This window comes from Daejeonella sp. (genome assembly GCF_046590655.1).
In the GTDB taxonomy this organism is placed as follows: Bacteria; Bacteroidota; Bacteroidia; order Sphingobacteriales; family Sphingobacteriaceae; genus Daejeonella.
This window is the reverse complement of the sequence record NZ_JBKJUM010000035.1, coordinates 1-57,671: the sequence shown is the minus strand read 5'-3', so window position 1 is coordinate 57,671 and position 57,671 is coordinate 1. Positions and strand designations below refer to the sequence as shown.

Sequence of the window (57,671 nt, the reverse complement as noted above, 5' to 3'; positions counted from 1 at the left end):
TAGGTGATCATGCAGATAAATTAAGTGCTGAGATCAGTACCCTGGTTGCAGGCATACAACTGGATGTAAATACAGGTAAGGGATCAGCAAATGCCCTGCTTAAAGATTCTGTACTGGTTCAGAAACTCAATACCAGTTTGGATAATATTCAGAAGGGCACAGATGGCTTTCATCAGAATATGGAGGCCCTTAAAAAAAGTTTCTTATTGAGGGGTTATTTCAAAAGGAAGGAAAAGGAAAAAACAAAAGGACTAGCTAACCCGGATTGAAATTATTTAATTTTGTTCAACTTTCGGTTCGCATTAGGTATATTTCTTTCCTAACCTGCAGTGAACACACAATACTTTTAACTTTTTATGGGAATCAACTATACAATGGCAGCCATCATCAGTTTCCTCTGGGAATTTCTCAATCAACAATCAGTTTCCCTTCCACACTATCATCCATTGCCTTCCCAGTCACTAAAGACGCAGCAATCTTCAGGAAAGCAATTGCCTGTCCATTCTTGGTATCCCAATAGTAACCCTGGCCAGGATTTACTTTGATTAAGCTTATTATTGGGTCGTTTTTCCCTTTTTCAAACCAGACTTTAAACATTGGCTGCCAGAGCTCGTCAATTTTTTGCTGATCGTCGATTATTTCAGCGGTTCCGTAGATACTAACAAATCCGGAATGCTTATTTGCCTGGAATAGTAATTGAACAAAGGGATCCTGAGCTATTTCAGCATTTTTTTCACTGTCCTTGCGGCTCAGAAACCAGATATTTCCGTCCACATCCACCAACTGTTCAGACATTGGACGGGTTGAAAAGGGCAGTCCAGTTTTTATGTTCGAACAGAAAAAGCAATTCTCCGCCTTTTCTACTAGTTCCTTTAGTTTTGCTTTAGCCTCCGGGCCCGAGAGGTTTTTGATGTGGTCTTCTGCGTTTTCCATATGTAATGTTTTTATTATTAACACTTTCTAGCACGTGTTGGTTTTACGTCTTTAAAAGTGTATTGAATAATAGCTACTCCTTTAAGAGTTAATTAAGAGCCATTGAAGCCTGATAGCGTTGATTTTGTATCATTTGGCTGTGTCAGCACTAAAATTTATCAAAATATGCAGATATAATGTTTATGGGATATTTTGGTTTGGTGTAGAATAAAATTAAATTTGAGTTATAATCGAGGCACCAAATATTAAACTATTTATTGATCGTAGCTAACTATTACAAGTATAGATGCACTACTTTTGCCTACATTATCCACGAATGACATCGATGTTCTTAAAAGTAATGAGTTTAAAAAAATCTGTTACCCTACTATCTGTTGCCGGCTTACTTGCATTTATTGCGGCCAGCAATCGTTCTGTTTTAATCCAGTCGAAGCCTGACGGGAGCCGGTTCACCCCGGTAACACTTACCCAGCCCGGAGACCTTGATGAACCTAATACTTTCGAAGTCCTGAAAGATGGGCGGGTCCTGATCAGTGAAAGAAAGGGCGATATTAAGTTATTTGATCCTTCTAACGGAAGGACCAGTGTTGTGGGAACAATCGCAGTGAATACAAAGTACACCAATGCAAAAGGTGCACTTACAGAGGCTGAAGAAGGATTACTGGGAATAACTGTTGATCCGCAGTTTGATATAAATCATTGGGTTTACACTTTTTATTCCCACCCTACACAAAGTAAGTTTGTACTAAGTCGCTGGGATTTCAAAGACAGCCGATTAGTCGGCGGCAGTGAAAGGCTTGTCATGGAATTTGCCACACAACGCGAAACCTGCTGTCATACAGGGGGAGGAATGACTTGGGATAAAGACGGGAATCTTTATCTGACGGTTGGAAACAATACCGGCACATCGCTTTCCTCGTCTACAGACGAACGTCCAAACCGTGTTAACTGGGATGACCAGCGGGGAACTGCAAATGCAAACAGTCTGATCGGAAAAATACTTCGTATCCGCCCGCAGGCAGATGGATCATATAAAATCCCATCCGGGAATCTCTTTCCTGAGGGAACCGAGGGTACACGCCCAGAGATTTATACTATGGGGCATCGCAATCCCTGGAGGCCATCTATTGACAGTAAGACAGGGTTTTTGTATTGGGGAGATATTGGATCCGACGCTAATGAAGATACAGATATCAGCCCCCGGGGCTATGATGAACTTAACCAGGCACGTAAGCCCGGATTTTACGGTTGGCCGTATTTTGTAGGACCAAACGCGGCTTTCAATATTTTCGATTATCAGAACGGCGAGCTGCTTGATCCTAAAGATCCGTTGAAACCTCTGAATAATTCAGTGAACAACACCGGTATCAAGGCATTACCGCCGGTTGCCCCTCCATTTATATATTATCCTTATGGGGTTTCAGATAAATTTCCTCTGCTTGGCAGCGGAAGCCGGAGTGCAACGGGTGGGCCAATTTACCGCCGCGCCGATTTTAAAGAGCCTAAGCGCCCATGGCCGGCATATTATGAAGGAAAGTGGCTGGCAACAGATCTTGCCCGGGGATGGATTATGTCTATCTCAATGTCTCCCAATGGGGATTATCAGTCTATGGAACGGTTCCTTCCAGATTACCGCCCCGTTGAACCGATTGATATGAAATTCGGCCCGGATGGCGATTTGTATGTATTAGAGTACGGCAGCCTTTGGTTTGCCAAGAGCTCAAGCGCTAAATTAGTCCGGATTGAGTATAATTCTGGAAACCGTAAACCGCTGGTAGCTGTCTCAGCCGACAAGACTGGCGGCGCTGTACCGCTAACCATTAACCTTTCTTCAAAAAACACGAAAGATGCCGACGGAGATGTACTACAGTACAGCTGGAAAATAAGCACCCCTGGTGCACCGGATCAGGTTTATAAGACAGCAAATCCAGTTTTGAAGTTAGCTAAACCAGGCTTATACACAGCAACATTGACTGTCAGCGACGGACGTGTGTCTAACAGCAAATCTTTAGCTATTACTGCTGGTAACAGTACTCCGGATGTTCAGGTCAATCTCACCGGCAACCGCTCATTCTTTTTTGATAATACAGAAATCGGTTATGCAGTTTCAGTTGTAGATAAAGAAGACGGAAGTTTGGCGGCCGGAACCATTGATCCTAAACAAGTTGCTGTAAGCATAGATTATATTTCGGAGGGATTCGATTATGCAGAAATAATTCAGGGTCAGAGAAGTGTGGATGCTTCTGTTCAGTTTGCCCTTGGCCAGGCCATTATGAAGAAATCAGATTGTTATAACTGTCACGCGTTGAATGTGACTAACATTGGTCCCACATTTACGCAGATATCTGAGAAATATAAGGATGATCCGAAGGCTGAAGAATATCTTGCAGGCAAGATTCGCAACGGCGGCAGCGGAGTATGGACTAAGGTTATTGCCATGCCGGCGCACTCTGCTATCACTGATAACGATGCGAGGTCCATTGCGAAGTATATAATGAATGCCGGATCCAAATCGCCAGTCACAATGCCGGTAAAAGGAACTTATTCTGTAAAGCTTCCTAAAAACGACAGCGGTTCTGGCACTTATTTAATTCGCGCAGCGTATACCGACCGGGGCAAAGGAGTGATCCCGAAGCTCAGCTCTGAGAATAACATCATTCTTAAGAAGCCATTAATTGAAGCATCTTCAGCTGATATAACTGAAAAAGTAACCATAAAAGTAAACGGTATCGACGGTGTCGTCAATGTAATACCTGTTGCAAATGGGTATATTGGCTTTAAAGGAATGGATCTTGAAGGCATCAAACAAATTGAACTGAAGGTTACAACCAGTGTCCGCGAAGAAAATCCAGGTGGGCTGATAGAACTAAGGCTGGATTCACCAACTGGAACTCTGGTAGGCAGTACAGCGGTTGGTGCCGTGTCAGACGAAGTACTCGGCGAAAAGTCAGCACCGCGTAAAATTGATCTTACTCCGGTAAAGGGACTTCATACGGTTTATTTTGTATTCAAAAACAGCAAAGCCCCGCAACTGATGCCTTTATTTTCTTTAAGTAAAATTAAGTTCTTAAATTTGATACAAGGCAAATAATTTTATTATCGAATGAATGGAACAACCAGGCACGATTCGTGTTTTACTAATAATATAAAGGCCGAGACTACGTTTACTACAAGAGTTTAGCAAAAAAATATCTATACATTAAGTAGCTTTATAAACATTAAAAATCGAACATTAAAAAAATGAAAAAACTATTAGCAACGTCGGGTACACTTTTCTTAATTATGGCACTGTTTGTAGCCGCAACAGTTGATGGCTCCTGGAAGGGATACGTTGAAGGTCAGTATAACGTAACTGCAGATCTTAAGGTAGCAGGGACAGATTTGACTGGCACATTTTCAATTATTGATAATAACGCAAAATCTGAAAATCCAGATGATAGCGGATACAGTCCATTCGTAGCGGCACAACTTGGAAAAAATGTGATAACAAATGGAAAGCTTGAAGGTGAGGCGATAGCGTTCTCGACTATGTTTAACGGAAAGCCCGTTAATTATAAAGGTACAATGATTGGCGAAAAGCTCGTTTTAACGACATCCTTCAATGAGCAGCCTGTAAAAATTACCTTAAGCAGGGCTAAATAATAATTACCAAAAGAAAGAGATTATGAAGAGAGGGATTTTTTCGATCATGTTATTAAGTCTGTTTTTAACGACTTTGTGTTTCGCAGCGTCCGTTATTGACGGTCGCTGGCAAGGAAATATTGAAGGACACTTTGACGTGACCGTAAATATCAAAGAGGTCAACGGTAAGCTATCAGGTACCATTGTTTCCGATCTTGGAGAAGCACCTTTAACTGGCGGCAAAATTGTTGGAAATGATATCTCTTTTAATGAAATGTCATATAAAGGCATTGCAGTTTCCTATGTGAAAGGAAAACTGCAGGGTGATAAAATTGATATTCTGGTTGGTTTTCAAGGCCAGGATATGAAAGGCACGCTAAGCCGCGTAAAGAAATAACTATTTTCCGGTAAGCAGGAATAAATCCCTGCTTGCCTCTTTTTCTGCCTGAATGGAAATTCCCCCCGGATTAATTCCATCCTCATCATAAACAACAATTGTATTCTTCCCCTGCTTCAGCCAGCTTTCTGGAATATACAAACCAAAAACTTTTATTTTTTCAGGATACCTTCCCAAGTTATGTCCGTTTACCCAAACCGACCCATGGCCCATTGAGGTAATATTGACCCGCCAAATAGTAGTGTAACTGCCATTATTTTCGGGTAAAGTAAACGATGACCTGTAAAATGCGGGCCCCGAAAAGTTACCTTTACCCGTTTCCGTCCAGCCGTAAGGTGCAAATGGATCTCCCGGGCCGCCCTTCATTTTCCAGCCTGAAACTGTTGTTCCCACATTACTACCATCAGCACGCTCCAGAACAACAGGCCCTGTTATACCTTTAACATCTATAGTATCTAAGCCGCCAAGGTAAAATAATTGTTTGTTCCTGCCGTTATGGGCTGTAAATATGCTCAGGATATTCGTCTTTCCGGCCTCCAGTTTGAAGGTGAAAGATTTTTCGCTCAGTTCTGAATCCTGAATCAAGCCGTTCACAAAAAGAGAAGCTCGTTCTTTTAAGTTCTTAAATCGGAGTGTGTAAGTTCCTGGAATATCCACGTGCACTTTTGTGCGGTACCAGGCATTTGCAGTTATATCTCCGTCGGCGCCCATTTGTAGCGGTTCGAGGCTCGACTTCCAATTTGAGTGATTATAATCGGGCGCGGCAGGTTCTATTGCGTGCTTAATTTGCCAGGGCGCCAAATTCAAACTAAGCTTTCTGCTCCCCATTGGCGAGGCAGTGTTGGCAAGACTTACACTTCCATTTGCTCTGTAAACAGTTGCCGCTTTGTCCCATTTCACACTCCAGGGTTCTTCTGTCTCAACTTCGATGTTTTGATCGCTTACGCGCACATCGCCAACATAGGAGGGTCCGGTAATTATATATAGTTCTTCCTCGCTTTCTGCTATCCAGGTTCGCTCTACCAGAGAAGTTTGCATAATAAGTATTCTAACTATATGATTTTTAGTTTCAAAAATAAACTCTGATGTTGAATTTTTCACCAAGGCAGAAAACTGTAGCTTTTTTGTCCTGCGCTTAAAGTTTTCATTTCCCTTTATAATCTTTATCTCGCTATCGGCATTAAAATGAAGTTGAATGGGTGTGTTTACCCCGCCATAAGCAATCAACGTCGTCGTTTCCCCTTGCTTCAGAATGTTGTATAGTCTGGATGGAGCCCATTCCAACCTGAGGCCCGGGGCTATATCGAAATTCTGTATAACGGGAAGGATCTCGCCGCCCGCAATGGTTAGGGAAAGCGGTAAAGCTCCTGCAATGTTTTTTGGTGGCTGTATTACTGTTCGTTTGGGAGTTTTATCCGGGTTGTCCAGGAAAGTTATACTGCCGGCAGGACTTAATCTTGAATTAACTTTAATAGACGTATCCCTGACCATCCAGCGGCTTTCGTCTCCGCCGTCTATGCTATTTGTGAGAATTTCCTGAAAGCTCCGTGCAAACCATGCAGCCCGTTTAAAGCCGTAATATATCGGTCGCAGATCACCTGCCTGACCAACACCAGCCCCGTAATCATAGGAGGCTGCCATGTCACGGTCGTTATTATATTCGAAATTACTGCCTCCATGGGCCATGTAAACATTATAACCATTTCCCCCATGTGCGATAATCTTCCACGTACGCCGGTCGTAAAGGGTTGAATCCTGTGGCTGCGGTCCATAATTAAAAAACCAAACTCCCCAGAATTCTGTGGAGAACCAGGGATTTGGTCGAGCCGGATCATCAAGGTTTTTCTTGTTGCCAGCAGGATCATTGCCGGGGTGGAGGCCGCTGAAAAAATAAGGTACCTGTAAGCCGAGCGAAACTGTTTTATCTATAAGGTGCTTGAAATAGGCGTTTGGTACGACAGTGCCCCAGCTCTCGGGGTGTTCATTTTCGAGTTGCACCATAATTACCGATCCCCCGTGGTGGATCTGGTTCCGAGCAACTATTGGGATAAGCTTTTCGAAAAAACGGTCGGTTGCATTAAGAAATTGGGGATTATCTTTTCGCGCTACCAGGCCAGGTTTAAATTTCAGCCAGATAGGGTAGCCTCCAAAGTTCCATTCTCCGCAGTAATATGGCCCCACTCGAACGATTGCATACAGATCCAGCTCTCTCACAAGCTTTAGAAATGCGTCCAGGTTACGGTCGCCGGAAAAGTTAAACTTTGTTTCTTCCGGTTCGTGAAAGTTCCAAAAAGTATATATTTCAACGGTGTTAAAACCGCCCCGCTTTAACCGAAGCAAACGGTCCTTCCACAATTCATGAGGCACCCGGGCATACTCTATCCCTGCAGAAACAACGAACGTTCTTTTTCCTTTGATGATAAAACCCCGCTTGTCGAAATCAATGAAAGCAGAGGCCTCTTTAGACGGGGGGAAAATATGGTCATTACGGGAGAGGTTTTCTGAACTGCTATTTTGAGCAGTAGCTGTTGGTAGAGTAGTAAATAGAAACTGAAAAATAATACAGTTTATCAGAGGAAAATAGAATTTATTCATAGTACAGCTCAAATATCTTTTCTAAGACCGTTTAAAGTTACATTAATGATTTTTAAACCAATAAGCTCCTAATAAGTTCTTTGGCCAGACCCTGGAATACACTTGCGCAAATTAGTTAAACGACTATATTATATAAAAAATGTTATTTCATTAACTTAGTGTAGAAAAACTAACTCTTATTGGGGTGTTAAATGCTCAATTTGGGAAGTGGGATATTCATACAGGGCTCTATTTAGAGCCTGCTGAACTGCTAATTCTCTGGCATATGATTTGAATATATCTTTATGCCCTCCAAAAGGGCATGTTTTTCATAGGTAGATGTAGGGTCGAGTACTTGTATTCGACCCTTTTTTATAAAACAGCTACCAGCCACCCGTGCCCAGTCACGAATAATTAGTTGCCAGTTATCAATTATCAGTTACCAGTTATCAGTTACCTGTTACCAGTTATCAGTTACCTGTTATTCAGTTTCCTGTTAACAGTTACCAGGCTGGATAGGCTAAACGCTTGAACTGATATATGAGAAGAAAATTGCGGAACAACTAATTTGGAAGAGCAGACGTTAACAGCTACTTAAAATATTAATGTTTTGACGAATTATCCGAATAGCCTGTTCATTGGCAGCTTAAAACTCGGTCACCGTAACGGGAAAGGTTAACCGGAGATATTCCCCATTGCCATCATCTGCTCCATGGTAGGATTGACACTTCCACCTTTTGGTTCGAGTGTTACAGCAAAGGCCTGTGCGCCTTTTACAGATTTCATTCTTTTCATACCGGAATTATCGTCGGTAGAGTCGAAAACTCCCAGATCTACTGGTTTACCGTCTACGAGCGCCCAAAGTTGATATTGGTGTTCATTATCGTTTAAGGGCATTTTAAGCGAGGAAAGGTCAATCATTACTTCTTCTTTCATCGCGCTGAAAGCTATTGTCAGACTTGCTGCAGGTGCCTTAGGTGTACCCTTCAAACTAACGAGTTTATATTGCGCTGGCTGCTGATAGATCTCAAGAAACTTCTTACTGTCTTCCAATTCCTGATTCATGAAGTTTACGCGGTTTGAATATTGCTGATTTTCTGTCTGCAGTACTGCTAACTGAGTATTTGAATCTCTTAATCTGTTATTTAAATTTATAAGAAGAATCACACTCACAAGGAGCAATGCAACGGAAGCGGCAAAGGCATATTTATAAAAATTTGACGCACTTCGCGTTGGCTGGAATTGAACGACCGGGGTTTCAGAAACATTAGAATCTCCAATAGAGTTCATAGTCCTGTTTCGAACGGCATCCGAAGGCTGAATAGCATTTGATAATGCGTAAGCTTGTAGTGCGCCCTCTATGGCCTCCAATTCAGCCTTCACTTCAGGGTGGTTCGCAATCGAATCTTCAACTTCACGAATCTCTTCGTTGCTTAAGTCGCCCAGAACGTAAAGTTCCAGGATACCGCTTTCCAAATATGTTTTCAGGTCGTTCACTTAATTAAATACCTTTCTTAACGTGATAATTGCATTTCTAAGTCTCGTTTTAACTGTTCCTAAAGGAAGGTTTAATTCCTCGGCAGCTTCTACATGTGTGAAACCTTTAAAGTAAACGAGGTCAAGAATTACTTTTTGATCCGGGTTTAGCTTATTTACGAGTTCTTTCAAGCCAAGGGTTTCAGGATTAATTGATGTGGTGAAACCTTTGTCCACAGATAATACGATATTTTCTATGTCTTCGGTTTTTGAATGATTACGAAAATCTTTTGAACGTGTTTTATCGATTGATAAATTACGGGCGATATTGACCATCCAGGTAAACAATCTGCCCTTTGATTCGTCATAAGATGCCGCTGAATTCCATATCTTAACGAAGGCCTCCTGTAAAAGATCTTCGGCGATTTCCTCGTGCTGTATTATCCGGTAGATGACTCCGTAAAGAGCCGAAGAGTACATGTCGTACAAAGCTTCAGCGCCTTTTCTATCTCTCGTTCGAATGGCCTGAACTAATTCAGGCTCTGATAATGATATTTTACTGATCCTGCTCAATTGTTTTTTTTCCTTGCCTCTAAGGTCGAATAATTTTCGTTAAAAATGCTAAACAATAGAAAATTAAGTGATTGTGATAACCGCGAAAATGGATCAGGAAATTTTAAAATACAGAAAGCCCCGCTTTTGCCGGGGCTTTCTGTCATAATTGTTCTTAAGAAATTACTTAGGCATAACCACCGTATCGATGACGTGGATAACTCCATTTCTTTGAAAAACATCGCCTATCGTTACCATTGAGGTAGCGCCAGTTTCATCTTTCAGAATCAGATTTTTGCCACTTCTCATTGCGAAGAGCTTTCCGCCGCTAACAGTATTAAACTCTGCAGTTCCTTTTCCAGCTTTGATGGCTTTTTTGATATCCTTACCGCTGAAACGGCCTGCAACAACATGGTAAGTAAGAATCTTGGTTAAGGTCGCTTTATTTTCTGGTTTAACAAGATTGCCTACAGTTCCAGCAGGAAGTTTGTCGAAAGCAGCATTGGTCGGAGCAAAAACCGTGAATGGGCCATCGCTCTTTAATGTCTCAACCAGACCTGCTGCTTTAACAGCTGCTACCAGAGTGGTATGATCCTTCGAATTAACCGCATTGTCAACAATGTCTTTTGTTGAATACATTTCTGCTCCGCCAACCATTTTAGTTGATTGTGCGAAACTTGTCGTGCTGATCGCAGAAGCTGCTAATGCGATGGCTAGTATAATTATTTTTTTCATAATTTATTTTTGGTTGAGATGAATTACGGGTTTAGCAAGAGGATGGATTCATCGTTTGAAAAAAAATAATTTGAGAATATATATATATTGCATTCTCAAATTAGAAAATGAAAAACTCACGCAGAGATTTTGTTAAAAAGACGGTTATCGGAGCAACATCTATTTCTCTGGGTGGCATTTTACCAGGATTCAGCGCTAAAAGTTACGAACGGATTATAGGTTCGAATGAACGGCTGATGGTATCCTGCATGGGTGTTAATGCTCGTGGTTTTGCCGTCGGTACTAATTTCGCAAATCAACCGGATTGTGAGGTCCTGTATTCATGTGATGTAGATAAGCGGGCTTCCGATAAATTTTTAGCAGAAGTAAGTAAGATACAAGGCAAGGCGCCGAAAGCTGCTCCTGATTTTCGAAGTACTTTGGAAGATAAGGATGTTGACATACTTATGGTAGCGGCTCCGGATCATTGGCACGCAACCGCTGCCATCCTCGGAGTTCAGGCTGGTAAACATGTCTATCTTGAAAAACCCTGCAGCCACAGCCCTGCTGAAGGCGAATTGGTAGTTCAAGCAGCCCGGAAATATAACCGGCAGATTCAGATGGGAAATCAGCGGCGGTCCTGGCCAAATTCTGTTGGAGCAATTGCTGAAATAAAAAATGGTGCTATAGGCAAACCCTATCTGGCTAAGACGTGGTATACAAATAACCGCGCACCCATTGGAGTTGGTAAGATCACCGATGTTCCTTCGTGGCTAGATTATGAGCTATGGCAAGGACCCGCACCCCGCCGGCCATATAAAGATAATTTAATCCATTACAACTGGCATTGGATGTGGAACTGGGGTACGGGCGAAGGGCCAAATAACGGAACACATACCGTAGACCTGGCACGATGGGGCCTCGGGGTAGATTTCCCTGTTAGAGTTAGTTCGTCGGGAGGCCGTTATCATTTTAATGACGACTGGGAAACGCCCGATACCCAGATCATGAACATGGAATTCGGCAATAACACCATGATCAGTTGGGAGGGCCGGAGCGCCAATCGCCAGCCGATCGAAGGTGGGGGAGCTGGGGTGATGTTCCATGGCGAAAAAGGGTCAATATTAATCGCGGATAGTACTTCCTACAAAGTTTTTGATATCACAGGTAAGTTGCTTAGACACGTCCAAGGGGAGGCCTTTGAAAATGATTCCCGCAGCTTGTCTACACCTTCTCAAAAGCTGGATGCAATTCATATCCGTAACTTTTTTGACGGTATTCGCAGCGGTGCCAGGTTGAATTCTGAAATAGCAGAAGGGCATAAAAGCAGCTTGCTGATGCAGCTAGGAAATATAGCCTTGCGTTCAGGACGAAGCTTGAATATCAATCCCGAAAATGGCCATATCCTGAATGATAAAAAAGCAATGAAATTATGGTCGCGCGATTACCAAAATGGCTGGGAGCTTAAAGTTTAGGAAAGAGGAAACAGATGCGATTGAATACAAAGTTTGCTGAGCGCCCAAGCCCGATTACTACGGGAGATTGGTAGTTAAAGAGGGAATTATTTTGATAATCATGTAATCCAATTAAAGTGTCTAAATCTCCAAAATTTACAAATAGTTCCGATGCTAACCGGAGTGAGCATTTTAATAGAAGAAATGCGATAAAAGCGTTCAGTCTGGCAAGTCTCGCGACCTTATCAGCCGGAACCTTGCCTGCTTTTTCTACGGAATCGGCTCCCAAAAAAATTGTTTATTCGGTTTTTGCCACTATTGCAGAAATGAAGCTGGATACTTCTTTAAAAGAAGGTGCTTTCGTCAGAGTCCTGGGATATCATAAATCTGGTGATGGGGGCGGTGCGGAGTATATGATCACCGGAGCTGCTGCAGCCGATCAATCAGGTACCATCAGCCTTTTAACTGGACTACATGCCACATTGATTAATGTTTCAAGCGTGAATTATACAATGTTTGGTACAGTTGGCGACGGACAGAATGATGATGGTGTTCAAATTAAGGCCGCGCATAATTATGCCAACAAGATGAACCTTCCTATCGTAAACACTCATGGCGAATTCTGGATCAAGGAGACTACTGGCATCGAAATACTGACCAGCGTACAGTGGGGTCACACTATCTTTCATATTGATGAAAAATTCAATACAAGAACTGTCAATCGCTTTCTGGTTTTGCCAAGGGAACAGCTAGTAACTCTGGAATTTGATGCGACGGCAAAAGCCAGGTTGCTTGCCCAAATACGGCCGGGCGCGACGATCATTCCTGAATTTGTTCCTTATAAAAATTACTTGATTGCAGGAGGGATTATGGTGCGAAATGGGATGGAGATATCCGAATCCAACACCGTGCCCGATTCAAAAGGCGACACTCGCCTGGGTAATGATATTCTGAATTATTACAAGGCCAAAGGAATCAAACTCCGTTCTGCTTTTATATCAATGCTAAATTCACATCATGAACTGGAATCCTCAAACAATTGATTTTCAATGGCGAATATAACTTGGGGCATAGAACAAAGGCTTAAAACTCTAAACCAATTCTTTCAGAAATGAGCACTATCGATCTTACTGCTGGCGATGCCGGAAAATCTAAACGATTGATGTCTGTGGATGCCCTACGAGGCTTTGACATGTTATTTATTACAGGCGGAGGCACGTTTATTACCCGTATGGAGGGAAAGACCACCTGGCCCTGGATCGATACTATGGCGGGCCAGCTGGAGCATCCGGCATGGTTTGGGTTTACTTTTTACGACTTTATTTTCCCTCTATTTCTGTTCATTTCAGGCGTTTCTGTAGCGTTTTCATTAAGCAGGGATATAAGAAATGGCCTGACAAAAGCCGTGATGTACCGCAAGGCATTCTGGAGGATGATTATTCTTATTATTTTGGGGATGATCGATAAAAATATCCCATTCACTTTTTTTGATCCTCAGGAAATACGCCTTGGAAGTGTTCTGGGTAGGATTGGAATGGCCGGGTTTATTTGCACAATACTTTACTTAAATTTTTCATGGAGAGGGCTTCTCGCCTGGATTGGCGGAATACTTTTGGTTTATTATGCATTGATATTTCTGGTTCCCGTACCTGGCTACGGCGTCGGAAACCTTACTTTTGAGGGAAACCTGGTTGGCTGGTTGGACCGAAATTTTCTTCCGGGCCGGCTTCTTCAGAAAACCTATGATGAACTGGGGCTGCTCACACAATTTCCCGCGCTCTGTCTCACGGTATTTGGCGCCCTCGCCGGCGATGTGCTCCGGTCAAATAAGAAAGAGTATAAGAAAATCCAGACTCTCATTATTGCTGGTTTAATTTGCCTTGCACTCGCATCCATCTGGAGTCTGCACTTTCCAATTGGCAAGCGCTTATGGACAAGTTCATTCATTCTTCTTACAGCAGGTATGGCCTTTTTAACCATGACATTGTTTTACTGGGTCATAGATGTTTTAAAATATCAGCGATGGGCGTTCTTTTTTCAGGTGATCGGGCTGAATTCCCTAACGATATACATGGCGGTACGGTTTATTGATTTTGAATATACCGCACACCGGATACTATCCGGACTGTATGCACCACTTCCCGAAGAATGGCATAACGTTTTTGATGCTCTGGGAGCTTTTACACTGGTTTGGCTGATGCTATATTTCCTTTACCGGAATAAAATATTTGTTAAGGTATAGTTTAGTTGTTCGTTGTTCATTGTCTGCCTGCCGTCAGGCAGGTTGGTTGTTAGAGAGGGCCTGGGTCGGAATCTTAGTCGCCATGTTCCTGGTACCTGGTACCTGATACTAATTTCAACGCTTCTTATTCAAATTTTCAACTCTCTCAAAAAATTCATTCTGGAGCTGAAGAGTTTTAGTGTCCGCTTTTATTTCTTTTAACCCTTTAACGAGCGCATCAATCTCGAAATCAGCATATAACTTTCCGAGTTCAGCATTGGCATTAGAACCATCGCCTGCATAATGATTCGGAAATTTCGAATACCATGCAATAGCAGTATAAGCGGGGATGGCTAGTCTGGCCTGATTTTTTCCGGATTCATCTGTAGCCCGGCTTAATTTTACCAGGTCGGGACGGTAAAACATATTCATTGATGTTTCCTTTTCACCAGCGTGCTGATCATCCGCTGCCGGAGTTTTGCGCATTTGCGAAACCTTAGCATTGAAAGCTTCATCGCGTCCTGGTTCAAAAAAGTAAAGGGCATAATCATGCTTCTTATTAAGTTGGGACTGCATGAAAAATCGTATGAACTCCGGGTTCCCACCATGTCCATTAATTATAACAATCTTTTTAAAGCCATTGCGGGCAATCTCTTCAACTGTGGCCTGCAGCAGGTCCATGATCAGATTGCTGGGAAGTGAAAACGTTCCTGGCTGATGTCTCGCCTCATTTATCTGACCGTAGAAATAGTCGGGAAATACTACAGCATACTCTTTTCTGGCAGCCCGGTTAGCCCACTCACGAACATGTATCAGATCAGAACCCATAGGGACATGCATACCATGTTTTTCAAGTATCCCGATCGGAAGTATACAGGTGCCGGATGCTCTTTGCACGGCCAGCGGAAAATCACTTGCGGTCAATTCATCCCATCGCACAGGGATTTCCTGCGCTACAGCACTGCCGCATAATAAAATAAGTACTAATAGAATTCTCATATGATATATAGTTTTATTTATTTGTTTAAAGCAAGGGTGCAATTTAAAACATTCCTCCGACTTCAGACTTTAGTCCTCCCCCGTTAAATTATAAATATCTTTAATGTTCTCCAAAATTCGTTCAAAATCTATTTTCAGATCAATGATCCTTCCGGTATGAATATCAAATACCCAACCATGAACGACAGGATACCCTGTTTGCAAGTAACTTAGTTGTAAGACTGCCGTTTTAATCACATTTACACACTGTTCTTCAACATTGAGTTCAACAAGCCGGTCGTAACGCTTAGCGATGTCCGAAATAGCGTTTAATTCTTGTTTATGAAGCCGGTAGATATCCCTGATACCTCTGAGCCAGGGGTTAAGAATGCCCATGTCTTTAGATTGCATAGCGGCCTTTACACCTCCACAGTTATAGTGGCCGCAGACAATTATGTGTTTCACTTTCAGATTGACTATGGCATAGCTAATTACTGACAGTACATTTAAGTCGACATTATTAACCATGTTAGCGATATTCCGGTGGATAAATGCTTCACCAGGTCCGAGCCCCATGATCTCTTCTGCCGTTACGCGGCTGTCGCTACAGCCGATATATAAATAATCCGGGTTTTGATCGCTGGACAGTTCTTTAAAAAAGTCAGCGTCCGTACCTGTTTTGCTCTGAATCCATCTTTTGTTGTTTTCGAAAAGCTGTTCGTAGGGAGTCATTGAAAATAATTTGTTTATGGTGGAGGCTTGTCTGTAAAGTTAGACAAATCTAAGGATGCAGTGTTGTTAAACAATAAGAAGTAATTTGGACCTTAAACCGAACTTTTCTTGCCCAAATTCTGCGCTCTCTGAGTTGTTCTCTGCGTCCTCCGCGTTTAAATTGCGTATGATCGGTAGAAAGACAGTCCTGAAGGCCGTTACGGCGTTCCTAGCGCGATATTCTTCCAAAAATATTACACACCATTTCTCCCATATATTCGACCAATATTAAATCCTTTTACTAAATTGGACCGCGAAAAGGAAATTACAGAAAGATGGACAGAAGAGAAGCAATTAGCAGAGTAACCCTTTTACTGGGTGGAGCTCTCACAACTTCCGGACTTGGGGCCTTTGCGGATGTGCTGCATACGGAAGGTTCAGGTTCAATACCACTCCAATCGTTAGCCGCCAGCGAGGCATTGATTGCAGAGATTGCCAATACATTCATTCCCGATAATAAAGGAGTTCCCGGAGCGAAAGCTGCCGGCCTGGGTCCTTTTATCGTGATGATGATGCAGGATTGCTACACGCCTGATATCCAAAAACACTTTCGGGAAGGCTTATCAAAAGTGGAGGAGGTATCCAAGAGCCGCTTCCAAAAATCTTTTACTCAGCTCAGCCTGAAGCAGCGTGAAGAGATATTCGGAGTATTTAAAGCAGAAGCTGAAACCCCGCGGAAAACCGAAATTGCTCCTTCGCATTTCTTTCAGCTCATGGCCGATCTAACCTACCTTGGTTATTATACCTCAGAGATCGGTGCTACCAAAGCCTTGCGCTATGTGCATATACCCGGCAAATATGAGGCATGTGTGCCGCTGGCACCAGGACAAAAAGCATGGGCTACTTAATCGATTATTTTTTTTTAGCATACGGATGAATATCAATATAAAAGCAAAACAGCAGAATACCTACGATGCGATAGTAGTTGGATCAGGGATTAGCGGAGGATGGGCTGCAAAGGAATTAACGGAGAAGGGTCTGAAGGTTTTAATGCTAGAGCGCGGACGAAATGTGGAGCATGTGAAGGATTATGATACTGCTTTAATGAAACCCTGGGAGTTTAAACACAGGGGACGAATCACTCCGGAGGAACGCAGCCGCCACCTGGTGCAAACCCGCGGGGGACAATATGGTGAGCACAATGCTAAATTCTGGGTTGATGACGTCGACTGTCCGTATACCGAAGTAAAGCGCTTCGACTGGTACAGAGGATATCATGTGGGCGGCAGGTCTTTGACCTGGGGCCGTGGTTGCCTGCGTTTAAGTGAGATGGATTTTTCGGCCAATGCGAAAGATGGTTATGGTGTCGACTGGCCGGTTCGGTACAAAGATATATCGCCATGGTATGATTATGTCGAGCGTTTTGCAGGGATCAGCGGGCAAAAGGAAGGCCTTTCTCAACTACCTGATGGTATATTTCTTCCGCCATATGAAATGAATTGTGTGGAAAAGGCAGTTAAAGAACGGATTGAGAAACATTATAGTAAGGCCCGGATGATGACCGTTTACCGGATGGCTAATCTTACGGTACCACATAATGGAAGAGGATCTTGCCTGAATAGGAACCTTTGTAATCGGGGCTGTCCGTTCGGAGCCTATTTCAGCACCCAATCTGCCACACTTCCCGCAGCTGTTGCAACTGGCAACCTTACACTTCGCCCGTATTCCATCGTAAATTCTGTGCTTTACGATAAGGAAACAAAAAAAGCGAAGGGCGTATTGGTCATTGACTCTGAAACAAACGAACACATAGAGTACTTCGCTAAAGTGATCTTCATGAACGCTTCAACGCTTGGTACAACTCATATTCTTTTGAACTCGGTATCGGACACTTTCCCGGACGGACTTGGTAACAGCAGCGGTCACCTGGGGCACAACCTGATGGACCACCATTTCCAGATCGGGGCATCCGGCAGGGCAGATGGATTTGATGATAAGTATTATTACGGACGGCGCCCGGTTGGAATATATATTCCCCGTTTCCGCAACCTGGGCGATAAGCCAGAGCGCGATTATCTTCGCGGTTTCCACTATGGAGGCGGTGCAAGCCGAAGCGGATGGCAAAGACTTGTCCCGGAAATGGGTTTTGGCCAGGAGTTTAATGACGAAATTACTGAACCTGGTTCATGGTCTATGGGACTTGGCTCTTTCGGCGAGCATTTGCCAGAATACAAAAACCGCGCATTCCTCGACCATACCAAAAAGGATAAATGGGGCCAGCCCCTCCTCGCGGTGGATTGTGAGTTCGGCGAAAACGAACGCAAAATGCGCATCGATATGAAAAACGATGCCGCTGAAATCCTTGAAGCTGCCGGTATGAAAGACGTCACTTCATTCGACAGGCCAGCAGTACCCGGAATGGCTATTCATGAAATGGGAACTGCCCGCATGGGTCACGACCCCAAAACTTCCGTGCTTAACAAATGGAACCAAATGCACGACGTCAAGAACGTCTTCGTAACAGACGGTGCATTTATGACTTCCAGTGCTTGTCAGAACCCGTCGTTAACGTATATGGCGTTTACTGCAAGGGCTTGTGATTATGCGGCCAGGGAGTTGAAGAAAGGGAATTTATAAGGCAGGAGGTATGGGATACGAGGTATGAAGTATGAGGTATGAAGTCTGAGGTCTGAGGGGGTCCGTTCAGCAGGGTATAATTGGAGAAATGTTATGTCTGTTTTTTAAACAGATATTTTCTGGTTGATACTTCGAAATAGAATATTATCGATGCATTTCAAGAAGGGAGTCTTAGGGTTCCCTTTTTCTATGCAGTAAAATTACATTAGCAAACAGGAATTAAAGAGAAATCAAACAGGGATCAAATAGGTATCAAACAGGGATCAAACACAAATTTTTACCTTTTTATATTTCTCTTTCATTAGTATTTGATTCTGATTTGATTTGTTTTTTCTAAATTATTTCTTAGGTTTAATCAAGATCATTTTTTATGGGAAAGCTTATAAATGGTATTAACGGTCCTTTTATCGGAAAAGTAGGAACCGTTATTGGATCGTCTCGCCGGGGTGTTCCTTATATGAAGGGCCCTTATAAAACGCGAAAAACTGATATCAGCGAAAAGGAACTCCGAAACAGGGATAAATTTGCATTTGCTCAGGCTTGGCTAAAACCCCTTTTGGAGGTCGTGAGGCTTGGCTTTAAAAATTATAGTGTTAAATCTCAGGGTTTTGTTTCCGCTAAATCTTATCTATATAAGCATGCGCTAAAGTTAGAGGGAGATACCCATAGCATCGATCCGAGTCTTATGAGAATAAGCTTTGGCAACCTACCGATATCTAAAAATGCGGCAGTAGGCGTCACTAATCCTTACGAATTAACTTTTACGTGGGAACCTGAAACCAGTGGGTCCGATTATGTCAAGGATCAGGTACTTATGGTGGCGTATAATATTCGGGATATGCATGTTTCTTATGTTCTCCAGGGCCAGTTCAGATCTGTAGGAAAAGATATTTTACCATTATCCCACGATTATAAACCCGGAACTGTAGTTCATGTGTATATTGCTTTTATAGCTGCAGACAGAAGCAGACAATCGGACAGCTTATATTTAGGCGAGGTTGTTCTCTAGACGTCACCTGTTTTTTACAGTTTTACCTGAATTCTTGTTAGACCGCGTCTAATGTTTCAAACAACAGTTTAACCGCTTCTTCGTATGAACCCGGATTTTCTTGGGGTCGTAATTTATAATTTGGTGTATATTCTAAAGTGAGTGGAGCTCACTGTTTTACTGGTCGGTATTGGATATGTCATCGATGATCTAAAGTTTTCTGTTTCCGGAATTAAAAGCGCGGTGGAATCTTGCAAACCAACTCACTTTTTCACTCTACTCAAATCCAATATTCTTATTTTCCTGAATTGAAGGGGCGAACCATGGCCCAGAAAACCAATATGTCCGCTATCTCTTAATAATCCTGGATGCTTTAGACCATCAGCAGCGCCATCTTGCCTAACATTAGTAATATCTGCGTCCAGAATTACGGCACCATTCAGGATGACTTTGATTTTTGGTCCCTGGACAAATACCTCTTGATAGTTCCACTCCCCCACAGGTTTCAGGTAACCTTTTTTTGCGGGTATAGTGCCATAGATAGAACCGTGATACTGATAGACCTTTAAATCTTTATATTTAGGAGCGTCGTTATCCAGTATTTGCAATTCCATTCCTTCATAAGCTGCATCCCCGGTTAAAGGTGATCTGATGCCTAAACCATTGTTAGCACCCGGAGTCAGTTGAAACTCAAATCGCAATACAAAATCACTGAATTCTTCCCTCGAGAATAAGTTATTACCAAGAGAATTTTCGCCCGGTTTGGGACGAACAGCCATATTGCCATTTTCGGCGATGTAATCCCTGGTATTACCTATCCAGCTGTGCATATTGGTTCCGTCAAACAATACCTTGAAGCCTTCTTTCTTTTCCTGACTACTCAGTTGAAATGGTTTAACGCGGGGAAGTTCTTTGATGTAAATATTGCGGTACGAAATAGGTGATCCGTGCGCCTGCAATTCAATCTGCTCTTCGGCAAATATCGGCTGCGATCTGTCCCAATAATTTTCAAGGATTACATTATCAGTTACCAACTCACCATTAAGATAAACCGTAACACGATCACCTTTCATAATTATATGGAAAGTATTCCACTCTCCTAACTTCTTGTCAGCAACCTTGAGCGGCCTACTTTCATTCTCTTTGTTGTTGTACAAACCGCCTGATCCAACCTGTGCTCCTACTTTTAAATTGGCATTATCCCATATCTGTACCTGAGGTGTTCCTCGCAGGTAAATACCTGCATCTCCATCCAATGTGTTAGTTTTAATGATCTTCCAGTCGACAAGCATTTCAAAATCACCATATTTCTTTATTGTGGTGATATTATTTCCATGCCCTGTAAACTGCAGTTCGCCATTCACCACTTTCCAACTCTCACGCATTTCTTCATCGGCCTTCTTTTGGGCTACTGCCAGGGTTTTAACATTCATTTTCGACCTCTTTATGGGATCGCCAACCAAACCTTTCCAACCTTTCAGATCTTTTCCGTTAAACAGTGGAACAAAACCCTCCCTTTGAAGCATTTTGGCCGTATTTGCTTCCACTTTTGGAAGCGCTTTAAACGATAGTACCATTGGGATTATCAATGCTGCGAGAAGCAGAGACCCTAGTTGATTTGAAAGTTTCATTTGATAATTTTAAATTTCTATTATTTAAGTTATAGCTTATATCAGCCAATATTCTCTGATAAATTTAATTGATGTATTTTGACGCTAATTTAATAATTTCTACCTTTCAGACTAACATTTCTGCATTTTCCGTGAATCTGTATTTTCCCTTGGCTGGGTCTTACACGATAAGCCTGATTGACAAGCACGCAATTCAGGTAAACATTAAAATTGTAGTCATCGGCAATACATTCAATTCTGTTCCATGTACCGACTTCCTTTTCAACATCTTTTTCACCCCTGAAGCCCAAAACATCTTTCCAGTTCGGAACATGGCCAAACCTGTCGATCCTTCCTTTATTAGTAGTGAGAGATTCGCCGTTGGTAAATATACATTTCCCCCTCCTTTTTTTTAGGAGCTACGTTACGTGTGAGCGAGAACTTACAAGAGAGAATAAAAATATTTTTTTAATATTATGTTATGATCGATGGCTAAATAACAATTACTTCCTTTTTACTAAGTTTCCTAAACCATCCGGCAAAGTATTTAGATAAGCCATCAGATCTGATAATTCTTGAGGACTCAACTGTTTTTCCAAGGCTGGAGGCATCAATGAGATGTCGAGCGGCTCAATACCTGTTATCTCTGTTCTCGGAATACGAACTTGTGCTCCCGGTCCAATTTCAATGATTACAGCATCAGACATTTGCTCTTTCAGAACACCAGTATATGTTGTTGTTTTTGTGGTAATTCTGCTGGTTTCATACTCACGGGCAAAGCTAGCGCTAGGGTATAAAATTGCTTCCAGGATATCGTGTCCCGATCGGATCCCTCCAATATTAGTGAGATCTGGTCCGAAAATAGCACCTTTACCAGCAACAGCATGACAAGAGGAACAAGTGCCTTTGCCAAAAAAGATTTTCGCTCCATAGGCTACGTCACCCCTGGTTAAACTGGCTTCCACTTTAGTCAATTCCAGTAACCTCCCTGCATTTTTCGCCGCTAACCTGGCCATTAAAGGCTCAGCTAGACTCTTAACTTTTTGAGGATAGCCACCCAGCAATCCCTTCAGTTCTTCCTCTGAAACATTATCAAGACGATCAGGCCCGGCGCCTAGAGCAACTATCAAAGCTGCTCCAACTATTTCACTTTTATTGCTTTTAAATGCACTTATCAGGCTCGACAAGAGGTAAACATCCGTTTTTGCGATCTGCTCTGCAGCAAGTTTAACCAGCTGAGTAACGGTCAAATTTGCATTGGAAAGTACACGGGCGGCCATTTGCCTAATCGGCGATTCATTTTTATTCGAAAGATAAAAATATACCATACTGAATTCCCCATCCGACAATGAGGGCTCAGAAAGCAGTTTCGAGCTGAGTGCTTTCAAACGAAATTCAGGGCTAGTATTTACATTCTGAACCATCTGACTTAGTTGATTATTTAGGGCTTTAATTCTTCTCGATTCGACCAGTCCCAAAACTTGTGATTTGATTTCCGGGCTGCCGTTGTCAAGCAGTTTTGCTAAGGTCTGGATCCAAACCTCAGGAATTTCTTTTACCGAAGCATGGGTGATGACGTCTAATAAGAAGATCTTTTTGGCATTCGTTGCTGATTGACTTCCAAGCTGATCAGAAAGGAACATTTGTAATTGTTTATCGTTACTGAAGGTGATCATCAGATTCCGTATTGCTGAAACATCCTCACCAGAAATTTCTGAAGCGTCCAAACGACCTTTCAAAAAGCTGATAACAATATCCGACCATTCCGGATGATGAGAAGCAACCCATATACCAATCTTTTGTAGCTCCGGAATTTTGCTTGTCAGAAAAGGAGATAAATTTTCCTTTTTTAATGCTGTTCTTCCTAGTTGATCGAGAGCGGTCAGCGCTGTTCTTTTTACTTTGGACGAAGGATGCTTCAGTGCCATCTGCAATGCAGCCTGAGCATTCAATTTGATAAGAGCGTAAATAATGGCATGCTCTTCAACGCGATCATTATTTACCATTGCCGATTTTAAGAGTGCAGGAACGGCACGTTTATCCCCGATTTGACCTAATGCTGTTGCAGCTTGCCTTCGGACAGCAAATCTTTCTTTCTGTACCAGTTCCATCAGTTTGTCTACTGCGGCTTTGTCTTTCGCCAATCCCAAGGCCCGGGCAGCAGAAGTTCTTACTAAGGCTGAAGGATCCGCGAGGCCTGTACGCACTCCATTCATTGCATCTGAGGTTGCGATACGCGACAGCGCGAATATCCCGGCAGCACGCATTTCTTCACTAGCCGACTTCTGCAAAGAGTTTTTGATTGGGAGGACTGCAGCTTCTTTCTTGTCGATTAACAGTTCGATAGCATTGTCACGAACGGCTATTCGATAGTCCGTAGTGGCATTAATAAGTCCGGAAACAGACATTGATCTTAAGTTCAATTTGGTACCCCATGGATCATTCACTTTCGCACAACCAGTTTTTCGGATCCGGTAAATCCCACCTGGAACATCCAGTTTTGCTATCCTTGAAAGAGGACAACCCAGAATAAACCAGCCTCCAGTATCAATCACCAGCATGCTGCCGTCAGCATCTTCAAGCACATCTGTCAGGTGCATATCCTGAACGCTTGATGTAACAAACGGCTCATCCACAGTTTTATAAGTCGAACCATCTGCAATAACTTTATGACGGATAATACGACCTGTGTTGAATTCAGCACTAAAAAGATTGCCCTGAAATTCCTTTCCCATAGCGTTTCCACGGTAACGCATTATTCCGGAAGGAGATACTCGGGCCATCTTATTCATTACGGGCATCAGATCTCCCGTTAATATAAATTTATCCTTTTCAATTACTGGATTATATTTCGGATAAGTTCCGCCTTCCACCCAGTGCATAATCGCATCACGCACACCAGCCTGAGGCTCAATAAAATAGGTCATTGTTCCGACTGTTTCACCAGAAGGCATAAATGCCAGTTCGATCGAATTGTCGAAACCACCACCAGCCATTGATTCCAGACCAGAGCCATCCGGACGGCATCTCCATATGCGGGCACTACTTCCCTTTAGATTCTCCCCTTCTTTAGTTGTGATGTTAAAACCGCGACGGGCGTCTGTCAGGTACAACCATCCATCAGGACCCAGAAAAGGTCCGCCCAATAATGCCCCGTTGGAATTCAAAACCCAACCTGTCAGAACTACCTCGCGCTTATCTGCAACTCCATCCCCATCTGTATCGGTTAAACGTAATAGATCAGGTGACGAGGAAACATAAAGACTACCATTATAAAATACGCCGCCCTTAGGGAAGGAAAGAGAGTCTGCGAAAATTTTGCTCTTATCAAATTTCCCATTGCCATCAGTATCTTCCAACAAACGAATGTGGTATGGGGGTTTCTTCAACATACCTTCGTTTGTCGGCGAACTACCATCCGATTCGAAGACGAACAACCTACCATCGCCGTCGAATGAAGCAAACATAGGATAGGAAATCATTCTGGGATCAACAGCCCGTTCAATGGCAAAACCTTCCGGGACTTTTAGTCCGTCGAGTTCTTGAACTGCCATTTCCTTTTCTGTAGTACCAACAAAAAATAAGAAGGTACAACAACCTGCTATTGTTCCTATAACTTTTGTAAAGGAGTTTTTTAGGTTTAAAGGAAAATATTTCATGTTAATGCCTGCTTAAATTGAATATATAATAAACGGGGTATTCCTTATGAAATAACAATTTCCCTACCCGTTAATTACTTTGTTACTTCTTCAGAAATCCTAAATCCCACATCGTTTTAAAAATTTGCTGTTATTTTTTGAACCCATTCGTCTACTCCATGAAGACGGCCGTAGTGGAATTTGGGGTTACCTTAGTCCCAGAATATATGCGGCATCAAAATCAGGCTCTTTAAAACACGCTAAGACTGGTTAGAACTTGAATGGGAACTAAGTACATACTGCATCAAAATGATCATAGCGTTTCTAAATTATCTTGTTTACGACCTGCAATTACTGGTGCCACAGATGCCTTTGCCGGATTCCGGAAAAATATCATGAAGATAACCAGAACTGCCAATGCCCCCCAGGCCGGATATATCCAGATGCCCTGCCAGTCGTGTTGCACACTTCCTGTTGCATTCGGTAGGGTATGCAATGCTTGAGATTTACCTGCAAGATGGGTGCCTACAAAGGCTCCGACACCCCATAGTATAAAGGCTATCAGTCCCTGTGCTGCGCCGCGTATCCGTTCATTCGCTTCTTCATCTACATACAGCTGGCCTGCAATAAAAAGGAAGTCGTAACACACTCCATGAAGCAGAATTGCGGCAAAAACAAATGTGGTTTGAAAAGAAGCAGAGTCCACACTTCCTGCCAGCAGAAAATAGCGTAGGGCCCAGCCAAGAATACCGATGAAAATTGTTTTCTTATAACCAAATGACCTCAGCATTAGAGGCAATAAGATTAGGAACAGGATATCAGAAACCTGAGCCAGGGACATTTTTGCAGCAGAAAAGCTCCATCCAAGTTCAGTGACGTATAAATTCATATTCACGAAATAAAAATAAAGGGGGATACAAATCAGAAACATACAGGCAATAAAGATGGCAAAGGAGGGCTTTTTCAAAAGGGCAAGTGCATCAAGGCCAAGAATTTCTCCGAGTTTAACATCTTTACCTGTTTTCAAAGGCGGAGTATGTGGTAGTGTAAGTGAGAATAGCCCAAAAAGGATAGAGACTGTTCCGGCAACATAAAATTGAACGGCCGACTGTTCACCTTTAAAGATGAAACTTAGCATAAGACCTGCAGCAATCCAACCTACAGCAGAAAGGGTTTTGACAAGTGGGAAGTCTCGTTTAGGATTTGAAAGATGGTGCAACGATATCGAATTTCCCAATGCAAGAGTGGGCACAAAAGTGGCACAATAAATAATGAGCATGGGATAAAATGAGTTGAACTCAGTTAATCCGGGTAGAATAAATAATAATAATCCTCCCAGAATACCCAGGAAAGCAAGGAGCTTTTCTGATGCAAAGTACCTATCCGCGATTAAGCCAACAAAAAAGGGTGAGATCATAGCACCTATGGCAAAAGCACCATAAGCAAGACCAATCTGCTCACCATTAAATAACAAAACCTTGTTGAGGTACGTTCCCATACTTACATACCATGAACCCCAAATAACATATTGAAGGAACATGAAAACTGCCAATTTGATTTTTATTTGTTTTTGCACGATCTACTGTTAAGGTTATTGCACTGAACTATCCATTTGCCGGCTATCCGAGCCGATATGTAACTATTTGTAGTCATTCGACTTAATTAATTGTAAAATAATCAGCTTTAAGTTTCAAATCTATCGCAGTTAGTTTCACCAAGCTGCTACTATTATATACATTTATAATACTATTTTTCTAAAAGTACTTTTCAGTTACTTTTTTCATAAATTAGAGATATGTTCTTAAATGTAAACAATTTATGAAAGCTATTGAGTGCCATTTGCCGCAAGAATTTGATAAATCATTTATCGTTTTTAAAGAAGAGGGAAGTTTTTTCCCCTGCCCATGGCATTTTCATTCAGAATATGAATTAGTATTGGTAAATAAAAGTACCGGAGTCCGAATGGTTGGGGATCATGTTGGTTATTTCGGTGAGGGGGATCTGGTTTTTATTGGAACTAAAGTTCCTCATTTGTGGATCAACGATCCTGAATATATTAATGGTAAGGCTAGCAAATCCGCTCAAGCAATAGTTATTCATTTTCTTGAAGATTTTTTAGGGGAAAATTTTTTTGACATTCCTGAAATGAGCTCTTTAAGGACTTTCTTAACATTATCACAGCACGGTTTGGTAATTCAGGGTATTACCAGGTTAAGGATCGCCTCAATAATGAATAAGATGCTCGCCATGAATGGCATTCAAAGGTTGTCGGCACTATTTACCATTTTCGATCTCCTCAGTAGTACAGCTGATTATGAACTTTTAGCAAGTCCTGGCTATTTAGACACTGGTAAAGCAGATTGCACTGATCGATTCAGCAAAGTAAATTCCTATATTATGAAGAACTTTGACAAGGAAATTACTCTTAAGGAAGTAGCTTCATTGGCAAATATGGCGCTTAGCACTTTTTGTACTTTTTTCAAAGTTCATTACCGGGTTACCTTCGTTGAATACTTAAATATCGTTCGAGTAGGGCATGCTTGCAGATACTTAAATGAACTTGATAAAAATGTAGTTGAGGTTGCTTATCAATGTGGCTTCAATAATCTGGCTAATTTTAACCGACAATTTAAAAAGATCAAAAAAATGACTCCAAGCGAATACCGCAGAACAATCAACGTTAACGTGCCGCAAACCGGGAGCTTAGGAAGAGCGACTTCTCACCAATCCAATCAACCAGCCAATAGACACCAGTTCTCCTAAATAGGTCAACGACAAGTATACTTATTCTTTCGAATCGCAATAGTGGAAGTCCGAGAGCTTTCCCCGGTTCTCTGAAGATTGTATTATTATTCGAAATAAAAGTATCAGTTGTATTTTGCCCTTAAAAGTATTTTTGAATGTATTTAAAAATTGAAAAGATGGTCAGATCTATATTTGTTTCCTGCAGTATTCTTCTTTCTATTTACAATTGGTTGTTCCCCAAAATTTTCACCATCATTTAATGGTTCGGATCTTTCCGGCTGGAAAATATATGGTACCGAGAAATGGTATGTTAAAAAATCGCTCTTCAAATACATTCAGCAGGAGGTATTAAAGTCAGGTGGAAAAATATCAAAATTCAGAAGCTCCCATAGAATACTTGAATTTCTTATATGCTATATAATTAACAGACTTTATGCAAAATCAATCAAAATCATTACGTGTCCTGGTAATAGGATGCGGGAACATGGGCTCATCTCACGCAACTGCTTATCACAACCTGCCTGGGTTTGAGATCTGCGGACTAGTTTCTAAAGGAAAGACAAAAGAAATTTTAAACGAAAAGTTGGGAGGTGAATATCCGTTGTTCGACGATGTGGATGGGGCATTTAATGCAACAAAACCTGATGCCGTTTGTATATCTACATATCCGGATACACACGAAAGTTATGCACTGAAAGCTTTTCAGAATGGCTGTCATGTCTTTATCGAAAAGCCTGTAGCAGATTCTGTTGAAGGCGCCGAAAGGGTCGTCGCTGCCTCGAAAAAAGCAAATAAGAAATTAGTGGTGGGATATATCCTGCGGCACCATCCTTCCTGGGAAAAATTTATAGAACTAAGCGGACAGTTGGGTAAGCCTCTCGTAATGAGGATGAATCTTAATCAGCAAAGCGACGGGGCTATGTGGACCCTGCATCGTAACTTGATGAGTTCACTTAGCCCCATTGTCGATTGCGGCGTTCACTATATCGATGTTATGTGCCAGATGACCCGGTCTAAACCAACACAGGTATATGCTATTGGAGCGAGATTAACCGAGGAAATCCCTGACGGCAATTATAATTATGGCCAATTGCAAATACGTTTCGAAGATGGTTCTGTTGGCTGGTATGAAGCCGGGTGGGGTCCTATGGTTAGTGAAACAGCATTTTTTGTGAAGGATGTTTTTGGCCCCAAAGGTTCGGTATCTATTGTCGCAAAAGACGCTGGCGGCGAGGGAAAGTCATCCTCCATAGAATCCCATACAAAAACAGAGTCGATACGATTTCACCATGCCGATCTGGATAAAGACGAAAAATTCTCAAAAGCTGATACCTGGATCAATCTTGAAGATGAGCCGGATCATCAGGAGCTTTGTAATCGGGAGCAGAGGTATTTTCTAAAATCCATTAATGAAGATGTGGACTTGACCGCTCATGGCGAAGATGCCGTGAACAGTCTGCGAATTGCCTTTGCCTGTGATGAATCCGTCAGGACAGGTAAAGTGGTTTACTTCTCTTAATCCGGAATTAATTGATCTAACATTATTCTGCAAAAATGACTATCAAAACAAATGAAATTCCAGTCGGAGTTGTCGGTTTAGGCCTCATGGGCTGTAGTATAACAACCTGTTTACTGATGGCCGGACATCCGGTAGTCGCGGTGGCTCCCATCAGTATCGACATAGACTTTGCTGAATCCCGGATTCGTGCCCATTTTAATAAAGCAAAGGAAGAGGGCATGGTAAATGAAGAGCCCGATTTCTATTTTAAGAACTTGGTTATCACGGAAGATTATTCCCTTCTTAAGGCATGCCAATTGGTAATAGAGTGTACTCTTGAAGATCAGGAAATAAAAAAGGTCGTCTACTCAAAAGTCGAAACTGTAATAGCTGAGGATGCCATCCTGGCAAGTAATACTTCCGCAATTCCTATTAGTATTCTGCAAAAGCTAACTTTACATCCCGAACGTTTTTTCGGTTTACATTGGGCGGAGCCTTCTCACACGACGCGTTTTCTGGAAGTAATATGCGGAGAATTGAGTGATATTTCGAAGGGTGAATATCTGTATGAGCTTTCGAATTTTTGGGGAAAAGAACCCACGCTGGTAAGAAAGGACATTCGCGGGTTTATTACCAATAGGTTAATGTATGCGATGTATCGTGAGGCATTTTACCTGGTCGAGAATGGCTACGCCACTATTGAAGATGTAGACCGAGCTTGTCGCAATAATACAGGATATTGGATGACATTTGTTGGTGTTTTTGGGTGGATGGATTTAACCGGCGTTGCTGCGTACCATAATGTCATGAAAGACCTGAATCCGACCCTTTGTAATAATACCGGGATGCCAAAATTAATCGACGATATAGTAAAAGCGGGCGGGAAAGGTGTGAGCAATGGTCATGGATTTTATAACTATACGCCCGAAGAGGCTAAAATGTTGGAAGAAACCTTTGCCGATTTTACTTATGAAATTAGAAAGCTTGCCCTGAAATATCCTGCGGATATTGTAAAACGAAGACTTCAGGCGAAGGAAAAGGATAAACAGTTAGATCATATTTGAAGTGATTGGACAGAAGCATCTTATTGTACCATTTTTGCCGATCGGTGAACAGGCGGCATTGAACGATATATCTGGACAACTGGATACTATTCAAAAACACAATATTTCATATGTGCCATGGGAAGCATTTAGCTATAAGCCTAAGGTAGATTTTGCAGTAGCACATACAGATTATGCTTTATTGCTCAAATTTTACGTAAGTGAAAAGACAGTCCGGGCCATCTATGCAAAACCTAACGACCCGGTTTATAAAGACAGTTGTGTGGAGCTCTTCATTTCATTCGATGATGGGAGGGGATATTACAATTTCGAATTCAATTGTGCAGGTACCTGCCTGCTTGGATTTGGCAAGGACAGAAATGAAAGACAACAAATATCAGAAAAGCTAATCGGTCGAATTCGTCATCAATCCTTATTAATGCCATCAGCGTGTGCCGAAGCTAATATCTCATGGGAACTAACGGTGGAAATTCCATTTAAAATATTTTATTATCATGAGATAAAAAGCCTGAATGGGAAAAAAGCAAGGGCTAATGTGTATAAGTGCGGTGATGATTTACCTGAACCTCACTACCTGGCCTGGAATCAAATAAAAACAGAAGAACCCGATTTTCACCGCCCTGAATTTTTCAGATCTCTCGAATTTAATTAAGGAACAATTTAAAATATGAACATGGAAAAGATTGAAATTCACCACCCCGATAAAGCCGATAAAACATTCAATACAGGCGCGTATTCTGCTGGTGTAATGGTAGCAAATGACTGGTTATTTGTTAGCGGGCAAGCTGCTCTGGATTTCACATCCAGTAAGTTTGTCCTGGGCACTATTGAAGAGGAAACACACCGGACTCTACATAATGTAAAGCGCATTTGCGAAGCTGCTGGATTTACATTGGATGATATTGTGAAATGTACTGTTCACCTGAGTGATATAAGTGATTTCGATCGCTACAATGTAGTTTATGCCAGCTATTTCACCAAGGTTAAGCCTGCCAGAACCACAGTACAGTCAGTTTTAGGACATGGTATTAAAGTGGAGATTGATGCGATTGCATTTCGTCAGGAGAAGAAATAGTATATTCTGAAATGACGGGTGAACCAATTTTTATCTTTGACTGCCATCTCGATCTGTCTATGAATGCGATTGAATGGAATCGCGATCTTAAAAGGTCTGTATATGAGATCCGGGACCTTGAAAGGGGGATGACAGATAAACTAGACCGGGGTTTAGGGACAGTGGCATTGCCTGAATTGCGGAAAGGCAATATTGGGTTGATTGTTGCCACCCAGATAGCCCGCTATGTAGAAGCAGGCAGTCTTATTCCGGGTTGGAATTCACCTGAAATTGCCTGGGGTATTTCACAAGGACAACTGGCCTGGTATCGGGCTATGGAAGAACAGGGGCAAATGACGCAAATCGTCAATTTAAATCAGATGGAAGAACATCTGGCACTCTGGTTTAACAAAGCCATTGCGGATGAGATTAAGCCTGTCGGGTATATTCTGAGTTTGGAAGGTGCAGATTCGCTGGTCAATATTTCCTATCTTGAAAAGGCTTACAACTACGGTCTCCGCGCTTGCGGTCCGGCCCATTATGGTCCCGGGAGGTATGCGGCGGGGACTGGCAGAACAGAAGGGCTCACAGCATTGGGAAAGGAACTTGTTCTGGAAATGGACCGTTTGAATATGATTTTGGACGTCACCCATCTTACGGATAAGGGATTCGAAGAAGCAACTTCGATGTTCAAAGGCCCCGTATGGGCAAGCCACCACAACTGCCGTAAACTGGTTGATCACTCAAGGCAGATAAACGATGAACAAATCCGGGTTTTGATTGAGCGTGATGCTGTAATCGGCGGTGCATTTGATAACTGGATGCTTACTGATAACTGGGTACGAGGTAAAGATGATCCTAAAGTTAGAGGAGTACACATTGAACTGATAGTTGATCACTATGATCATATTTGCCAGCTTGCCGGTAACAGCCTGCATGTGGCTGTTGGCAGTGATCTCGATGGAGGCTATGGTAAAGAACAATCGCCGTATGATCTTGAAGATATTTCAGATCTTCAAAATCTAAACGGGATGCTTACCAGTAGGGGATATTCAGTTGAAGATATTGAGAATATATTCTATAAAAATTGGTTGAGGTTTTTAAGAAAAGCCTGGGCCTGATCTAAGTTACTATATATGGAGTGGTATACTATAAAAAACGAAGAAAAAATAGACTCTCCTGCACTTCTGGTTTACAAGGCCTGTGTTCTGGATAATATTCGTAAAGTTCTGACCATGGTAAAAAATCCAGAACAGCTGCGTCCGCATGTTAAGACCCATAAAATTACAGAAGTGTGCACCATGATGCTTGCATCAGGAATTAAAAAATTTAAGGCTGCTACGATTGCGGAGGCGGAGATGTTGGGCATGTCCGGTGCAAAAGATGTAATATTGGCTTATCAGCCGGTAAAACCGAAGTTTCTCCGGTTTTTGAAACTGATCAGCAAATACCCGGATACAAAATATTCCTGCCTGATTGACAATTTTGAATCCGCGGCTTTGTTTTCTGATCTATTCTCGGCTTCTGATGAAGTAAAAAATGGCACTAGAATGCCGGTTTTCATCGACCTGAATGTTGGAATGGACAGGACGGGTATAAATCCTGTCAAAGCTTATGATTTATACCGGGAAATTCAAAAGCTGTCTGGAATAGAATTTAAAGGATTTCATGCTTACGACGGGCATATCAGGGTCTCTAATCTTGATGAGCGTATTGCTCAGTGCGACAGGGATTTCTACGAAGTTGAAAGGCTTCGTAGAAAAATAATGCAGGAGGAGAACGAACTTCCATTGCTTGTAGCTGGCGGAACACCAACATTTTCCATTCATTCAATAAAAGATAATGTTGAATGTAGCCCCGGTACATTTGTCTTCTGGGATAAAGGCTATCATGACAGCTTGCCAGAACAAGATTTTCAGTATGCAGCATTGATTCTTACCAGGGTTGTGTCCATCCCGGATGAAAATAAGATATGTATTGACCTCGGGTACAAGGCCCTTGCCTCTGAAAATGAACTTCAGAACAGGGTTTACTTTTTAAACCATCCTAGCCTTAAGCCTTTGAGTCATAGTGAGGAGCATATGGTTGTTTCCGTCGATAAAGTCCATGGTTTTAAGATAGGGGAGATTTTGTACGCACTTCCTGTACATATTTGTCCTACGGTTGCTCTTTATGAAAGTGTTTTCGTTGTGGAAGATGCAGAAAGCAGCTATAGCACCTGGGATGTTGTTGCAAGAGACAGAATGGTAACTTGTTAAAGATTCGGAAAGTTGATAAAGCTATCTGAAAATTTATTGACAATTTTGAAATGAAGCCGGCTTCCCAATCCTGCTATTCATACCATTTATAATCACTATTGCTCCCCGGCCACTAGACCTTCTGGATTTTTTTCGAACTGTCTGCAAAAATGAAAGGTTTTGAGGTAAAGAACTTTTTTTTAATTGTACATAGTTCTGATTTTATATGTATGGACGGGTATTTCCTTAATGAATTCAAATTTCCGAAAAATAGTATTATTAATGCGAACAGAAGTATCGGATTGATCTGCAGATGGAAGCTATTTTTATAAAGAGAAAGTTCCCCATCCACAGGTCTATATTTTAGCATTGCTGATCTGAAAACAGGTGTTTCCAAATTTATCTAGTTTTTGTTAACCTATTTAAAAGAAAAGATTTATGAAACTTTATTTACAGAATCATTTTGATTGGTGTAGGATCATGAAGTATACATTATGTCAAATTATTATTGGACTGCTATTTACAAGTATCTCTTTTGCGGAGAAAAGCTATGCTAAAAGACAAAATGCGTTTGTGGTTACCGGTAAAGTAACCGATCCTGCGGGACAACCCTTAATAGGAGTAAGTGTTAAAGTCAAAGGTACAAATATTGGAGGCAGTACCAATGCAAGTGGTCAGTACACCTTAAATGCTCCTGATGGAAATAGCACGTTGGTTTTTACATATATAGGCTATTTGACCCAGGAAATTAGCGTAAGCAACAGAAGTGCAATTAATATTACAATGCAGGAGGATGCTGCAGATTTAGATGAAGTAGTCGTCATAGGGTACGGCACACTCAAAAAATCCGATATTACTGGCTCTGTATCCTCTATTTCAAGCAAAGATATTAATGCAGTTCCGGCGGCAAACGTAATGCAGGCTTTAGCGGGAAGAGCCGCAGGAGTTCAGGTTAAGTCAAACAATGGTTCTCCGGGAGCTCCTGTAAGTATCAGAATTAGAGGTACAAATTCAATAGTAGGGAATAATGAGCCTCTGTATGTAATAGATGGGTTTCCAGTAAATGATGCTCTAAGTATAAATAATGCCAGTGTAGAAAGTATAGAGATTTTGAAGGATGCTTCAGCAGTTGCTATTTATGGTTCTCGTGCATCAAACGGAGTTGTTTTGATAACTACCAAAAAAGGCAGATCTGGAGAAACCAGAGTAAGCTTTGATAGTAGTCTCGGATCTCAGCAATTGATCAAAAAAATGGAGATGATGAATCCGTTAGAGTATGCTGAGTATTTCAATTACATACAAACTGCTCAGGGAGTTGCCCCAATATTTTCAGCATCAAGATTGAGCGAATTTGCGGCAATGGGTGAAGGTACAAACTGGCAGGATGTAGTTTTTAGACGTGCTCCGATACAAAACCATTCACTGGTCATAAGTGGTGGCGATAAAAAAACACAGTTTTCATTGACGGGAGGTATATTTGAGCAACAAGGCATTATAAAGAATAGTGATTACAAACGTTATTCTCTAAATAGTAACCTTCATCACGATATTAGTAAAAAGTTCACCGTTGATCTTACTTTAGCTCTATCGAAAAACAATAGTGCAAGACAATCATCTGAACAAGGAAGATTTGGTACTTCCCTTATCGGAAGAGCATATGGAATACCTTCTTACCTCCCTGTTTATAATTCGGACGGTAGTCTAGCGGAGCCCGTATTATTAGACCCCAGAGTATCAGAGGCACTCTGGAATCCTTTAAACTTTATTAATGAAACTAAAAATATTCTAAAACAAAACAACGTTCTAGCAAACGGTTCATTTACTTATAAAATCCTTGAAAGTTTAAGTTTAAAAGTTTCAGGGGGTATTGAAAGCAGGAATGGCCTGATTGATTTTTATCAGACTAAGAAGTTCCAAAATGTAAGAGATGGAGTTGCTTCATTGAATTCAACAGAATACACTAGTCTTCTGAATGAAAATATTTTAAGTTATAATAAAATTTTTAATGGAAAGCATTCTGTCTCTGCTGTAGCTGGCGGAACATACCAGAGTTTTAGCAATTCCAGTGTTTCCGCAGGAGGTAGAAATTTCTTAAGCGATATAACTGAGTCATGGTCATTGGCTGCTGCAGGGCTTCCTGGAATTCCTAATTCATCATTAACCGAAGCAACTTTATTATCGGGACTTGGAAGAGTAAATTATAGCTTTGATAATCGTTACCTGTTTACTGTTAGCTATCGTGCTGACGGATCGTCAGTTTATTCAGAAGGTAATAAATGGGGATACTTTCCTTCTGCAGCTTTTGCATGGAGATTATCTGAAGAAAAATTTATTGATTTTGATAAAACAATTATTAGTGATTTAAAGCTTAAAGCAAGCTGGGGAAAAGCGGGAAGTCAGGCGATTGCTCCTTATTCAACATTAAATCAGTTAAATGCAGGTTCTACCGTTTTTGGTACTGCATTGTATACCACCATGTCCCCATCATCCAGATTAGCTGCCGATTTAAAATGGGAAACAACAGAGCAAAATAATGTTGGTATAGAAGTATCATTATTGAATGATCGTTTCACATTTTCTGCCGATTATTATTCAAAGAAAACCAGAGACCTGCTGAATTTAGTGCAGCTTCCGCGTTCTTCAGGCTATCAGAATTCACTTAGAAATATTGGAGTAATAGGGAATAAGGGTTTCGAGTTTGGAGCATCCGCCAATATATTTAATTCAAATAATTTCAAGTGGGATTTGGATGGGAACATCACATTTAATCGTTCAAAAGTTATCAAACTATACGGAGGTGTAGATATACAAGCCGGACTTTTACAAATGATCAGATTTACTGATTTTGCAAACACTTATAGAGAAGGCCAGCCACTGGGGATTATATATGGATATCAGGAAGACGGATACAAATCAAATGGGTTTATTAAATACGTTGACCAAAATGCTGATGGTAAAATCGATCTAAAGGATAAGGTTCAAATCGGAGACCCGAATGCAAAATTTATCTATGGAATAAACTCAAATATGACGTATAAAAACTTCTCACTATCATTATTTACAATCGGTTCTAAGGGCAATAGTGTTATTAATATGAGCTCCGTTGCTTATAGTATTGATAATACTAATGGAACAAATAAGTTGAAAGATGTTGTGGGAAATTATTGGACTCCACAAAATACGGGTGCTAAGTATCCTGCACCACTCCCGGCAAATGCTGCCAATCCATTATTATTCTCAAATCGATACGTGGAGGATGGTTCATATTTAAGACTTCGAAATATAGAACTAGCATATACATTATCAAAGTTTAAGGGCTTTGGTCTGAGGAACGCCTCCCTATATTTTAGCGGCCAAAATTTAATTACTCTAACTAAATATTCCTGGTTAGATCCTGATGTAAATACTCGCGGTGGTGGAAATTCATTAGATCAGGGAATTGATTATGCCAGTTATCCAAATACCAAATCGATTACCGGTGGATTGAGAATTAATTTTTAGTAGGAATCAGATCTGAAAAAGTGTAAAAATGAAAAAGATAAATGTGATAATAACAGTTTTAATATTTTCTCTCTTCATTTCATGTAAGAAAGATATATTAACAGAAAATCCTAAAACTTTAGTTGTAGAGGAATTCTATAACACAAATGGTCAGGTAGAAGCAGCCCTTGCCTCAATTTATACTCCGATCAGAGGCCAGTTGGCTGGTTGGATGATTGGAGCAATTGAATGTCAAACGGAGTGGGGTGCAGGAATAAGTGGTGCAACTAATTTTGATGGGCACAAGACAATGCAAGGCCTTGACGCTGTTCCTTCGAATAATATTGTTCCTATATGGGATAACCTGTTTCTAGGCATAAGGAATGCAAACCTGGTAATCAAGAACACTCCAAATGGCAAAGAACTGACAACAGATGCAAAGAACAGATATATTGGAGAGGCTAAATTTATGCGTGCATTTATTTATTTCCAACTGGTAAAATCCTGGGGTGGAGTGCCATTATATACAGAGGTTAACATGGATAAGACAAGTGGTGTGGCAAAAAGTACCAAAGATGAGATATATAAGTTAATTGTGAGTGATCTTAAACTCGCAGAGACTAATCTTCCTGACAATGCCCCATTGCTTGGAAAGCCATCGAAACGTATCGCCAAAGCTGTTTTGGCTGATGTATATTTCTATATGGGAATGTACTCAGATGCTAGTCAAAAAGCTGACGAAGTAATTAAATTACAAAGATATTCGCTTGAAAAAGTTACTGTTTCAGACGACTTTAATAAACTGTTCGGGATAGGTGCAACTTCACCAGAGGAAGTGTTTTATCTTAAATTTAATACCCAGAATCCTAGCGGTCTTATTTTGTTTACTCAGCAAATTACAACTCCTTGGTTTGGAACATCAGGATTTGGTATTTTCACTTGGTTTAAAGAGTCAAAATATTTTTCTGAATGGGATGACAAGGATTTGCGAAAACGATTCAACTGGTATGAGGATCCTAAAGCAGCAAATAGATTTCTGGCTGGTCAAACTGCTTTTCCACAGAAGGGTGTAACCTTAATTTCACCAAAGAAATATAATAATCCTACAGCTACCATTGCTGCTTTTGATTTACCCGTTTACCGCTATGCTGATATTCTGTTAATTTACGCCGAGGCGGAAACAAGAGCCAATAAGGCACCCACTGCAAATGCCGTTGAAAAATTAAATATGGTACATCGCAGGGCATACGGTTATGATCCGATGGTGGCTTCGCCCGTTGATTTTAAACTCTCTGATTATAATGAAACAAGCTTTATTGATCTTGTTGTAAAGGAAAGAGGATATGAATTTCAGTTTGAAGGAAAAAGATGGTTTGATTTGGTGCGGTCTGGACGAGTTAATTCTGTTATGAAAACGTACATTGACCGTGATGTTGCCGCCAAACACTTATTATGGCCAATTCCTGCAATCGAATTTTCTCTTAATGAGGCCCTTAAACCTTCAGATCAAAACCCGGGTTATTAGTTAAACAGACCAGTTAAATTAAATTGTATTGAAAATGAACAATGTAGTCTAGGTTTGCCCTTAAGAAGTATTATCCGTATAGAACAACCCTGATTATTGAATTGACCAATAGCCATATCGCATATGTGGCCACCGGCAAAGCATTTAGACAGGGGAGTTAGGAAGCTGTAAACTCGCGCCTTGCTCTAAGCATAATTTTCAATCAGGTTGATTTAAATTTAAATAGTTATAGACAATATGAATATGGAAAGAACAATTAAAATTTTTAATGAAGGCCGTGCTGGCAGACTTTTACTATTGATTTTCAGTCTTATACTTTTAGATCCTGATCTGTATGCGCAGACTCCTGCTTTCCGCGCAGGTGCATCGACTGCGAACATAACTCCACCTTTGGGCTCAGGCTTAGTAGGAAATTTCGGTGTGCCGCCTCCGGCCAATTTTGTACATGACGAATTGCATGCGCGCACCCTTGTTTTGGACGACGGTACAACAAAGCTGGTTTTTGTTGTAGTGGATAACGTAGGTATTATTCGTGAAGTATTTGATGCAGCCAAACAATTGATCTTTGCAGAAACCAATATTCCCACAGCCCATATTCTCATATCTGCTGATCACACACATTCGGCCAGCAGTGCCAGTGGAGTGGGTGAGATTAGAGGAGGATGGTCTGCCGGAAGACCTCTGGATGATTACCAGCGTTTTCTTGTTCGCCGTATAGCCGATGGAGTGCGTATAGCATTGAGTAATTTGGAGCCAGCACATATTGGCTGGGGTGCCGGAAATGTACCCCAACATCTTTTTAACCGTCGATGGAAAATGAAATCCCCGGTAATCAATCCTTTCGGAGGTAAAGATCTGGTACAGATGAATCCGGGGATCAAGAATCCGGATTTAGTGGAACCAGCCGGCGGTACAGATCCTCAAGTTTCTTTTATCTCGGTACAATCTCTTAAAGGGCGTCCGATTGGTTTACTTGCCAATTATTCTCTTCATTATGTAGGTGGAGTCCCAAAGGATCATATTTCAGCAGATTATTTTGCTGTATTTGCCGACCGTATCCAGGAATTGATAAAAGCAGATCGTCTGGATCCTCCTTTTGTTGGTATTATGTCTAATGGTACATCTGGAGATGTAAACAATATAAATGTTGGTGGTCCGGCAGAAAACCACGAGCCCTATGCCAAAATGCGTATTGTCGCCAATGATTTAGCCAACGAAGTTCTACGGGTGTACAAGACTATACAATACAAAGACTGGGTGCCCTTACGTGCTGCACAATCAGAATTGAACTTGAAAGTTCGCAAGCCTACTCCTGAAATGATTGCTTATGCCCAAAAGGTACTTGCAAAACCTGAGACAGAAACGCCCGTTCACCGTCTGGAGAAAACCTATGCAGAGCGAACCATTCAAATGGATGGATGGCCACAGAATATTGATGTGCTTATCCAAACCTTCCGGATTGGAGATCTTGGTGTAGCTGCGATTCCTTTCGAGGTTTTTACAGAAATAGGTCTTGAAATAAAAGCACGTAGTCCTTTCAAATCCTCCTTTACCATTGAACTGGCAAATGGCAGTTATGGATACCTTCCTACGCCCGAACAACATCAATTGGGAGGATATGAAACCTGGCTGGGAACTAACAAGGTTGAAACGCTCGCTTCGGAGAAAATTGTAAGCGAAATTCTTAAACTTTTCAATCAAGTAAAACAATAAACCCATGGTGATTTAAGTCATCCCTGTACTTTTCAGGCTTTTACACAAACTTAAGAATAAAGAAATGTCAAAGTGAACATGGCCAGAGTTTATATGCAAACTAGAAATCTGTTATTAATATTTGCTTTAATTCTTAGCACATTCCCTGTCAGAGCCCAAAACAGCGCGGCTCCTGGTGTAATGGTGGGTGCGGCGAAGGTTAAAATGACACCGCCCGTTGGTAGTATTATAGGAGATTCCTATGGCATCAGGGTTTCTACAGGTGTCCATGACAACCTTAATATAAAGACGCTGGTTTTTCAGAATGCAGGAGTGAAGGTTGCTTTTATCACCCTGGAGGTGATTAGTCTCCCGCATGAACTGGTTATGAAAAGCCGGCAGTTGATTAATCAGCAGACAGGAATTGCTCCTGGTAATATCATATTAAATGCAACTCATGCCCACGCAGGCCCCCAATTAAATCCATTAATGTGGGAGGCGGTTGGCGGCGACGCAAAACAAAAAAGTATTGAATATACAAGAAACCTCCCCGCTTTGGTTCTGGAAAGTGTGCAATCAGCTATATCCAAACTTCAGCCATCAAAGATATCAGTTGGTAAAACTCAGGAAAACTCTGTTAGTTTCAATCGCCGGTTTCTGATGAAGGATGGGACATTCAAAACAAATCCCGGAAAATTAAATCCAAATACCGTCCGGCCACTTGGTCCCATTGATCCTGATTTATCCGTTATTTATTTTGAATCACCCGATAAGAAGCCTTTGGCTATTCTGGTAAATTATGCATTACATGTTGCAATTGTGGGTGGTACTCAGTTTTCAGCTGATTTTCCGGGTGTTATGTCTGAATTGATTGGAAAAGTAATAGGTGAAGAAGCGGTTATTATATTCACAAACGGGACCTCAGGAAATATCAATCACGTGGACGTATCTGACCCTAAGCAACTAGTCGGGCTTGACGAAGCAAGACGTATCGGAACTGTTTTGGCAGGCAGAGTGCTGGCATCACTTTCCTCCCTTCGCCCTGTAGCCGTAAATTCCTTGCAAGCTAACATTCAAAGTGTGAGAATTCCTATTTTACGGTCTGTTGACGACAAGGAGGTCGCATGGGCAAAGGATATAATGTCAAGATTCGGACAAGCTAAAGGGCCGGCCTTCACGGATGTTGTGACCGCCTGGAAGCTTATTGATATTGCTAAAATGCCGGGTGGGATAGAAGCACGACATAAATTAACGACAACAGTACCGTTAACACCGGACGGATCCTCACTGGAAAGTGAGGTTTCTGCTATTGTATTAGGAGATCAAATCGCTTTAGTAGGATTTCCGGGCGATGCATTTGTTGAATTAGGACTTGGTATCAAATTAAATTCACCCTATCCATTCACTGTCGTAAGTGAACAGTCCGGTAATGGAACCATTAGTTATATGCCTAACAGAAAAGCATTTCCTGAAGGTTCATACGAGGTTGAGAGTGCGCGGTATTCTTCCGGAGGAGGTGAGGCGTTAGCGGATGCTGCTGTACGAACTTTAATAGAACTGTTTTACAAGAAGTGATAGTGGACATGCTAAGAGGATAACTAATGAGTTTACCGAAGTTTTTATCCACTATTTTACAAATATTTTATGAACTTAAAATTGCATGCAAACATGAAAAGTGATCCATTATTTCTCAAACTTGAATGTACTCCAGTGGTATTATTTATTCTACTGACATTATTCACGAGTGCAGATGCAAATGGGCAGGATACGTCAGGGCAGGTATTTAAAGCCGGTGCAGCCACCAGCGTGATAACCCCGAATCTTGGTAGCACCATGAATGGTAATATGAAAGCCATTGTAATTAAGCAAATACACGACGAAACTTATGCACGTGCGCTTGTATTGGACGATGGAAAAACCAAGCTTGCAATGGTCGTTACGGATCTTTGTATGGTTTCCAAAGAGGTTTGTGATGAAGCCAAACAAGGTGCTCAACGAATTACAGGTATACCTGTAGAAAATATAATGATTTCGGCAACCCATACGCATTCTTCAGGAACAGCCTGCGCTGTGTTTGGAAGTGAGCCGGAGGAAGCGTATCTCAAATTTTTGATTGTTCGGATAAGAGATGCTGTAATCAGAGCAAATAACAACCTGGCACCTGCCCGCATAGGATGGGGTGTTGGCAGTGAGCCGACACAGGTACATAATCGCCGGTGGAAGTTAAAACCCGGTGTGACTAGCCTTAACCCATTTGGTCAGAGCGAGACCGTGAAAATGAATCCTGGCAGAAATCCTGATATTACCGAACCCGCTGGTCCAATCGACCCCGGGCTTCCTATTATATCAATACAAACACCAGAAGGACGCCCTGTTGCTCTTTTTGCTAATTATTCACTTCATTATGTTGGTGGAACCGGCTCCGGGGAGTTATCTGCTGATTATTATGGATATTTTGCTGAGCGTATGAAACACTTGCTCGATGCCGAAAATAAGCAACCAGCATTCGTTGCCATGATGTCAAACGGAACAAGCGGCGACATTAATAATGTAGTAGTAAAGGGTCCAAGAGGTCCTGAATATGGCGCATATGGCAAGATGCAGCAGGTAGCCAATGTTGTTGCAGCGGAAGCCTATAAGGTATATCAAAATATTCAATATCAGAATTGGATATCACTAAGCAGTCTGCAAAGGGAATTAAACCTTGGAGTACGGTTACCTGAGAAATCGGACATTGTCCGTGCGAACGGAATCCTCGCCAGGTTAAATGGATCTGAACGGAATACTCAGGAAGAGTCCTATGCACATGAAACGATCATGTTAAGCAAGTATCCTAAGACTGTTCCGGTCATTTTGCAGGTTTTTCGTCTCGGAGATTTGGCTATTACCGCAGCACCTTGCGAAATTTTTGTTGAAATCGGCTTGGAAATCAAAGAAAAAAGTCCTTTCAAACCAAGCTTTATGGTGTCTCTTGCTAATGGATATAATGGTTATTTGCCTACTCGTGAGCATCATAAATTAGGCGGATATGAAACCTGGCGAGCCCGATCAAGTTACCTGGAAGTGAATGCCTCCACAAAGATCACTCAAAATATTTTCGAAATGCTGGCCAAACTTAAATCTGAACAGGCAAAATAAAGAGACTAAATTCGTTAAAGAATACGATTGAAATAGAATTTAAGTCTTGTTATTCCTGTGAATAAGAACCTACGCGAGAGAATGGAAATTTTAGACAAACCTAAAGCGTTTTTTATGAATAAATATCCAAATAAGGTATTACGAATTTCCGGATTGCTATTAATCTTATGTACAATTACTATTTTGGCATGGCAGAATGAACCTCGCTCTCCACGCTTAAAGAAAGCTCTTGACAGCTTTAAGGTGGAGCCGGGAATGCGTATCGAACTTATGGTCTCTGAACCATTGGTAATTGACCCGGTAGCTATTGCCTTTGATGAAAACCGTCAGATGTATGTCGTGGAAGATCGCGGATATCCTGATCCAGCTGAAGGAGGCTTACCCACTAAACTTGGACGGATTGCATTGCTGAAAGATATGAACGGGGATGGAAAGTACGATAAGCGGACTGAATTTGCAACGGGTCTAACGTATCCTAACGGTGTTTTACCCTGGAAGGGAGGAGTATTCATTACCTGTTCGCCAGATATTTTTTATTTCAAAGACACCGATGGGGACGGGATAGCAGATGTTAAAAAAGTAGCTTTGACCGGTTTTTTTGCAACACAAACTGCACAAATTCGCATGGCTTACCCAACCCTTGGACTGGATGGCTGGATTTATGTTACTGCTGGTTTGAATGGCGGAAATATTACTTCTCCTGAACATCCCGAACGCCCAGCCGTTTCATATACACAAGCTGACGGACGTTTTAATCCCGAAACACTTGAATTTCAAATTACAGGAGGTAAAAGCCAGTTTGGTTTGACCTTTGATTCCTATGGTCGCCGCTTTGGTTCGTCTAACCGCCATCCTGTTATGAATATGGTAATAGAGCCATGGCATCTTAAGCGAAATTCCAACCTTCTTTTCAATGAGTCTGTTCAGAATGTATCGAAAGTCGAAGCCGAAGCCGTTGTTTACCCCATAAGCCGTTCAGTAACTAGCGCCGACTTTATTCCGAAATTGATTGGTCGTTCGCACGCAGGAACTTTTACAGCGGCTAGCGGTCTATTGGTATATAACGGCACCGCACTCAGTCCAGCCCACCTGGGCAATATTTTTATTTGTGAGTCCGCCCAGAATTTAGTTCAACGTCAGATAGTTAAACCTGAGGGAGTGTCTTTCCGAACGGAATTGCCGTATACAGAACGTGAATTCGTTTCCTCAACAGACGAGTGGTTCCGTCCGGTGTCGCTCCAAAATGGCCCCGAAGGTGGTCTTTATATAGTGGATATGCATCGGAAGGTTATAGATCATCCTGCTTATGTACCCGAAGAGGCGCGGGGTGGATTGGATTGGGAAAGTGGAAAAACAGATGGACGCATATATCGTGTTGTACGCGAAGGTTTTAAGGATAGATATGCAAATAATCGTCCCAAATTTAGTTCGCGATCAAGCGTTACACAATTGGTTACGGCGCTGTCTTCTGCCGAAGAATGGGATCGTTCCACTGCTCACCGATTATTACTAGAACGAAGAGAAATGGCATCCGCACCCTTATTGAGAAAAACGGCAACTGAATCTTCTCGCCCCGAAAGCCGGACCCGTGCCTTATGGCTGCTACACTCCCTGGGGGCGCTGGACATTACTACTGAAAAGAAGGCCCTGATTGATAAAGTCTTAGGAGTACGCGAGCAGGCTGTGTTATTAGCTGAAAGACTTAGCAGGCAACACCCTGAATTGGTTCAGGCATTAGTTTTAGCAGCCGGCGACGAAGCCATCCGTATACGTTTTACCAGTGCACTGGTGTTAGGATCATTGGATGGCGCTAGCGTTGTGCAGGCACTGGCAAAGGTTGCCGCAAAGGATGGCGCTGACCAATGGGTGCGGGCAGCCGTTCTTAGTGGCATCGAAAAACGTATGCCCGCATTTCTAACTGCCCTACGCGAGCAAGCAAATCCGAATCCAGCGGCGTTTGCATCGGTAATGCAGGATTTAGGCCGTCTTTACGGAACAGGGGGATCGGTTGCAGACAGCCGTAATCTTTTCCAGGAAGTCCTTTCTTCACCCGGAAATCCTGAATGGAGAATCGCAACAATTCTTGGATTGGCAGATGGTGTTTCCCGTAGAGTTAATGAGTTTGGAACATCTCCTAAAGGCCTCGTATTTGCTATACAGGGGGAAAACGCATCCAATAGCGTTCGGACCTCATTAGATAATTTTGTTGACAGATTATCCAGTATTGCTGGCAATCCGGCGGAAAGCACACGGCTAAGAGTTCTGGCAACTTCCTTGCTGGGATTTACAAACTATGATCAGGCACAGGCGGCATTGCAAAAATTGCTTGCTCCTAGTAGTCCCCCTGAATTGTTAAAGGTTGTTGTCGCTTCTTTAACACGGTTAAATGATGCCCGAGGTGCCCTGCTACTTACCGAAAAGCAGGCTTGGTCAAGTTATACTCCGTCTCTGAAAGCTGCGGTAATTGGTTCTTTAGTGTCAAAACCTGCATTTGCCAATGAGTTATTTGCAGCAATTGAAAAGGGCACGATACAAGGAGCTGAAATCTCGTCAGGTGACCGGGTTCGCCTGATGAAAGATAAGGATCCAAAGATTAGCGAACGTGCAACAATCTTATTCAAAGAATTAGAGGGAGGAGACCGAATGAATGTTTACCAGGAATACAGGAAAATAATAGGTGTAAATCCCAATGCGATAGCAGGAAAGGCGGCTTATCAACGGTACTGTTCCGCTTGTCATACATATCTTGGTCAGGGCGGCAAGGTTGGACCTGATTTAAGCGGTGTTAAAAACCAGCCAGCTGAAGCTTTGCTTCTTCATATTGTCGTTCCAAACTACGAAGTTCTTCCGGCTTATCAAACCGTTATGATAGGGACTAAAGATGGGCGGTCTTTCTCTGGAAGAATAATGTCTGAAACTGAAAATAGTATGACCATACGTACTGCCTTTGGCACCGATGAGTCCATACTTCGCAGGGATATTGCTACTCTTACTAATTCCGGCTTTTCACTCATGCCCGATGGGCTTGAACAAAGTATGTCCAAACAGGACATGGCCAATTTAGTTGCCTATCTCAAAGCTGGAAAATAGTCATGATTATCTATATTATTCGAACCTAAATAATACTTAAAAAATGAAAAAATTAAATCTTTGCATCTTGGCCTTACTGGTCATATTTATATATGGAGGTTGTAGTTCAACAAAATTAGCGCAAACTGCAGGTAAGACCACTCAATTGTTCAATGGAAAAAACTTTGAAGGATGGTATAAATGGGTTGAAAAAAGAGGAAAGAATATTGATCCAAAAAATGTCTTTACCGTTGAGAAGGGTTTAATTCGCATTAGCGGAGAGGAGTGGGGTTGTATTACTACAAATGAGGAATATAGCAATTACAAGCTGTTGGTAGAATTTAAATGGGGCGACGCTACTTACGCACCAAGACTAGACAAAGCCAGAGATAATGGGATTCTCGTACATTCAATCGGAGAAGACGGAGCCAAAGACGGAATTTGGATGCATTCCATTGAAGCACAAATTATCGAGGGCGGCACAGGCGATATTCTTGTTGTGGGAGATGGTAGCCTTACTTTTTCTGCTACCAGCCCAATACAACCTAAAAAACCAGGTGTACCGGGCAATTTCTTCATGTCTGGTGGTGAGCCAATCACCATCAATGGCGGACGGATTAATTGGTGGGGACGTGATCCCGCCTGGAAAGATGTGAAAGATTTCCGTGGTGCTAAAGATGTGGAAAAGCCGGTAGGGCAATGGAACAAATTTGAAATCATTGCTGCTGGGGATAAACTGGATTATTACCTGAACGGAGTTTTAGTTAATCAGGCGTACAATGTGAAACCATCAAAAGGCAGGATTCAGATTCAGTCGGAAAGTGCAGAGATGTACCTTAGGAAGGTGGAAATTACTCCTCTTTAATAGAGCGGGAACAGCTAGCTATCAGGTCTCAAATTTACCTCACCCGCAAAATGGCATCCCACTCTGTAGTGTAAGGGGGACTTAAAAAATTCCTTCGCATAGACCATTTCTTTTCAAACCCCTCCGCTGCCAGAATGAGTGTTCCTTTCCCATAATAATTATTTAACCGATCCATCAACTCACTTACTTCGTTTTTACGCTTTCCATCATAATTGGAGAACAGATTCAACTGAACTTCCCTTTCGGGGATTAGCCCGGTTGCATAGACTTCCACTTTCAAGTATAGGTAGCTGGGTTTAAAAATTGATTTTAGTCCCCGGACCGCATGTTTGACCAGTTCAAGAATGTTGTTGGTAGGGTGAGGCAAGGTGATGGCGACGCTATTGGTGTACTGCGTTGTTTCAGGCCTGTGAATATTGGTCAGGAGACGAATTGAAAGGAGGGTGGCGCAGCTTTTGTCTTTGCGCAGCTTTTCGGATACGCGGGTACAGTAGGCTACGGTGGCTTCTTCAAGAAAGGTGTAGTCGCCGGTCAATTTGCCGAACGAGCGGCTGGAACGGATGCCTTGCTTGCGTTCGGTCATGGAGGCAAGCTGTATGCAGCTTTTGCCGTGGAGTTCATACCACATACGTACGCCCTGGATAGTAAGTTTTTCCTGCACCCATTCCAGGGGCTGGGAGCGAAGATCATGAGCAGTCAGTATGCCGAAACTTGGAAGTTTTTTAGCGTACTGTCGCCCGATACCCCAAATTTCCTCTACTTTAAAGTCTTTAACGGCTAAGTCGATCTTTTCCGGGGTTTCAAGCACGCAGAGTCCATTAAAATTCTTTGCCATGCGGTTGGCAAGCTTAGCAAGAGTTTTTGAAGGCGCGACACCCACAGACACAGGTATTCCAGTATTCCGGATTATCTGCTGCCGCATTTGGTTGCCGTACGATTCAAGATTACTGAAACCCGTCAATGATAAAAAACACTCGTCAATGCTATAGATTTCGACGTTAGGCGTGAAACGAGCGAGGTTGTTCATCACCCGCGCGCTCATATCCGCATACAGGGTATAATTGCTGCTGAAAGCTTTTACCTGGTCCCGAATTGCAGCGTCTACCAAATGCCACGGCGTTCCCATGTGAACACCCAGATCTTTAGCTTCCTGGCTCCGGGCAATTACGCAGCCATCGTTATTGGATAGCACCACCACAGGCTTACCGCGAAATTCAGGCTGAAAGAGGCGTTCGCAGGAAGCATAGAAATTATTACAATCTACTAGTGCAAACATTTTTCTCGATTTGAGGTGAACAGCTCCATGTTACTACTCCCCAGATCATTATACCTTCGTCACCTGCAATCACGATCGGCGTTTCATCCCGCATACCAGTGATCAGATCGCGTTTGCCATTGATATCCCTCAACTGTCTCACCAGCCATGTGCCGTCGATCCATGCGATCACAATATTTCCGCCCTTAGCCGCCAGGGTGCGATCAACAACCAGAATAGTTCCCTCACGTATATCGAAAGCCTCCATTGCATCCGAATCGCTTTCAAAAAAATAGGTGTTCAAGGGATCCCGCACCAGCTTTTCCATAATATTGAGGCGTTGTTCTTTATAATCATCAGCCGGCGACTGGAAGCCGGAAACCCGCGAAGGATCTGCAATTGGGGTCAGATCCGGGCGGTTGAAAGTTTCTATGGTTCTAAGCATGAGAGTGGGGGAATTGGATAGGTCAATATTACTAATAATTTTAGTAATGCGTTTCGAATGAGGGGCAGGAATTTTGAAAAGGCTTGAAGGTTAGGACAATAGATTTGTTGCCTGTCAGTGCGAGCCTGTCGGCCGCAGGCAGTGCGCTGCGAAGCAATCTCCCCCGTGACGGATGCTGCGACGGATTTCCAGCCTGCTCAGATTGCTTCGCTGCGCACGCAATGAACCAAGCGAGCAGTCTGAAAAACACCTGTCTTGATCTCACATATTCCAAAACTAATCTCCATTTTCCTTGTTTGGAACATACAATACCAATGTTTATGAAAAAAGGACCAACCAAATCTGCGAAAGCCGTGGAGTCGAAATCCGGGAAGCCGGCTCCTCCAAAAAAATCAACTGATTTAAAGCATTCTGCACCAGAACGGGGAAACGATAAGATCGATGATCTTGCGGGCAATACCGAAACGGGAGCAGGTGAAATGATGACTACAAATCATGGTATACGTATCAATGACGATCAGAATTCGCTGAAAGCGGGCGAACGGGGTGCGACCCTGCTGGAAGACTTCATTTTACGGGAAAAAATTACCCATTTTGATCATGAACGTATTCCGGAGAGAATTGTTCATGCACGTGGTTCGGGAGCACACGGCATATTCACCTGTTATGAAGCATTAACTGACCTTACCCGTGCGCACTTTCTAAGTGAAGCCGGTCGCGAGACGCCTGTGTTTGTGCGCTTCTCAACCGTGGCAGGCTCCCGCGGCTCTTCCGACCTGGCGCGGGACGTGAGAGGTTTCGCCGTTAAGTTTTACACCGGGGAAGGTAATTTTGATCTGGTAGGCAATAACATGCCAGTCTTCTTTATCCAGGATGCGATGAAGTTTCCGGACCTGGTGCATGCTGTTAAACCTGAACCTGATAACGAGATTCCGCAAGCAGCTTCGGCACATGATACCTTCTGGGACTTTATTTCCCTGATGCCTGAATCGGCGCACATGATCATGTGGGCGATGAGTGATCGTGCCATCCCGCGTAGTTACCGGATGATGGAAGGTTTCGGCGTGCATACCTTCCGTTTAGTTAATGCAGAAGGAGTGGCAAGCTTCGTGAAATTTCATTGGAAACCATTGCTTGGGGTACACTCAGTAGCCTGGGACGAGGCACAGAAAATATCTGGTAAGGACCCGGATTTTCATCGTCGCGACCTTTGGGACGCAATTGAGACAGGGGCATTTCCTGAGTTCGAGTTTGGCGTGCAGATTGTTCCGGAAGAGGATGAATTTAAGTTCGGCTTTGACCTGCTCGATCCGACAAAGATTATTCCTGAAGAGCTTGTTCCCGTGCGGCGCATTGGCAAACTGACGTTAAACCGGAACCCCGATAACTTCTTTGCCGAAACGGAACAGGTTGCCTTTCATGTAGGTCACGTGGTACCCGGTATCGACTTTACGAACGACCCGCTGCTTCAGGGAAGGTTATTTTCGTATACCGACACGCAATTGATCCGTTTGGGAGGCCCGAATTTCCACGAAATTCCGATCAACCGGCCGGTGGTGCCTGTACATAATAACCAGCGCGACGGCTTTATGCGGCAAACTATCAATAAAGGAAAAACCAGTTATGGGCCGAACTCATTGTCGGACAATGCGCCCATGCAGGTAAAGGCAGCTGATGGAGGATTTGTTTCCTACAATGAGCGGATCGATGCCCGTAAGATACGTGCCCGCAGCAAAAGCTTTCTCGACCATTTCAGTCAGGCGAGGTTGTTCTTTCAAAGTCAGTCGGACCCGGAGAAGGAGCACATAATCGATGCGCTGAGATTTGAACTTGGAAAGGTGAAAGCGATTGCTATACGTGAGCGCATGCTCGGCATCCTGAACCAGATTGACCCGGACCTTGCTGTACCGGTAGCCCTGCACCTTGGTTTACATGTTCCAAAGGACCCTGCACAATTGAATTTCAGCATTCCTGCCGATGTTGATCCCGCAAGCCTTGAATCTCAAAAAGGAGTGGAAAGCCAAGTAAAGGAATCTCCGGCGTTAAGCATGGCTGGCACAATCAAGGATACGATCAAAACGCGAAAGATCGCATTTCTTACAGCAGATGGTGTGGACGGGAAATCGCTCAATGCCATGAAAACTACGCTCGAGGGAGAAGGTGCAGTTGTATCAGTGATAGCCCCTAAGCTTGGGGTAATTACTGCGGAAAGCGGTGAGGAAATCCCCGTGGATGAATCATTCCTTACAGCAGCATCCGTACTATACGATGCCGTCTTCGTGCCGGGAGGGGTAAACAGTTCCGCAACGCTGGAAGCGGATGCTGATGCCATTCATTTTCTGAACGAAGCCTTCAGGCATTGTAAAGCTATCGCAGCCGACGACGCTGCGCGCCAGGTGATTGGAGCTACCTATTTCAGTAAGAAGATCTCCAAAGACCAGACGAAGGAAACTGCATTGGCAGACGGTGTTCTGATCAGTAACGAGGCCGGCCCGACATTTGTAAAGATGATCGCGATGCACCGCTTCTGGGAGCGCGAAAAACCGATGAAGGTACCAGCGTAGAAGTATGGAGATCACACCAGAAATAATTATACACGCCGCCCGGCAGGGCCGGGCGGATGTTTTGGAAGAAATAGTAAATACCGGCGCAAGTCTGGACGTACGCGATGAAAAGGGGTACACTCCCCTCATCATCGCCTGCTATAATAACCGGTATGATGCTGCTAAACTTCTCCTTGACCGCGGCGCCGACATCAATGAATGCGATAGCGGCGGAAACACCGCGCTCATGGGCGTAGCTTTTAAAGGCTATTCAGATATTGCTGAACTACTGATCACCCGAGGCGCCGACCTGAACCGGCAGCACGGTAATGGGGGCACTGCACTGATGTTTGCGGCAATGTTTGGACGAAACAATGTGATGGCACGACTTATAAAACATGGAGCCGACCGGGAAATCCGCGATGCCCGGGGATTAACTGTCCATGATATTGCTGCACAGCAGGGGAATGAAGAGGGGATGAGAATGTTGGCAGTGTGACACTTTCAACCCGTTTTTAACTTCTCTTTCAATTTATTGGCTATGGGAAAGGTTATCCGGCAGGTCTACGCATTGTCAACCGTTTATTTTCAAATTTCCATGGTCAACTCTTAACAAGTCTCTCCTCCGAAATAAATGAATTCGGCAAAATCAGCAATGGAATTTCTTTTCCCGGCATAAGCTTGCTCAGGCTGGCGTGAAAAACGCCTTCCATAAAGTGGTATTTTCTGTGAGCCAGAGCGAGAATATTTACTTTTTTCTTTCCCATCATTCGCTGCAGGCCGGCGCCGAGGTTATCATCTTTTAGGGTTTGGTATACAAGTTTAGAATAATTCCGCCCCAATTGTTGGTTGAGAGAATCAGAAGACTTCCCAATAGTGACAACAGTCACCTTTTCCCCTGATGAACCTCATCCCACGACGGCGTTAAATACATTAAGTTTGATTTTTATAAAGACACAACATTGAAGTAACTGCCTACCATATTAAATCGTGCGAAAATGAAATTATTACCTGGAGTTTTTTGCTGAAAGGACTATCCAAAGTTTAAATCAATTTTTAGAAAAAGGAGTTAAATTATGAACAGACATTTTGTTGCTTTTTTGGTCGTTATGGCAGGTATGCTGGAAACCAATTTGGCTTCGGCACAAAATTACACGGCAACGCAGGGTGATATTCTCGTCCTCGGAACTGCTAATACGCGCAGCTGGTCGCTTCAAACGCGAGATCTGTACTGCCAGTCGGCTATTACAGTTTCAGCAGATAAAATGAAAATAAGTTCCCTCACTTTTAGGGTTAAAGCAGAAGATCTGAAAGGCCATAACGTTTGGATGAACCGCTGGGCTTATAAGGCGTTAAAATCTTATCCATTTGAAAGTATCATTTACAGAGGAGTCTTATTTACCGCAACTGTGGAAAGCGAAAATAACTTCATCATAAAAATAGAAGGCAACCTAACCATTGCTGGGATTACCAGGATAACTCCGCTTTTAGTTAAAGCCATAGTCGACGAGCAGGGGAATATTCTTTGTACTGGTTCAACGGCAATCAAAATGAGCGACTTTAAAGTTCAGCTGCCTCCAAGTGAAAATCGGAGAATGGAAGTCGGGGATGAGGTGATCATGAGTTTTTCCTTAGAGCTTCATCCTTAAGGGTCTGATCGTCTTTATATTAGTGATGAGAATTATCTAAGGTACGTTTTGGAAAACAGAAAGCCGGACATTTAAATAACGTGTAATGAAAACCCTGTATGTCAAGATCTTAATTTGGATAGCACTGTCACTTTTCGTTCAGCCAGGCTGTGGACAAACTGTGGATACGCAGGCTGTAACAGATGCTAATGATGGAAATAAGGACCAGACCGTAAGCGGTAACTTCAGCAGTCAAACCACCCAGGTTTTCGACAGCTTGGAAGTAAGCCGCTTTTTTGTTGGGCATCCGAATTTGAAAGAGTATGAAAAGGATGTGAGAAGTTTTTACCAGGAAAGAAAATTTGCTTATGCATGGTTTGAAAAAGGCCTGCTCATTGAACCAGCTCACAATCTTTCCAACAGGATTTTGAACCTTGAAAATGAAGGCATTTATCGGAAACTTTTTTACAAGGAAGCACTTGATTCATTGATGCACGGTACAAGTGCCGCATCCAAATCGGCCAAGCCGGATGTAATGCTTGAAATCCTGCTGACAGCAGAGTATTTCGTTTACTCGAAGCTGGCCTGGGATGGTATGAGCAAAGAGGTGAGTAAATCCAATAAATGGTTTTTGCCGAGGAAAGCAATTAACTATAACACCTATCTGGACAGCCTACTGAATTCACCAGCCAAAGGGGAACAGATTAAAGAGCCAGTCTATCGTCAGTATGAGTTACTTCGCGGATATCTTGTAAAATACAGGAAACTGGATTCCGGGAATAGTTGGGAGCCTTTGGTCAGCCGAAAGATGTTTGCCTTGGGCGACAGCTCTGCTTTTATCAGGCAGATAAAATCCCGCCTGTTCCTTCTCGGCGATTTTGCCGGTGATACCTCAGATCAAACATTCGATAAGCTGCTTGCCGACGCATTAATCATTTTTCAGCAAAGGAACGGACTTACTCAGGATGGGACGCTTGGCAAAGAAACAATGGCTGCAATCAATGTTCCCTTAAAAAGCAGGATCAGGCAGATCATTGTGAATATGGAGCGGAGCCGATGGCTTCCCGTGCAGCTTGCAGGCGATTATGTAGCCGTTAATATCCCAGAGTTTAAGCTGCATGTCTACAGTGGTGAAAATCTTTTATGGAGCTGTAATGCGGTGGTAGGTAAGACTGTGCATCCAACCTCACTGTTTTACGGTGAGATTAAATATGTAGTATTTAGTCCGTACTGGAATATACCTCCGGGAATCCTTCGTAATGAGATTATTCCGGGTATGAAGAAAAATTCTAATTACCTGGCGAAACACAATATGGAAATCACCGGGTATAAAGACGGCCTTCCGATTGTGAGACAAAAGCCCGGCCCATCGAATTCGCTCGGTTTAGTCAAGTTTGTGTTTCCAAACAGCTACAACATTTACCTTCATGATACTCCTTCAAAATCCTTATTCAATCAAACCTCAAGAGCTTTCAGCCACGGTTGTATTCGCATAGCAGAACCGGCCAAGTTTGCCGGGTTCCTTCTAAGAGATGCTGAAGGATGGGATGGAGAGAAGATCTCGCAAGCCATGCATGCGGGTAAAGAGCGTTTTGTTACTCTCAACAAAAAGGTTCCGGTATTTATCTCCTACTTCACTGCCTTCATTGACCGTGACAATCGTATGAACTTCAGAAAAGATATCTACGATCTGGACGAACGGCTGGCATCGATGATCATATCCGGGGAAGGAGCGTACTGAAGTATGAAGTATTACCCCTTGGATTCTACAATTTCACTTCGTTTACCAGTAAGGTTAAATCCCATTAGCCCTTCGAGCGAAAAATTACCTTCTCTGATCCGGTTGTACGCTTTATGAGTTTTTCGATAAGGTAAGGATCATGGACATAGCATGTTCTGCAACCGCTTCAGGGGAATAAGCTGGAACCCTAAGCACCTTAACGTTAGTTTCAGCCGCCTTTTTTAGATCAATATTATTAAATCCTGCGCAGCGAAGCAATATTAATTTGACACCATTCTCTTTTAAAGCTGCTAATACATTGGAATCGGCTTTATCGTTAACAAACAAGCATAATGCATCAAAGCCTTTTGTGAGCGAAACATTTTCAAAATTTAGCGAGGAATCAAAAAAATTCAGCTCATGCCCGGTATTATAACGTTCCAGAAACTCCTGATCATATTGGCAAGTGCTAAATACGGCGATTTTCATTTGATGAATGTTTTTTGTAAGATAGATATATTAAGTTAACGTTACATTTATCACCAATCCGCCGTATATATATTGGTAAATTTGAAATTTTGATTATAGAAACTTAGGAAATGGTAAAAGATATCGCATTAAAAAATTATAAAAGCTGGATCAACTGGTCAACCATTTCAAGCGTTGTAATGATAGGCTTCATTCTGGTACTGTTGCTAATACCCGATACCAAAGCTATTGTACTTGAAGGCCTTATGAAAATAGGGTTTTTCCAGCCCGAATTGCCGGATGAGAGCAAGCAGAAAAGCTTAATTGCCAGTACGAATGTTCCATCGGTTCAATTCCAGGATAAGACCGGGAAAATTGTAAGCCTCGAGGATTTTGAAGGCAAGGTGGTGTTTGTGAATTTCTGGGCCACCTGGTGCCCTCCCTGCATAGCTGAAATGCCTTCAATTAATAAACTTCGTAAAAGTCTTAACGATGATAGTAAAGTAGCATTCCTTATGGTTGATATGGATTCTGACAGGGCGAAATCGAGTAGATTTATGCTGAAACGAAAATATGATCTGGATATATACCTTCCAGTGAGTCAGCTTCCCCGCGAATATTATACCGGATCCCTACCTACGACGCTGGTTTTTGATAAATATGGAAGACTGCTTTTCAAACACGAAGGGGGAGCGGACTTCACCAATAAAAAGTTTGTTGAGTTTCTGAAAAAGAATATGATATAACTGATGCTTCTATTTTATAAGGGTGTCATCAGCGCAAAGCCCACGATATTTCCCTGAACTGCAGGCACCGCTATAAAATTGGGTTTGTTGTTCTTAAATATCTAAGGCAAAACAATATTTTGGAAACAAGCTGGATTTGCGGACCAACGCTACATGGTCAGACCTGTTCCCCGACGAAGATTACGCTGTTAGAATGAACCCTGGGTCAGAGCCGATTCATGAAATCATAAAAGTCAACAACCAATTCCTGGAGATAAATATTTCGCCCTCAATGGTCGACAACGATGTGCCCCAATATTTGCTGCTGGTCAACGATGTGACACGGATGGTTGACGTCGAAAACCAACTTAAAAGCAAAATCGAGGAACTTGAATTCCTAAATCGGGAGCTTGATGAATTTGTAAACGTAGAAGGGAAAAGGATTAACAGTTCTAACAATCAAAGACAATGGAATAGGCATAGACCTTGAGAAGAATTTGAATTTACTGTTCCAGCCGTTTAAAAGATTAACTGAGCAAAGTACGGGTTCCGGGCTCGGTTTAAGCATTGTTAAGAGAATTATAGAACATCATCATGGATATCTTGAGGTCTTTTCTGAAGTGGGAAAGGGCACAGAGTTTAAAGCTTACCTCAAAGATCTTAGGCCGTTGAAATAATCTCTATATGTTATTAACTGTTCGAGCTTTTAAGCGTGGAAGATTGCCAGATACTGTTTTCCTTCGTAACTTAAGCCTCTAAAACAATCAAGTTTAATCAGGCGTATGACTGGATAGGTTAATTATCTACGATTTAAAATATAAATGTTCCATGGTTGGTGGTACATAAAATACTTTTTTAACTAAAATTAAAATTCATGAAACTTTCAGTATTACCCTTGATGATAATTACTCTAATCATATTGAGTTGTTCGGAAAAACGAAAAAACACCCATGCAAATTCTGAGAAAAGCAGCTATTTTGATTATTCCAGGAGCGATGTGCAGAATACTGGCGGCATTAAAATGATCCCTATCCAAACTCCCAAAGGAACTTTTAATGTTTATACAAAACGTATGGGAAATAATCCTAAAATGCGTGTATTGCTGCTTCATGGCGGACCAGGCGGAACTCATGAAGAATTTGGGAACTTTGATGGCTATCTCCCTAATGAGGAAATTGAATACATTTATTATGACCAGCTCGATTCTTACTATAGTGATAAACCCAATGATTCTACACTCTGGACTACCGAGCATTTTGTAGAAGAGGTAGAGCAAGTCCGCAAGGCCTTAAACTTAAACAAAGACAATTTTTACTTGCTCGGCCAATCCTGGGGTGGAATATTGGCTATGGAATACGCCTTAAAATATCAGGATAATCTGAAGGGTCTTATTATCTCTAATATGATGGCCAGTGCTCCGGCCTATGCCAGGTATGCCAATGAAATTCTGGGCCCACAAATGGATCCCAAAGTTTTTAAGGAAATTAAAGACATGGAAGCCAAAGAGGATTATAAAAACCCCAGGTATAACGAACTTTTGATGAATCATTATTACACCCAACATATTTTGAGAATGCCTTTAGAAAAATGGCCAAAATCAGCAAACTTACTTTTTGAACATCTGAATCCAAATATCTATATTTTCATGCAAGGTCACAGTGAATTTGGCATGACTGGTAATGCCTCGCTGAAAGACTGGGATGTGTCTGGCAGACTGAAAGAAATCAAAGTACCAACTTTAGTGATTGGTGCTAAATATGATACGATGGATCCAAAATATATGGAATGGATGTCAAGCGAGGTACAAAGGGGCAGATCTGTTACTACCAACGGCAGTCATTTTTCCCAATTTGACGACCCAAAAACTTACTTCAACGGATTGATAAAATTTATTAAGGATGTAGATTCGGAAGAATTTAAATAAAAGGATTAAACATAACAGAAGTTGCTACGCTGATCCTAGTTAGGGAGGCGTAGTTCGGCAGCCAGTTCTAAAGCCAGGAATAATGAAAAGTT

At 42.3% G+C, this 57,671-nt stretch carries 47 protein-coding genes (1 of these 47 running past the window's edge); 33 read left to right on the top strand and 14 right to left on the bottom strand.

The window, feature by feature from the left end; genetic code table 11:
* A protein-coding gene (locus ACLL8Z_RS03685) for an MlaD family protein (RefSeq protein ID WP_411273407.1) crosses the window boundary here: on the top strand, positions 1 to 269 show its final stretch. It extends 727 nt beyond the left edge of the window; only the last 269 of its 996 coding nucleotides appear in the window; its start codon lies off the left edge, out of view; it ends in the stop codon at positions 267 to 269.
* Positions 270 to 408: 139 nt separating this feature from the next.
* Here ACLL8Z_RS03685 and ACLL8Z_RS03680 read toward each other — a convergent pair whose 3' ends face one another.
* Positions 409 to 933, bottom strand: a complete 525-nt coding sequence (locus ACLL8Z_RS03680; protein ID WP_411273406.1) for a pyridoxamine 5'-phosphate oxidase family protein — start codon at positions 931 to 933, stop codon at positions 409 to 411.
* Positions 934 to 1,273: 340 nt separating this feature from the next.
* Between ACLL8Z_RS03680 and ACLL8Z_RS03675 the strand changes: the two genes are divergently transcribed.
* From ACLL8Z_RS03675 to ACLL8Z_RS03665, 3 genes are all read left to right on the top strand, one after another.
* Complete coding sequence (locus tag ACLL8Z_RS03675; RefSeq protein ID WP_411273405.1) at positions 1,274 to 4,024, top strand: PQQ-dependent sugar dehydrogenase; 2,751 nt, start codon at positions 1,274 to 1,276, stop codon at positions 4,022 to 4,024.
* A 149-nt stretch (positions 4,025 to 4,173) separates the two neighbouring features.
* Positions 4,174 to 4,575, top strand: a complete 402-nt coding sequence (locus ACLL8Z_RS03670; protein ID WP_411273404.1) for a hypothetical protein — start codon at positions 4,174 to 4,176, stop codon at positions 4,573 to 4,575.
* Positions 4,576 to 4,597: 22 nt separating this feature from the next.
* Entirely contained in the window at positions 4,598 to 4,951 is a 354-nt protein-coding gene (locus tag ACLL8Z_RS03665; protein ID WP_411273403.1) for a hypothetical protein, read from the top strand.
* Here the strand turns inward: ACLL8Z_RS03665 and ACLL8Z_RS03660 are convergent, their stop codons facing one another.
* From ACLL8Z_RS03660 to ACLL8Z_RS03645, 4 genes are all read right to left on the bottom strand, one after another.
* Positions 4,952 to 7,546, bottom strand: coding sequence for a beta-galactosidase (locus tag ACLL8Z_RS03660; protein WP_411273402.1), 2,595 nt, complete (start codon positions 7,544 to 7,546; stop codon positions 4,952 to 4,954).
* Positions 7,547 to 8,200: 654 nt separating this feature from the next.
* Positions 8,201 to 9,022, bottom strand: a complete 822-nt coding sequence (locus ACLL8Z_RS03655; protein WP_411273401.1) for an anti-sigma factor domain-containing protein — start codon at positions 9,020 to 9,022, stop codon at positions 8,201 to 8,203.
* Positions 9,023 to 9,574 (bottom strand): RNA polymerase sigma factor, encoded by a 552-nt coding sequence (locus ACLL8Z_RS03650; protein WP_411273400.1) that lies wholly within the window; start codon positions 9,572 to 9,574, stop codon positions 9,023 to 9,025.
* A 162-nt stretch (positions 9,575 to 9,736) separates the two neighbouring features.
* A complete protein-coding gene (locus tag ACLL8Z_RS03645; protein WP_411273399.1) occupies positions 9,737 to 10,288 on the bottom strand; it encodes a fasciclin domain-containing protein in 552 nt (183 codons plus the stop codon).
* Positions 10,289 to 10,395: 107 nt separating this feature from the next.
* Here ACLL8Z_RS03645 and ACLL8Z_RS03640 point away from each other — a divergent pair, with 107 nt between their 5' ends.
* The 3 genes from ACLL8Z_RS03640 (at position 10,396) to ACLL8Z_RS03630 (ending at position 13,963) form a co-directional block, all read left to right on the top strand.
* Positions 10,396 to 11,742: a Gfo/Idh/MocA family protein gene (locus tag ACLL8Z_RS03640; protein ID WP_411273398.1), complete on the top strand. Its 1,347-nt coding sequence runs from the start codon at positions 10,396 to 10,398 to the stop codon at positions 11,740 to 11,742.
* A 116-nt stretch (positions 11,743 to 11,858) separates the two neighbouring features.
* Entirely contained in the window at positions 11,859 to 12,764 is a 906-nt protein-coding gene (locus tag ACLL8Z_RS03635; RefSeq protein ID WP_411273397.1) for a hypothetical protein, read from the top strand.
* A gap of 68 nt (positions 12,765 to 12,832) precedes the next feature.
* The gene (locus tag ACLL8Z_RS03630) at positions 12,833 to 13,963 is read left to right on the top strand and encodes an acyltransferase family protein (RefSeq protein ID WP_411273396.1); all 1,131 of its coding nucleotides are present in this window, start codon (positions 12,833 to 12,835) and stop codon (positions 13,961 to 13,963) included.
* 114 nt (positions 13,964 to 14,077) lie between these two features.
* Here the strand turns inward: ACLL8Z_RS03630 and ACLL8Z_RS03625 are convergent, their stop codons facing one another.
* Together ACLL8Z_RS03625 and ACLL8Z_RS03620 are read right to left on the bottom strand one after the other, a co-directional pair.
* Positions 14,078 to 14,941 carry a creatininase family protein gene (locus ACLL8Z_RS03625; RefSeq protein WP_411273395.1) on the bottom strand — a complete coding sequence of 288 codons (864 nt, stop codon included), beginning with the start codon at positions 14,939 to 14,941 and terminating at the stop codon, positions 14,078 to 14,080.
* Positions 14,942 to 15,010: 69 nt separating this feature from the next.
* Positions 15,011 to 15,652, bottom strand: coding sequence for a carbonic anhydrase (locus ACLL8Z_RS03620; protein ID WP_411273394.1), 642 nt, complete (start codon positions 15,650 to 15,652; stop codon positions 15,011 to 15,013).
* Positions 15,653 to 15,966: 314 nt separating this feature from the next.
* Between ACLL8Z_RS03620 and ACLL8Z_RS03615 the strand changes: the two genes are divergently transcribed.
* The 3 genes from ACLL8Z_RS03615 to ACLL8Z_RS03605 all read left to right on the top strand — a co-directional run bounded on the left by ACLL8Z_RS03615 (position 15,967) and on the right by ACLL8Z_RS03605 (position 19,277).
* Complete coding sequence (locus ACLL8Z_RS03615; RefSeq protein WP_411273393.1) at positions 15,967 to 16,539, top strand: gluconate 2-dehydrogenase subunit 3 family protein; 573 nt, start codon at positions 15,967 to 15,969, stop codon at positions 16,537 to 16,539.
* A 25-nt stretch (positions 16,540 to 16,564) separates the two neighbouring features.
* Positions 16,565 to 18,268, top strand: coding sequence for a GMC oxidoreductase (locus tag ACLL8Z_RS03610; RefSeq protein WP_411273392.1), 1,704 nt, complete (start codon positions 16,565 to 16,567; stop codon positions 18,266 to 18,268).
* Between the two features lie 370 nt (positions 18,269 to 18,638).
* Positions 18,639 to 19,277 carry a DUF6266 family protein gene (locus ACLL8Z_RS03605; RefSeq protein ID WP_411273391.1) on the top strand — a complete coding sequence of 213 codons (639 nt, stop codon included), beginning with the start codon at positions 18,639 to 18,641 and terminating at the stop codon, positions 19,275 to 19,277.
* 242 nt (positions 19,278 to 19,519) lie between these two features.
* Here ACLL8Z_RS03605 and ACLL8Z_RS03600 read toward each other — a convergent pair whose 3' ends face one another.
* The gene (locus ACLL8Z_RS03600; RefSeq protein WP_411273390.1) at positions 19,520 to 20,887 is read right to left on the bottom strand and encodes a DUF1080 domain-containing protein; all 1,368 of its coding nucleotides are present in this window, start codon (positions 20,885 to 20,887) and stop codon (positions 19,520 to 19,522) included.
* 71 nt (positions 20,888 to 20,958) lie between these two features.
* On the opposite strand from ACLL8Z_RS03600, the gene ACLL8Z_RS03595 reads away from it, so the two are divergent.
* A complete protein-coding gene (locus ACLL8Z_RS03595) occupies positions 20,959 to 21,282 on the top strand; it encodes a hypothetical protein (protein WP_411273389.1) in 324 nt (107 codons plus the stop codon).
* A gap of 87 nt (positions 21,283 to 21,369) precedes the next feature.
* Here ACLL8Z_RS03595 and ACLL8Z_RS03590 read toward each other — a convergent pair whose 3' ends face one another.
* Entirely contained in the window at positions 21,370 to 24,525 is a 3,156-nt protein-coding gene (locus ACLL8Z_RS03590; RefSeq protein ID WP_411273388.1) for a PVC-type heme-binding CxxCH protein, read from the bottom strand.
* A gap of 292 nt (positions 24,526 to 24,817) precedes the next feature.
* A complete protein-coding gene (locus ACLL8Z_RS03585) occupies positions 24,818 to 26,080 on the bottom strand; it encodes an MFS transporter (RefSeq protein ID WP_411273387.1) in 1,263 nt (420 codons plus the stop codon).
* A 242-nt stretch (positions 26,081 to 26,322) separates the two neighbouring features.
* Between ACLL8Z_RS03585 and ACLL8Z_RS03580 the strand changes: the two genes are divergently transcribed.
* The 14 genes from ACLL8Z_RS03580 (at position 26,323) to ACLL8Z_RS03515 (ending at position 46,871) form a co-directional block, all read left to right on the top strand.
* On the top strand, positions 26,323 to 27,267 hold the full coding sequence (locus ACLL8Z_RS03580) for an AraC family transcriptional regulator (protein ID WP_411273386.1): 945 nt from the start codon (positions 26,323 to 26,325) through the stop codon (positions 27,265 to 27,267).
* 415 nt (positions 27,268 to 27,682) lie between these two features.
* Positions 27,683 to 28,768 (top strand): Gfo/Idh/MocA family protein, encoded by a 1,086-nt coding sequence (locus ACLL8Z_RS03575; protein ID WP_411273385.1) that lies wholly within the window; start codon positions 27,683 to 27,685, stop codon positions 28,766 to 28,768.
* Between the two features lie 35 nt (positions 28,769 to 28,803).
* On the top strand, positions 28,804 to 29,811 hold the full coding sequence (locus ACLL8Z_RS03570) for a 3-hydroxyacyl-CoA dehydrogenase family protein (RefSeq protein ID WP_411273384.1): 1,008 nt from the start codon (positions 28,804 to 28,806) through the stop codon (positions 29,809 to 29,811).
* Position 29,812: 1 nt separating this feature from the next.
* A complete protein-coding gene (locus tag ACLL8Z_RS03565) occupies positions 29,813 to 30,463 on the top strand; it encodes a carbohydrate-binding family 9-like protein (protein ID WP_411273383.1) in 651 nt (216 codons plus the stop codon).
* Positions 30,464 to 30,484: 21 nt separating this feature from the next.
* A complete protein-coding gene (locus ACLL8Z_RS03560) occupies positions 30,485 to 30,886 on the top strand; it encodes a RidA family protein (protein WP_411273382.1) in 402 nt (133 codons plus the stop codon).
* 11 nt (positions 30,887 to 30,897) lie between these two features.
* Positions 30,898 to 31,986, top strand: coding sequence for a dipeptidase (locus tag ACLL8Z_RS03555; protein ID WP_411273381.1), 1,089 nt, complete (start codon positions 30,898 to 30,900; stop codon positions 31,984 to 31,986).
* A gap of 15 nt (positions 31,987 to 32,001) precedes the next feature.
* Positions 32,002 to 33,123 carry a D-TA family PLP-dependent enzyme gene (locus tag ACLL8Z_RS03550; protein WP_411273380.1) on the top strand — a complete coding sequence of 374 codons (1,122 nt, stop codon included), beginning with the start codon at positions 32,002 to 32,004 and terminating at the stop codon, positions 33,121 to 33,123.
* Positions 33,124 to 33,582: 459 nt separating this feature from the next.
* Entirely contained in the window at positions 33,583 to 36,603 is a 3,021-nt protein-coding gene (locus tag ACLL8Z_RS03545; protein WP_411273379.1) for a SusC/RagA family TonB-linked outer membrane protein, read from the top strand.
* Positions 36,604 to 36,631: 28 nt separating this feature from the next.
* Positions 36,632 to 38,107 (top strand): RagB/SusD family nutrient uptake outer membrane protein, encoded by a 1,476-nt coding sequence (locus ACLL8Z_RS03540; protein WP_411273378.1) that lies wholly within the window; start codon positions 36,632 to 36,634, stop codon positions 38,105 to 38,107.
* A gap of 243 nt (positions 38,108 to 38,350) precedes the next feature.
* Positions 38,351 to 39,820 (top strand): neutral/alkaline non-lysosomal ceramidase N-terminal domain-containing protein, encoded by a 1,470-nt coding sequence (locus tag ACLL8Z_RS03535; protein WP_411273377.1) that lies wholly within the window; start codon positions 38,351 to 38,353, stop codon positions 39,818 to 39,820.
* A 93-nt stretch (positions 39,821 to 39,913) separates the two neighbouring features.
* The gene (locus ACLL8Z_RS03530) at positions 39,914 to 41,374 is read left to right on the top strand and encodes a neutral/alkaline non-lysosomal ceramidase N-terminal domain-containing protein (RefSeq protein ID WP_411273376.1); all 1,461 of its coding nucleotides are present in this window, start codon (positions 39,914 to 39,916) and stop codon (positions 41,372 to 41,374) included.
* A gap of 69 nt (positions 41,375 to 41,443) precedes the next feature.
* Positions 41,444 to 42,937, top strand: coding sequence for a neutral/alkaline non-lysosomal ceramidase N-terminal domain-containing protein (locus tag ACLL8Z_RS03525; protein WP_411273375.1), 1,494 nt, complete (start codon positions 41,444 to 41,446; stop codon positions 42,935 to 42,937).
* A gap of 114 nt (positions 42,938 to 43,051) precedes the next feature.
* Entirely contained in the window at positions 43,052 to 46,027 is a 2,976-nt protein-coding gene (locus tag ACLL8Z_RS03520) for a PVC-type heme-binding CxxCH protein (RefSeq protein ID WP_411273374.1), read from the top strand.
* 43 nt (positions 46,028 to 46,070) lie between these two features.
* Positions 46,071 to 46,871 (top strand): DUF1080 domain-containing protein, encoded by an 801-nt coding sequence (locus ACLL8Z_RS03515; RefSeq protein WP_411273373.1) that lies wholly within the window; start codon positions 46,071 to 46,073, stop codon positions 46,869 to 46,871.
* Positions 46,872 to 46,905: 34 nt separating this feature from the next.
* Here ACLL8Z_RS03515 and ACLL8Z_RS03510 read toward each other — a convergent pair whose 3' ends face one another.
* Both ACLL8Z_RS03510 and ACLL8Z_RS03505 read right to left on the bottom strand, forming a co-directional pair.
* Positions 46,906 to 48,147: a Y-family DNA polymerase gene (locus ACLL8Z_RS03510; protein WP_411273372.1), complete on the bottom strand. Its 1,242-nt coding sequence runs from the start codon at positions 48,145 to 48,147 to the stop codon at positions 46,906 to 46,908.
* Positions 48,125 to 48,571, bottom strand: coding sequence for a S24 family peptidase (locus ACLL8Z_RS03505; RefSeq protein WP_411273371.1), 447 nt, complete (start codon positions 48,569 to 48,571; stop codon positions 48,125 to 48,127). Before ACLL8Z_RS03505 ends, ACLL8Z_RS03510 begins: the two co-directional genes overlap by 23 nt.
* Before the next feature lie 320 nt (positions 48,572 to 48,891).
* Here ACLL8Z_RS03505 and ACLL8Z_RS03500 point away from each other — a divergent pair, with 320 nt between their 5' ends.
* Both ACLL8Z_RS03500 and ACLL8Z_RS03495 read left to right on the top strand, forming a co-directional pair.
* Positions 48,892 to 51,135 (top strand): catalase, encoded by a 2,244-nt coding sequence (locus ACLL8Z_RS03500; RefSeq protein ID WP_411273370.1) that lies wholly within the window; start codon positions 48,892 to 48,894, stop codon positions 51,133 to 51,135.
* A 4-nt stretch (positions 51,136 to 51,139) separates the two neighbouring features.
* Positions 51,140 to 51,613, top strand: coding sequence for an ankyrin repeat domain-containing protein (locus ACLL8Z_RS03495; RefSeq protein WP_411273369.1), 474 nt, complete (start codon positions 51,140 to 51,142; stop codon positions 51,611 to 51,613).
* 103 nt (positions 51,614 to 51,716) lie between these two features.
* On the opposite strand, the gene ACLL8Z_RS03490 is transcribed toward ACLL8Z_RS03495, so the two are convergent.
* On the bottom strand, positions 51,717 to 52,004 hold the full coding sequence (locus ACLL8Z_RS03490; protein ID WP_411273368.1) for a hypothetical protein: 288 nt from the start codon (positions 52,002 to 52,004) through the stop codon (positions 51,717 to 51,719).
* Between the two features lie 186 nt (positions 52,005 to 52,190).
* Here ACLL8Z_RS03490 and ACLL8Z_RS03485 point away from each other — a divergent pair, with 186 nt between their 5' ends.
* Together ACLL8Z_RS03485 and ACLL8Z_RS03480 are read left to right on the top strand one after the other, a co-directional pair.
* Complete coding sequence (locus ACLL8Z_RS03485; protein WP_411273367.1) at positions 52,191 to 52,763, top strand: YceI family protein; 573 nt, start codon at positions 52,191 to 52,193, stop codon at positions 52,761 to 52,763.
* 85 nt (positions 52,764 to 52,848) lie between these two features.
* On the top strand, positions 52,849 to 54,483 hold the full coding sequence (locus tag ACLL8Z_RS03480) for a L,D-transpeptidase family protein (RefSeq protein WP_411273366.1): 1,635 nt from the start codon (positions 52,849 to 52,851) through the stop codon (positions 54,481 to 54,483).
* 111 nt (positions 54,484 to 54,594) lie between these two features.
* Here ACLL8Z_RS03480 and ACLL8Z_RS03475 read toward each other — a convergent pair whose 3' ends face one another.
* The gene (locus ACLL8Z_RS03475) at positions 54,595 to 54,951 is read right to left on the bottom strand and encodes a hypothetical protein (RefSeq protein WP_411273365.1); all 357 of its coding nucleotides are present in this window, start codon (positions 54,949 to 54,951) and stop codon (positions 54,595 to 54,597) included.
* 110 nt (positions 54,952 to 55,061) lie between these two features.
* Between ACLL8Z_RS03475 and ACLL8Z_RS03470 the strand changes: the two genes are divergently transcribed.
* The 4 genes from ACLL8Z_RS03470 to ACLL8Z_RS03455 all read left to right on the top strand — a co-directional run bounded on the left by ACLL8Z_RS03470 (position 55,062) and on the right by ACLL8Z_RS03455 (position 57,579).
* Entirely contained in the window at positions 55,062 to 55,676 is a 615-nt protein-coding gene (locus ACLL8Z_RS03470) for a TlpA family protein disulfide reductase (RefSeq protein WP_411273364.1), read from the top strand.
* A 136-nt stretch (positions 55,677 to 55,812) separates the two neighbouring features.
* A complete protein-coding gene (locus ACLL8Z_RS03465; RefSeq protein ID WP_411273363.1) occupies positions 55,813 to 56,145 on the top strand; it encodes a hypothetical protein in 333 nt (110 codons plus the stop codon).
* A 7-nt stretch (positions 56,146 to 56,152) separates the two neighbouring features.
* Entirely contained in the window at positions 56,153 to 56,332 is a 180-nt protein-coding gene (locus tag ACLL8Z_RS03460; RefSeq protein WP_411273362.1) for an ATP-binding protein, read from the top strand.
* A gap of 197 nt (positions 56,333 to 56,529) precedes the next feature.
* Positions 56,530 to 57,579, top strand: coding sequence for a proline iminopeptidase-family hydrolase (locus ACLL8Z_RS03455; protein WP_411273361.1), 1,050 nt, complete (start codon positions 56,530 to 56,532; stop codon positions 57,577 to 57,579).
* Positions 57,580 to 57,671 lie beyond the last annotated feature (92 nt).

Bases quoted from the DNA above. Each gene is read 5' to 3' on its own strand.
- ACLL8Z_RS03540 (WP_411273378.1), top strand. From the start codon at position 36,632: ATGAAAAAGATAAATGTGATAATAACAGTTTTAATATTTTCTCTCTTC.
- ACLL8Z_RS03610 (WP_411273392.1), top strand. From the start codon at position 16,565: ATGAATATCAATATAAAAGCAAAACAGCAGAATACCTACGATGCGATA.
- ACLL8Z_RS03515 (WP_411273373.1), top strand. From the start codon at position 46,071: ATGAAAAAATTAAATCTTTGCATCTTGGCCTTACTGGTCATATTTATA.
- ACLL8Z_RS03485 (WP_411273367.1), top strand. From the start codon at position 52,191: ATGAACAGACATTTTGTTGCTTTTTTGGTCGTTATGGCAGGTATGCTG.
- ACLL8Z_RS03640 (WP_411273398.1), top strand. From the start codon at position 10,396: ATGAAAAACTCACGCAGAGATTTTGTTAAAAAGACGGTTATCGGAGCA.
- ACLL8Z_RS03530 (WP_411273376.1), top strand. From the start codon at position 39,914: ATGCAAACTAGAAATCTGTTATTAATATTTGCTTTAATTCTTAGCACA.
- ACLL8Z_RS03590 (WP_411273388.1), bottom strand. From the start codon at position 24,525: ATGAAATATTTTCCTTTAAACCTAAAAAACTCCTTTACAAAAGTTATA.
- ACLL8Z_RS03630 (WP_411273396.1), top strand. From the start codon at position 12,833: ATGAGCACTATCGATCTTACTGCTGGCGATGCCGGAAAATCTAAACGA.
- ACLL8Z_RS03495 (WP_411273369.1), top strand. From the start codon at position 51,140: ATGGAGATCACACCAGAAATAATTATACACGCCGCCCGGCAGGGCCGG.
- ACLL8Z_RS03620 (WP_411273394.1), bottom strand. From the start codon at position 15,652: ATGACTCCCTACGAACAGCTTTTCGAAAACAACAAAAGATGGATTCAG.
- ACLL8Z_RS03535 (WP_411273377.1), top strand. From the start codon at position 38,351: ATGGAAAGAACAATTAAAATTTTTAATGAAGGCCGTGCTGGCAGACTT.
- ACLL8Z_RS03660 (WP_411273402.1), bottom strand. From the start codon at position 7,546: ATGAATAAATTCTATTTTCCTCTGATAAACTGTATTATTTTTCAGTTT.
- ACLL8Z_RS03680 (WP_411273406.1), bottom strand. From the start codon at position 933: ATGGAAAACGCAGAAGACCACATCAAAAACCTCTCGGGCCCGGAGGCT.
- ACLL8Z_RS03475 (WP_411273365.1), bottom strand. From the start codon at position 54,951: ATGAAAATCGCCGTATTTAGCACTTGCCAATATGATCAGGAGTTTCTG.
- ACLL8Z_RS03615 (WP_411273393.1), top strand. From the start codon at position 15,967: ATGGACAGAAGAGAAGCAATTAGCAGAGTAACCCTTTTACTGGGTGGA.
- ACLL8Z_RS03510 (WP_411273372.1), bottom strand. From the start codon at position 48,147: ATGTTTGCACTAGTAGATTGTAATAATTTCTATGCTTCCTGCGAACGC.
- ACLL8Z_RS03645 (WP_411273399.1), bottom strand. From the start codon at position 10,288: ATGAAAAAAATAATTATACTAGCCATCGCATTAGCAGCTTCTGCGATC.
- ACLL8Z_RS03520 (WP_411273374.1), top strand. From the start codon at position 43,052: ATGAATAAATATCCAAATAAGGTATTACGAATTTCCGGATTGCTATTA.
- ACLL8Z_RS03550 (WP_411273380.1), top strand. From the start codon at position 32,002: ATGGAGTGGTATACTATAAAAAACGAAGAAAAAATAGACTCTCCTGCA.
- ACLL8Z_RS03670 (WP_411273404.1), top strand. From the start codon at position 4,174: ATGAAAAAACTATTAGCAACGTCGGGTACACTTTTCTTAATTATGGCA.
- ACLL8Z_RS03595 (WP_411273389.1), top strand. From the start codon at position 20,959: ATGTATTTTGACGCTAATTTAATAATTTCTACCTTTCAGACTAACATT.
- ACLL8Z_RS03580 (WP_411273386.1), top strand. From the start codon at position 26,323: ATGAAAGCTATTGAGTGCCATTTGCCGCAAGAATTTGATAAATCATTT.
- ACLL8Z_RS03625 (WP_411273395.1), bottom strand. From the start codon at position 14,941: ATGAGAATTCTATTAGTACTTATTTTATTATGCGGCAGTGCTGTAGCG.
- ACLL8Z_RS03455 (WP_411273361.1), top strand. From the start codon at position 56,530: ATGAAACTTTCAGTATTACCCTTGATGATAATTACTCTAATCATATTG.
- ACLL8Z_RS03560 (WP_411273382.1), top strand. From the start codon at position 30,485: ATGGAAAAGATTGAAATTCACCACCCCGATAAAGCCGATAAAACATTC.
- ACLL8Z_RS03665 (WP_411273403.1), top strand. From the start codon at position 4,598: ATGAAGAGAGGGATTTTTTCGATCATGTTATTAAGTCTGTTTTTAACG.
- ACLL8Z_RS03525 (WP_411273375.1), top strand. From the start codon at position 41,444: ATGAACTTAAAATTGCATGCAAACATGAAAAGTGATCCATTATTTCTC.
- ACLL8Z_RS03600 (WP_411273390.1), bottom strand. From the start codon at position 20,887: ATGAAACTTTCAAATCAACTAGGGTCTCTGCTTCTCGCAGCATTGATA.
- ACLL8Z_RS03480 (WP_411273366.1), top strand. From the start codon at position 52,849: ATGAAAACCCTGTATGTCAAGATCTTAATTTGGATAGCACTGTCACTT.
- ACLL8Z_RS03575 (WP_411273385.1), top strand. From the start codon at position 27,683: ATGCAAAATCAATCAAAATCATTACGTGTCCTGGTAATAGGATGCGGG.
- ACLL8Z_RS03675 (WP_411273405.1), top strand. From the start codon at position 1,274: ATGAGTTTAAAAAAATCTGTTACCCTACTATCTGTTGCCGGCTTACTT.
- ACLL8Z_RS03570 (WP_411273384.1), top strand. From the start codon at position 28,804: ATGACTATCAAAACAAATGAAATTCCAGTCGGAGTTGTCGGTTTAGGC.
- ACLL8Z_RS03545 (WP_411273379.1), top strand. From the start codon at position 33,583: ATGAAGTATACATTATGTCAAATTATTATTGGACTGCTATTTACAAGT.
- ACLL8Z_RS03605 (WP_411273391.1), top strand. From the start codon at position 18,639: ATGGGAAAGCTTATAAATGGTATTAACGGTCCTTTTATCGGAAAAGTA.
- ACLL8Z_RS03470 (WP_411273364.1), top strand. From the start codon at position 55,062: ATGGTAAAAGATATCGCATTAAAAAATTATAAAAGCTGGATCAACTGG.
- ACLL8Z_RS03555 (WP_411273381.1), top strand. From the start codon at position 30,898: ATGACGGGTGAACCAATTTTTATCTTTGACTGCCATCTCGATCTGTCT.
- ACLL8Z_RS03500 (WP_411273370.1), top strand. From the start codon at position 48,892: ATGAAAAAAGGACCAACCAAATCTGCGAAAGCCGTGGAGTCGAAATCC.
- ACLL8Z_RS03505 (WP_411273371.1), bottom strand. From the start codon at position 48,571: ATGCTTAGAACCATAGAAACTTTCAACCGCCCGGATCTGACCCCAATT.